This window comes from Enterobacter cloacae complex sp. S3, from assembly GCF_014930495.1.
GTDB lineage: Bacteria > Pseudomonadota > Gammaproteobacteria > Enterobacterales > Enterobacteriaceae > Enterobacter > Enterobacter asburiae_B.
In genome coordinates this window covers 57,672-114,774 of record NZ_JADBRD010000007.1, presented here as the reverse complement: position 1 = coordinate 114,774, position 57,103 = coordinate 57,672, and the positions used below count along the sequence as shown (strand labels likewise).

56 protein-coding genes and 2 tRNA genes (2 of these 58 only partly in view) are annotated in these 57,103 nt (G+C 54.9%); 25 read left to right on the top strand and 33 right to left on the bottom strand.

Going from position 1 to position 57,103, the window contains the following annotated elements; genetic code table 11:
• The 8 genes from pnp to IM317_RS02585 all read right to left on the bottom strand — a co-directional run.
• Positions 1 to 1,861: the 5' portion of a polyribonucleotide nucleotidyltransferase gene (pnp, locus tag IM317_RS02620; protein ID WP_024906369.1), read on the bottom strand. It extends 278 nt beyond the left edge of the window; 1,861 of the gene's 2,139 nt are visible here — the first part of the coding sequence; the start codon lies at positions 1,859 to 1,861; the stop codon falls past the left edge of the window.
• A gap of 242 nt (positions 1,862 to 2,103) precedes the next feature.
• A complete protein-coding gene (gene rpsO / locus IM317_RS02615; protein WP_003861789.1) occupies positions 2,104 to 2,373 on the bottom strand; it encodes a 30S ribosomal protein S15 in 270 nt (89 codons plus the stop codon).
• A gap of 154 nt (positions 2,374 to 2,527) precedes the next feature.
• Positions 2,528 to 3,478 (bottom strand): tRNA pseudouridine(55) synthase TruB, encoded by a 951-nt coding sequence (gene truB / locus IM317_RS02610; protein ID WP_033146741.1) that lies wholly within the window; start codon positions 3,476 to 3,478, stop codon positions 2,528 to 2,530.
• Positions 3,478 to 3,882 (bottom strand): 30S ribosome-binding factor RbfA, encoded by a 405-nt coding sequence (gene rbfA / locus IM317_RS02605; protein ID WP_003024988.1) that lies wholly within the window; start codon positions 3,880 to 3,882, stop codon positions 3,478 to 3,480. The genes truB and rbfA overlap by 1 nt, the downstream gene beginning before the upstream one ends.
• A gap of 89 nt (positions 3,883 to 3,971) precedes the next feature.
• The gene (infB, locus tag IM317_RS02600; protein WP_029739629.1) at positions 3,972 to 6,659 is read right to left on the bottom strand and encodes a translation initiation factor IF-2; all 2,688 of its coding nucleotides are present in this window, start codon (positions 6,657 to 6,659) and stop codon (positions 3,972 to 3,974) included.
• Positions 6,660 to 6,683: 24 nt separating this feature from the next.
• The gene (gene nusA / locus IM317_RS02595; protein ID WP_029739628.1) at positions 6,684 to 8,186 is read right to left on the bottom strand and encodes a transcription termination factor NusA; all 1,503 of its coding nucleotides are present in this window, start codon (positions 8,184 to 8,186) and stop codon (positions 6,684 to 6,686) included.
• Positions 8,187 to 8,214: 28 nt separating this feature from the next.
• Positions 8,215 to 8,667, bottom strand: coding sequence for a ribosome maturation factor RimP (gene rimP, locus IM317_RS02590; protein WP_014833432.1), 453 nt, complete (start codon positions 8,665 to 8,667; stop codon positions 8,215 to 8,217).
• A 207-nt stretch (positions 8,668 to 8,874) separates the two neighbouring features.
• A tRNA-Met gene (locus IM317_RS02585) sits at positions 8,875 to 8,951 on the bottom strand.
• 287 nt (positions 8,952 to 9,238) lie between these two features.
• Here IM317_RS02585 and argG point away from each other — a divergent pair.
• A complete protein-coding gene (argG, locus tag IM317_RS02580; RefSeq protein WP_024906366.1) occupies positions 9,239 to 10,585 on the top strand; it encodes an argininosuccinate synthase in 1,347 nt (448 codons plus the stop codon).
• A 191-nt stretch (positions 10,586 to 10,776) separates the two neighbouring features.
• Here argG and IM317_RS02575 read toward each other — a convergent pair.
• The 6 genes from IM317_RS02575 to rlmE form a co-directional block, all read right to left on the bottom strand.
• Positions 10,777 to 10,863, bottom strand: a tRNA-Leu gene (locus tag IM317_RS02575).
• A gap of 9 nt (positions 10,864 to 10,872) precedes the next feature.
• The gene (gene secG, locus IM317_RS02570) at positions 10,873 to 11,205 is read right to left on the bottom strand and encodes a preprotein translocase subunit SecG (RefSeq protein WP_023333590.1); all 333 of its coding nucleotides are present in this window, start codon (positions 11,203 to 11,205) and stop codon (positions 10,873 to 10,875) included.
• A gap of 223 nt (positions 11,206 to 11,428) precedes the next feature.
• Positions 11,429 to 12,766: a phosphoglucosamine mutase gene (glmM, locus tag IM317_RS02565; protein ID WP_023309339.1), complete on the bottom strand. Its 1,338-nt coding sequence runs from the start codon at positions 12,764 to 12,766 to the stop codon at positions 11,429 to 11,431.
• Complete coding sequence (gene folP / locus IM317_RS02560; protein WP_033146742.1) at positions 12,759 to 13,607, bottom strand: dihydropteroate synthase; 849 nt, start codon at positions 13,605 to 13,607, stop codon at positions 12,759 to 12,761. The genes glmM and folP overlap by 8 nt, the downstream gene beginning before the upstream one ends.
• A 98-nt stretch (positions 13,608 to 13,705) precedes the next feature.
• The gene (ftsH, locus tag IM317_RS02555; RefSeq protein WP_029739626.1) at positions 13,706 to 15,640 is read right to left on the bottom strand and encodes an ATP-dependent zinc metalloprotease FtsH; all 1,935 of its coding nucleotides are present in this window, start codon (positions 15,638 to 15,640) and stop codon (positions 13,706 to 13,708) included.
• A 102-nt stretch (positions 15,641 to 15,742) separates the two neighbouring features.
• The gene (gene rlmE / locus IM317_RS02550) at positions 15,743 to 16,369 is read right to left on the bottom strand and encodes a 23S rRNA (uridine(2552)-2'-O)-methyltransferase RlmE (protein WP_003861812.1); all 627 of its coding nucleotides are present in this window, start codon (positions 16,367 to 16,369) and stop codon (positions 15,743 to 15,745) included.
• A gap of 127 nt (positions 16,370 to 16,496) precedes the next feature.
• Here rlmE and yhbY point away from each other — a divergent pair, with 127 nt between their 5' ends.
• Positions 16,497 to 16,790, top strand: a complete 294-nt coding sequence (gene yhbY, locus IM317_RS02545) for a ribosome assembly RNA-binding protein YhbY (protein ID WP_003861814.1) — start codon at positions 16,497 to 16,499, stop codon at positions 16,788 to 16,790.
• 151 nt (positions 16,791 to 16,941) lie between these two features.
• Here the strand turns inward: yhbY and greA are convergent, their stop codons facing one another.
• Positions 16,942 to 17,418: a transcription elongation factor GreA gene (gene greA / locus IM317_RS02540; protein WP_014171793.1), complete on the bottom strand. Its 477-nt coding sequence runs from the start codon at positions 17,416 to 17,418 to the stop codon at positions 16,942 to 16,944.
• A 228-nt stretch (positions 17,419 to 17,646) separates the two neighbouring features.
• Between greA and dacB the strand changes: the two genes are divergently transcribed.
• The 3 genes from dacB to pmrB are packed head-to-tail and all read left to right on the top strand — an operon-like array spanning position 17,647 to position 20,785.
• Positions 17,647 to 19,080: a serine-type D-Ala-D-Ala carboxypeptidase gene (gene dacB, locus IM317_RS02535; protein ID WP_033146743.1), complete on the top strand. Its 1,434-nt coding sequence runs from the start codon at positions 17,647 to 17,649 to the stop codon at positions 19,078 to 19,080.
• Between the two features lie 2 nt (positions 19,081 to 19,082).
• A complete protein-coding gene (gene pmrA / locus IM317_RS02530) occupies positions 19,083 to 19,745 on the top strand; it encodes a two-component system response regulator PmrA (protein ID WP_033146744.1) in 663 nt (220 codons plus the stop codon).
• Entirely contained in the window at positions 19,742 to 20,785 is a 1,044-nt protein-coding gene (pmrB, locus tag IM317_RS02525) for a two-component system sensor histidine kinase PmrB (protein WP_033146745.1), read from the top strand. The genes pmrA and pmrB overlap by 4 nt, the downstream gene beginning before the upstream one ends.
• A 34-nt stretch (positions 20,786 to 20,819) precedes the next feature.
• Here pmrB and cgtA read toward each other — a convergent pair whose 3' ends face one another.
• The 4 genes from cgtA to rplU form a co-directional block, all read right to left on the bottom strand.
• On the bottom strand, positions 20,820 to 21,995 hold the full coding sequence (gene cgtA / locus IM317_RS02520) for an Obg family GTPase CgtA (protein WP_023333597.1): 1,176 nt from the start codon (positions 21,993 to 21,995) through the stop codon (positions 20,820 to 20,822).
• 15 nt (positions 21,996 to 22,010) lie between these two features.
• The gene (locus tag IM317_RS02515; RefSeq protein ID WP_023309346.1) at positions 22,011 to 22,976 is read right to left on the bottom strand and encodes a DMT family transporter; all 966 of its coding nucleotides are present in this window, start codon (positions 22,974 to 22,976) and stop codon (positions 22,011 to 22,013) included.
• A gap of 96 nt (positions 22,977 to 23,072) precedes the next feature.
• The gene (gene rpmA, locus IM317_RS02510) at positions 23,073 to 23,330 is read right to left on the bottom strand and encodes a 50S ribosomal protein L27 (RefSeq protein ID WP_004385076.1); all 258 of its coding nucleotides are present in this window, start codon (positions 23,328 to 23,330) and stop codon (positions 23,073 to 23,075) included.
• A 19-nt stretch (positions 23,331 to 23,349) separates the two neighbouring features.
• The gene (rplU, locus tag IM317_RS02505) at positions 23,350 to 23,661 is read right to left on the bottom strand and encodes a 50S ribosomal protein L21 (RefSeq protein ID WP_003025032.1); all 312 of its coding nucleotides are present in this window, start codon (positions 23,659 to 23,661) and stop codon (positions 23,350 to 23,352) included.
• 257 nt (positions 23,662 to 23,918) lie between these two features.
• Between rplU and ispB the strand changes: the two genes are divergently transcribed.
• A complete protein-coding gene (gene ispB / locus IM317_RS02500) occupies positions 23,919 to 24,890 on the top strand; it encodes an octaprenyl diphosphate synthase (RefSeq protein ID WP_024906360.1) in 972 nt (323 codons plus the stop codon).
• 229 nt (positions 24,891 to 25,119) lie between these two features.
• Positions 25,120 to 25,407 carry a DNA-binding transcriptional regulator SfsB gene (gene sfsB, locus IM317_RS02495; RefSeq protein WP_033146746.1) on the top strand — a complete coding sequence of 96 codons (288 nt, stop codon included), beginning with the start codon at positions 25,120 to 25,122 and terminating at the stop codon, positions 25,405 to 25,407.
• Positions 25,408 to 25,467: 60 nt separating this feature from the next.
• On the opposite strand, the gene murA is transcribed toward sfsB, so the two are convergent.
• The 7 genes from murA to mlaF form a co-directional block, all read right to left on the bottom strand.
• Complete coding sequence (gene murA, locus IM317_RS02490) at positions 25,468 to 26,727, bottom strand: UDP-N-acetylglucosamine 1-carboxyvinyltransferase (protein ID WP_023309349.1); 1,260 nt, start codon at positions 26,725 to 26,727, stop codon at positions 25,468 to 25,470.
• 50 nt (positions 26,728 to 26,777) lie between these two features.
• Positions 26,778 to 27,032, bottom strand: coding sequence for a BolA family iron metabolism protein IbaG (gene ibaG / locus IM317_RS02485; protein WP_008501458.1), 255 nt, complete (start codon positions 27,030 to 27,032; stop codon positions 26,778 to 26,780).
• Between the two features lie 126 nt (positions 27,033 to 27,158).
• Complete coding sequence (gene mlaB, locus IM317_RS02480; RefSeq protein ID WP_033146747.1) at positions 27,159 to 27,452, bottom strand: lipid asymmetry maintenance protein MlaB; 294 nt, start codon at positions 27,450 to 27,452, stop codon at positions 27,159 to 27,161.
• Positions 27,452 to 28,087, bottom strand: coding sequence for a phospholipid-binding protein MlaC (gene mlaC / locus IM317_RS02475; RefSeq protein ID WP_033146748.1), 636 nt, complete (start codon positions 28,085 to 28,087; stop codon positions 27,452 to 27,454). The genes mlaB and mlaC overlap by 1 nt, the downstream gene beginning before the upstream one ends.
• 18 nt (positions 28,088 to 28,105) lie before the next feature.
• Positions 28,106 to 28,654, bottom strand: a complete 549-nt coding sequence (gene mlaD / locus IM317_RS02470) for an outer membrane lipid asymmetry maintenance protein MlaD (RefSeq protein WP_033147081.1) — start codon at positions 28,652 to 28,654, stop codon at positions 28,106 to 28,108.
• Positions 28,655 to 28,658: 4 nt separating this feature from the next.
• Positions 28,659 to 29,441, bottom strand: coding sequence for a lipid asymmetry maintenance ABC transporter permease subunit MlaE (gene mlaE / locus IM317_RS02465; protein ID WP_010436044.1), 783 nt, complete (start codon positions 29,439 to 29,441; stop codon positions 28,659 to 28,661).
• A gap of 7 nt (positions 29,442 to 29,448) precedes the next feature.
• A complete protein-coding gene (gene mlaF / locus IM317_RS02460) occupies positions 29,449 to 30,261 on the bottom strand; it encodes a phospholipid ABC transporter ATP-binding protein MlaF (protein WP_024906354.1) in 813 nt (270 codons plus the stop codon).
• A gap of 227 nt (positions 30,262 to 30,488) precedes the next feature.
• Between mlaF and IM317_RS02455 the strand changes: the two genes are divergently transcribed.
• From IM317_RS02455 to npr, 11 genes are all read left to right on the top strand, one after another.
• Complete coding sequence (locus IM317_RS02455) at positions 30,489 to 31,466, top strand: calcium/sodium antiporter (RefSeq protein WP_023309354.1); 978 nt, start codon at positions 30,489 to 30,491, stop codon at positions 31,464 to 31,466.
• Between the two features lie 13 nt (positions 31,467 to 31,479).
• Positions 31,480 to 32,466, top strand: coding sequence for an arabinose-5-phosphate isomerase KdsD (kdsD, locus tag IM317_RS02450; RefSeq protein ID WP_023333606.1), 987 nt, complete (start codon positions 31,480 to 31,482; stop codon positions 32,464 to 32,466).
• Between the two features lie 14 nt (positions 32,467 to 32,480).
• On the top strand, positions 32,481 to 33,047 hold the full coding sequence (gene kdsC / locus IM317_RS02445; RefSeq protein WP_023309356.1) for a 3-deoxy-manno-octulosonate-8-phosphatase KdsC: 567 nt from the start codon (positions 32,481 to 32,483) through the stop codon (positions 33,045 to 33,047).
• On the top strand, positions 33,044 to 33,619 hold the full coding sequence (lptC, locus tag IM317_RS02440; protein WP_033146749.1) for an LPS export ABC transporter periplasmic protein LptC: 576 nt from the start codon (positions 33,044 to 33,046) through the stop codon (positions 33,617 to 33,619). The genes kdsC and lptC overlap by 4 nt, the downstream gene beginning before the upstream one ends.
• Positions 33,588 to 34,142 carry a lipopolysaccharide ABC transporter substrate-binding protein LptA gene (lptA, locus tag IM317_RS02435; protein WP_033146750.1) on the top strand — a complete coding sequence of 185 codons (555 nt, stop codon included), beginning with the start codon at positions 33,588 to 33,590 and terminating at the stop codon, positions 34,140 to 34,142. Before lptC ends, lptA begins: the two co-directional genes overlap by 32 nt.
• A 6-nt stretch (positions 34,143 to 34,148) precedes the next feature.
• The gene (gene lptB / locus IM317_RS02430) at positions 34,149 to 34,874 is read left to right on the top strand and encodes an LPS export ABC transporter ATP-binding protein (RefSeq protein ID WP_033146751.1); all 726 of its coding nucleotides are present in this window, start codon (positions 34,149 to 34,151) and stop codon (positions 34,872 to 34,874) included.
• A 47-nt stretch (positions 34,875 to 34,921) separates the two neighbouring features.
• Entirely contained in the window at positions 34,922 to 36,355 is a 1,434-nt protein-coding gene (gene rpoN, locus IM317_RS02425) for an RNA polymerase factor sigma-54 (RefSeq protein WP_023309360.1), read from the top strand.
• 22 nt (positions 36,356 to 36,377) lie between these two features.
• Positions 36,378 to 36,665, top strand: a complete 288-nt coding sequence (gene hpf / locus IM317_RS02420; RefSeq protein WP_008501444.1) for a ribosome hibernation promoting factor — start codon at positions 36,378 to 36,380, stop codon at positions 36,663 to 36,665.
• A gap of 82 nt (positions 36,666 to 36,747) precedes the next feature.
• The gene (gene ptsN / locus IM317_RS02415) at positions 36,748 to 37,239 is read left to right on the top strand and encodes a PTS IIA-like nitrogen regulatory protein PtsN (protein ID WP_008501443.1); all 492 of its coding nucleotides are present in this window, start codon (positions 36,748 to 36,750) and stop codon (positions 37,237 to 37,239) included.
• Between the two features lie 45 nt (positions 37,240 to 37,284).
• Complete coding sequence (gene rapZ, locus IM317_RS02410) at positions 37,285 to 38,139, top strand: RNase adapter RapZ (protein WP_033146752.1); 855 nt, start codon at positions 37,285 to 37,287, stop codon at positions 38,137 to 38,139.
• Positions 38,136 to 38,408 (top strand): PTS phosphocarrier protein NPr, encoded by a 273-nt coding sequence (gene npr / locus IM317_RS02405; protein WP_003861872.1) that lies wholly within the window; start codon positions 38,136 to 38,138, stop codon positions 38,406 to 38,408. The genes rapZ and npr overlap by 4 nt, the downstream gene beginning before the upstream one ends.
• Before the next feature lie 39 nt (positions 38,409 to 38,447).
• On the opposite strand, the gene mtgA is transcribed toward npr, so the two are convergent.
• The 5 genes from mtgA to lptF all read right to left on the bottom strand — a co-directional run bounded on the left by mtgA (position 38,448) and on the right by lptF (position 44,707).
• Positions 38,448 to 39,173: a monofunctional biosynthetic peptidoglycan transglycosylase gene (gene mtgA / locus IM317_RS02400; RefSeq protein WP_029739613.1), complete on the bottom strand. Its 726-nt coding sequence runs from the start codon at positions 39,171 to 39,173 to the stop codon at positions 38,448 to 38,450.
• The gene (elbB, locus tag IM317_RS02395; RefSeq protein ID WP_033146753.1) at positions 39,170 to 39,823 is read right to left on the bottom strand and encodes an isoprenoid biosynthesis glyoxalase ElbB; all 654 of its coding nucleotides are present in this window, start codon (positions 39,821 to 39,823) and stop codon (positions 39,170 to 39,172) included. The genes mtgA and elbB overlap by 4 nt, the downstream gene beginning before the upstream one ends.
• 232 nt (positions 39,824 to 40,055) lie before the next feature.
• Positions 40,056 to 42,389 carry an aerobic respiration two-component sensor histidine kinase ArcB gene (gene arcB / locus IM317_RS02390; RefSeq protein ID WP_033146754.1) on the bottom strand — a complete coding sequence of 778 codons (2,334 nt, stop codon included), beginning with the start codon at positions 42,387 to 42,389 and terminating at the stop codon, positions 40,056 to 40,058.
• Positions 42,390 to 42,524: 135 nt separating this feature from the next.
• Entirely contained in the window at positions 42,525 to 43,607 is a 1,083-nt protein-coding gene (gene lptG / locus IM317_RS02385) for an LPS export ABC transporter permease LptG (RefSeq protein ID WP_024906346.1), read from the bottom strand.
• Positions 43,607 to 44,707: an LPS export ABC transporter permease LptF gene (gene lptF / locus IM317_RS02380; protein ID WP_024906345.1), complete on the bottom strand. Its 1,101-nt coding sequence runs from the start codon at positions 44,705 to 44,707 to the stop codon at positions 43,607 to 43,609. Before lptF ends, lptG begins: the two co-directional genes overlap by 1 nt.
• Positions 44,708 to 44,973: 266 nt before the next feature.
• Here lptF and pepA point away from each other — a divergent pair, with 266 nt between their 5' ends.
• The 5 genes from pepA to IM317_RS02355 all read left to right on the top strand — a co-directional run bounded on the left by pepA (position 44,974) and on the right by IM317_RS02355 (position 51,600).
• Positions 44,974 to 46,485 (top strand): leucyl aminopeptidase, encoded by a 1,512-nt coding sequence (pepA, locus tag IM317_RS02375; RefSeq protein WP_023309366.1) that lies wholly within the window; start codon positions 44,974 to 44,976, stop codon positions 46,483 to 46,485.
• A gap of 86 nt (positions 46,486 to 46,571) precedes the next feature.
• Positions 46,572 to 47,015 carry a DNA polymerase III subunit chi gene (gene holC / locus IM317_RS02370; protein ID WP_008502815.1) on the top strand — a complete coding sequence of 148 codons (444 nt, stop codon included), beginning with the start codon at positions 46,572 to 46,574 and terminating at the stop codon, positions 47,013 to 47,015.
• Positions 47,015 to 49,870, top strand: a complete 2,856-nt coding sequence (locus tag IM317_RS02365; protein WP_033146755.1) for a valine--tRNA ligase — start codon at positions 47,015 to 47,017, stop codon at positions 49,868 to 49,870. The genes holC and IM317_RS02365 overlap by 1 nt, the downstream gene beginning before the upstream one ends.
• Positions 49,871 to 49,993: 123 nt before the next feature.
• Positions 49,994 to 50,497, top strand: a complete 504-nt coding sequence (locus tag IM317_RS02360) for a GNAT family N-acetyltransferase (protein WP_033146756.1) — start codon at positions 49,994 to 49,996, stop codon at positions 50,495 to 50,497.
• Positions 50,498 to 50,580: 83 nt separating this feature from the next.
• On the top strand, positions 50,581 to 51,600 hold the full coding sequence (locus IM317_RS02355; protein ID WP_033146757.1) for an NAD(P)-dependent alcohol dehydrogenase: 1,020 nt from the start codon (positions 50,581 to 50,583) through the stop codon (positions 51,598 to 51,600).
• 92 nt (positions 51,601 to 51,692) lie between these two features.
• Here the strand turns inward: IM317_RS02355 and IM317_RS02350 are convergent, their stop codons facing one another.
• Positions 51,693 to 53,339: a dihydroxyacetone kinase subunit DhaK gene (locus tag IM317_RS02350; RefSeq protein WP_033146758.1), complete on the bottom strand. Its 1,647-nt coding sequence runs from the start codon at positions 53,337 to 53,339 to the stop codon at positions 51,693 to 51,695.
• Between the two features lie 138 nt (positions 53,340 to 53,477).
• On the opposite strand from IM317_RS02350, the gene IM317_RS02345 reads away from it, so the two are divergent.
• Positions 53,478 to 54,980, top strand: a complete 1,503-nt coding sequence (locus IM317_RS02345) for a helicase HerA-like C-terminal domain-containing protein (RefSeq protein WP_033146759.1) — start codon at positions 53,478 to 53,480, stop codon at positions 54,978 to 54,980.
• On the opposite strand, the gene IM317_RS02340 is transcribed toward IM317_RS02345, so the two are convergent.
• Positions 54,960 to 55,901, bottom strand: coding sequence for a TIGR01212 family radical SAM protein (locus IM317_RS02340; RefSeq protein WP_120785312.1), 942 nt, complete (start codon positions 55,899 to 55,901; stop codon positions 54,960 to 54,962). The two genes, IM317_RS02345 and IM317_RS02340, sit on opposite strands and share 21 nt — an antisense overlap.
• A gap of 687 nt (positions 55,902 to 56,588) precedes the next feature.
• Here IM317_RS02340 and gltB point away from each other — a divergent pair.
• Positions 56,589 to 57,103, top strand: the beginning of a protein-coding gene (gltB, locus tag IM317_RS02335) for a glutamate synthase large subunit (RefSeq protein WP_033146761.1). 3,946 nt of this gene lie beyond the right edge of the window; 515 of the gene's 4,461 nt are visible here — the first part of the coding sequence; it begins with the start codon at positions 56,589 to 56,591; the stop codon falls past the right edge of the window.

Sequence of the window (57,103 nt, the reverse complement as noted above, 5' to 3'; positions counted from 1 at the left end):
CTTCGATCTCTGCCGTGATTTCTTCGATGCGACGGATCGCGAATTTCGCTTTCTCGCCGTCGGTTGCTGCGATCTTCACAGTACCGTCATCTTCGATTTCGATCGTGGTGCCAGTCTCTTCGGTCAGCGCACGGATTACGGAACCGCCCTTACCGATAACATCTTTGATCTTGTCTGGATTGATCTTGATGGTGTGGATACGTGGAGCGAACTGAGAAATGTCGCCACGCGGCGCGTTAATCGCCTGTTCCATCACGCCCAGGATGTGCAGACGCGCACCTTTAGCCTGGTTCAGAGCAACCTGCATGATCTCTTTGGTGATACCTTCAATTTTGATATCCATCTGCAGCGCAGAGATACCTTCGCGGGAACCCGCTACTTTGAAGTCCATATCGCCCAAGTGGTCTTCGTCACCCAGAATGTCAGACAGAACAACGAAGTTGTCGCCTTCTTTCACCAGGCCCATTGCGATACCCGCAACGGCGGCTTTGATTGGCACGCCTGCATCCATCAGCGCCAGAGAAGCACCACACACGGAAGCCATGGAAGAAGAACCGTTGGATTCGGTGATTTCAGAAACCACACGAACGGTGTACGGGAACTTGTCAGCTTCTGGCATTACTGCCAACACGCCGCGCTTCGCCAGACGACCGTGACCAATTTCACGACGCTTCGGCGAGCCAACCATACCGGTTTCGCCTACGGAGTACGGAGGGAAGTTGTAGTGGAACAGGAAGCTGTCAGTGCGCTCGCCCATCAGTTCGTCGATGATCTGTGCGTCACGTGCAGTACCCAAGGTCGCGGTAACCAGCGCCTGCGTTTCGCCACGGGTGAACAGCGCGGAACCGTGAGTACGTGGCAGAACGCCAGTACGCACATCCAGACCACGGATCATGTCTTTTTCGCGGCCATCGATACGCGGCTCGCCTGCCAGTACGCGGCTACGAACAACGTTTTTCTCGATTGCGTGCAGGATGTCGCTCAGTTCGTTAGCGTCCAGCGTTTCGTCTTCAGCAACCAGCGTCGCGATAGTTTCAGACTTGATCACGTCAACCTGAGCGTAACGCTCCTGTTTGTCAGTGATGCGGTATGCATCGCTCAGACGAGATTCTGCCAGAGCTGCAACGCGTGCGTTCAGCGCGTCGTTTGCTGCTTCTGGCTGCCAGTCCCAACGTGGTTTACCGGCTTCTTTCACCAGGTCGTTGATGTTCTGGATAACGATCTGCTGCTGGTCGTGGCCAAATACCACAGCGCCCAGCATCTGGTCTTCGCTCAGCAGTTCAGCTTCGGATTCAACCATCAGCACAGCCGCTTCAGTACCTGCAACAACCAGGTCCAGCTTACTTTCTTTCAGCTCTTCCTGGGTTGGGTTCAGCACGTACTGGTCGTTGATGTAGCCAACGCGCGCGGCACCGATTGGGCCATTGAATGGAATACCAGACAGTGACAGGGCAGCGGATGCGCCGATCATGGCAACGATGTCCGGGTTAACCTGTGGGTTAACGGAAACAACGGTCGCGATAACCTGTACTTCGTTAACGAAGCCTTCCGGGAAAAGCGGACGAACCGGGCGGTCAATCAGACGCGCAATCAGGGTTTCGCCTTCGCTTGGACGGCCTTCACGACGGAAGAAACCACCCGGGATTTTACCGGCAGCGTAGGTACGCTCCTGGTAGTTAACGGTCAGCGGGAAGAAGTCCTGACCTGGTTTAGCTTTTTTCTGGCCAACAACGGTAACGAATACCGCAGTGTCATCCATGCTTACCATAACGGCAGCAGTAGCCTGACGTGCCATCATGCCGGTTTCCAGCGTGACGGTATGTTGACCATACTGGAATTTACGAACGATCGGATTCAGCAAAGTTCTGTCCTTTCTTAAATGTTTGACAGCACACCACCGGTGTGCTGTCGATTTAACCCGACCTTCTTCGCATCCTCGCGACTAATGACAACCAACACCCCCATGGGTGAAGCCTCTCATTAGCCGCGCGAACCTCTGCAATGAAGATCATTTATAGCAACAATACAATAGTTTCCAGTGAATTGCTGCCGTCTGGTTGAAAAAAGGGGCCATCAGGCCCCCTTTTCTGAAACTCGCAAGAATTAGCGACGCAGACCCAGACGCTCGATCAGCGCGGTGTAGCGTGCAACATCTTTACGTTTCAGGTAGTCGAGCAGTTTACGACGCTGAGAAACCATACGCAGCAGACCACGACGGCTGTGGTGATCTTTTTTGTGCTCTGCAAAGTGACCCTGCAGGTGGTTAATCTGTGCAGTCAGCAGTGCAACCTGAACTTCGGTAGAACCGCTGTCGTTAGTACCACGACCAAACTCAGAAACGATTTTAGCTTTAGCTTCAACGCTTAGAGACATTTTCAAACTCCAAAGTATAAAGAATGTAAGGATGCCGATCTCTAATTCAGCAATCCCATGTACGCCCCGCAGATTGTTAAACAATTTACCAGGCGTTAAGCGGCGATATTCTACTCGTCTCCCCTGCTTATCGCAAGGTGAGCCGTTACCACCGTCACGCGTCGACCGGATATTCGACGACCAGACGACGCGGCGCAACGCGCCCTTCGCCATCCATTTCGCCCATACCGATGAATTTCCCTTCGTCACCTTCGGTCACGCGTACCAGTCCCTCCAGCGGCGCTTCCGCCGTACGAACCGGGTTGCCGTTCTTAAAGTAAACGGACGATGTTAAAGGAAGATTAACAACCGGGAAGTCCGCTGCCGGACTGTCCATCGGCATCAGCAAAGGATCCAGCAAATCTGCCGGCGGAATCCCCTGCGCTTCCGCCTGTTCTACCAGCTCGCGCAGATATTCCAGGGTGACCATCCGCTCCACCGGATACTTGCTCACCGCCAGGCGGCGCAGGTAAATCACATGCGCACCGCAGCCCAGCTTTTCACCGAGATCGTCGATGATGGTGCGAATATAGGTCCCTTTCGAACAGTGTACTTCCAGCTCCAGCTCATCACCTTCGTGGCGAATAAACAGCAGCTCATACACGGTTATCGGACGGGCTTCACGCGGGACGTCAATGCCCTGGCGCGCATATTCGTAGAGCTTCTTGCCCTGATATTTCAGCGCCGAATACATCGACGGCACCTGCATCGTGTCCCCACGGAAGCTCTCCAGCGCAGCATCAAGCTGTTCCGCGCTGAACGTCACCGGACGCTCTTCCACCACCTGGCCATCCGCGTCGGAGGTATCCGTGCGCTGGCCCAGTTTAGCGATAACGCGGTAGCGCTTATCGGAGTCGAGCAGGTACTGGGAAAACTTTGTCGCCTCTCCCAGGCAGACCGGCAGCATGCCCGTTGCCAGCGGATCGAGCGCGCCGGTGTGGCCCGCACGGTTGGCGTTATAAATACGCTTAACTTTCTGCAGCACGTCGTTGCTGGAAGCGCCCTGGGGTTTATCCAGCAGCAGCACACCATGCACGTCGCGACCGCGACGACGAGGACGACTCATTAGTCCTCCTTGCTGTCGTCCGCCGGGTTAACACGACGCTCGTCGTCATGTTTAACCACGCTGGTCACCAGGTTGGACATACGCATACCTTCAACCAGCGAGTTGTCGTAGAAGAAGGTCAGCTCAGGCACGATGCGCAGGCGCATCGCTTTGCCGAGCAGGGAGCGGATGAAACCAGAGGCTTCCTGCAGCGCTTTAATGCCGTTTTTCACTGCCGCTTCGTCCTGATCGTTCAGGAAGGTGACGAACACTTTTGCATACGCCAGATCGCGGGACATTTCGACACCGGAAACGGTGGTCATCATGCCGACGCGCGGGTCTTTAATTTCACGTTGCAGAATGAGTGCGATCTCTTTCTGCATTTCCTGCGCTACGCGCTGAGGGCGACCAAATTCTTTCGCCATAATAAATTCTCCAGACAAAAAAGGGGCTAAAAGCCCCTTTTAAAATTATTGCCGGGTGGCGCGAGGCGATCCCGGCTTACAATCGGTAATTAAGCGATGGTACGCTGAATTTCGATGATCTCGAACACTTCGATCATATCGCCAACGCGAACGTCGTTATAGTTCTTCACGCCGATACCACATTCCATGCCGTTACGGACTTCGTTAACGTCATCTTTGAAGCGGCGCAGGGATTCCAGCTCGCCTTCGTAGATAACCACGTTGTCACGCAGTACGCGGATTGGGTTGTGACGCTTGATGTTACCTTCGGTAACCATACAGCCCGCGATCGCACCGAATTTCGGTGATTTGAACACGTCACGTACTTCAGCCAGACCGATGATCTGCTGTTTCAGCTCCGGAGACAGCATGCCGCTCATCGCTGCTTTCACTTCGTCGATCAGGTTATAGATGACGGAGTAGTAACGCAGATCCAGGCTTTCGGCTTCAATTACTTTACGCGCAGATGCATCCGCACGAACGTTGAAGCCAACCAGGATAGCGTTGGAGGCCGCAGCCAGGGTTGCGTCGGTTTCGGTGATACCACCTACGCCAGAACCGATGATCTTCACTTTCACTTCGTCGGTAGACAGTTTCAGCAAGGAGTCGGAGATCGCTTCCACAGAACCCTGAACGTCAGCTTTCAGAACGATGTTCACTTCGTGAACTTCGCCCTCGGTCATGTTGGCAAACATGTTCTCGAGTTTAGATTTCTGCTGACGAGCCAGTTTAACTTCACGGAATTTGCCCTGACGATACAGCGCAACTTCACGCGCTTTCTTCTCGTCACGCACAACCGTCACTTCGTCACCGGCAGCCGGAACACCGGACAGACCCAGGATTTCCACTGGAATGGACGGACCCGCTTCCAGAACTTCCTGACCCAGTTCGTTACGCATCGCACGAACGCGGCCGTATTCGAAGCCACACAGAACGATGTCGCCCTTGTTCAGGGTACCTTCGCGTACCAGAACGGTTGCAACCGGACCACGACCTTTATCCAGGAAGGATTCGATTACCGCGCCGCTCGCCATACCATTACGGATCGCTTTCAGCTCCAGTACTTCAGCCTGCAGCAGGATCGCGTTCAGCAGGTCATCGATACCGGTACCCGCTTTCGCAGATACTGGGATGAACTGCGCTTCACCGCCCCACTCTTCCGGCATAACGCCGTACTGAGACAGTTCGTTCTTCACGCGGTCCAGATCGGCTTCTGGCTTATCGATTTTGTTGACTGCAACAACCAGAGGCACCTGCGCCGCTTTCGCGTGCTGGATAGCTTCGATGGTCTGTGGCATCACGCCGTCGTCTGCGGCAACAACCAGTACAACGATATCCGTTGCCTGAGCACCACGAGCACGCATTGAGGTAAACGCTGCGTGGCCTGGAGTATCCAGGAAGGTGATCATGCCGTTTTCGGTTTCTACGTGGTAAGCACCGATGTGCTGGGTAATACCACCCGCTTCACCAGAGGCAACCTTAGTAGAACGAATGTAGTCAAGCAGAGAGGTTTTACCGTGGTCAACGTGACCCATAATGGTCACAACCGGTGCACGCGGTTCAGCCGCAGCGCCAGTATCACGGTCGCTCATTACTGCTTCTTCCAGCTCGTTTTCACGACGCAGGATAACTTTGTGGCCCATCTCTTCAGCAACCAGCTGTGCGGTTTCCTGGTCGATGACCTGGTTGATGGTCGCCATGGCGCCCAGTTTCATCATCGCTTTGATGACCTGAGAGCCTTTAACCGCCATCTTGTTCGCCAGATCGCCAACGGTGATGGTTTCGCCAATCACGACGTCACGGTTAACGGCCTGAGCAGGCTTCTGGAAGCTCTGCTGCAGAGCGGAACCTTTACGCTTACCGCCTTTACCGCCGCGAACAGCAGCGCGTGCTTCTTCACGGTCAGCTTTGGATTCAGCGTGTTTGTTGCCTTTTTTCGCCGGACGCGCTGCTTTTGCATTACGGCCACGGCCACGACCGCCTTCAACTTCACGGTCGTTATCATCTTCAGCCTGACGCGCATGCTGAGAAGTGGTCACGTGATAGTCGCTGGTGTCTTCAGTCGGCTCAACGGTATTCACACCATTCTTCTCGTTTTCTTCTGCCATACGGCGCGCTTCTTCGGCGACGCGGCGAGCTTCTTCTTCCAGCTTACGGCGGGCTTCTTCTTCCGCTTTACGCTTCAGCTCGGCAGCTTCATTTTCACGGCGGGCTTTTTCAGCCTGGGCGGTTTTGGTCATTTCGTCTGTCTGTTGATTGCTCACTTTGTCTTTTTCCGCAGCGTCACGCTTCACTTTATCACTTGCGTCGCGTTTCGCTTTTTCTGCGGCCTCACGTTCAGCTTTTAATTCTGCTTCACGTTTGGCGGTTGCTTCCGCCTCACGCTGAGCTTGTTCTTCCGCTTCACGCTGTGCCTGCTCTTCCGCGGCAAGGCGTTCTGCCTCTTGCGGATCACGTTTTACAAAGGTGCGCGTCTTGCGGACTTCAATTTGGACCGATTTGCTTTTGCCACCGGTACCAGGGATGTTTAACGTGCTACGCGTTTTGCGCTGCAGCGTTAACTTGTCAGGCGTAGAACCGTGTTCACGGTTCAGGTGCGTTAACAAGGTTTGTTTTTCTTGCGCGGTCACCGAGTCATCAGCGGACTTCGGGATCCCTGCATCAGCAAATTGCTGTACCAGGCGGTCCACGGAGGTCTGAATCTCAGCAGCCAGCGATTTTACAGTTACATCAGTCATGCTGTTCCTTCCTGCTACAGTTTATTACGCTTCGTCGCCGAACCAGCAAATATTACGTGCGGCCATGATGAGCTCGCCGGCTTTCTCGTCGGTTAAACCTTCGATATCAGCCAGGTCATCAACGCCTTGCTCAGCGAGATCTTCCAGCGTACAAACACCACGGGCAGCCAGCTTGAACGCAATCGCACGATCAAGACCTTCCAGATTCAGCAGGTCATCAGCCGGCTTCTTATCGCCAAGGCTTTCTTCCTGAGCCAGTGCCAGGGTGGTCAGTGCGTTTTTAGCGCGTTCACGCAGGGCTTCAACGGTTGGTTCATCCAGACCGTCAATTTCCAGCAGCTCTTTCATTGGCACATAGGCCAGTTCTTCCAGCGTAGAGAAACCTTCTTCAACCAGAACAGTGGCGAAGTCTTCGTCAATATCCAGGTATTTAGTGAAGGTATCGATCGCCGCATGGGCTTCAGCCTGATGCTTAGCCTGCAGGTCATCAACGGTCATTACGTTGAGTTCCCAGCCGCTCAGCTGTGACGCCAGGCGTACGTTCTGGCCGTTACGGCCGATTGCCTGCGCCAGGTTGCCCGCTTCAACAGCGATATCCATGGTGTGTTTGTCTTCGTCAACAACGATAGACGCCACATCAGCTGGAGCCATTGCGTTGATCACGAACTGCGCCGGGTTGTCATCCCACAGAACGATATCAATACGTTCGCCGCCCAGCTCAGTCGAAACTGCCTGAACGCGCGCACCGCGCATACCGACGCAAGCACCGACCGGGTCGATACGCTTGTCGTTGGTTTTCACCGCAATTTTCGCACGGGAGCCCGGATCGCGAGCCGCCGCTTTAATCTCGATAACTTCTTCACCGATTTCCGGCACTTCGATACGGAACAGTTCTACCAGCATTTCTGGTTTAGAACGGGTCACGAACAGCTGTGCACCACGCGCTTCAGGGCGAACGGCGTACAGAACACCGCGAATACGGTCACCTGGGCGGAAGTTTTCACGCGGCAGCATATCTTCACGCAGGATCACGGCTTCAGCGTTACCCGGCAACCCTTCGGATTTGATCTCCAGGGAGATGTTGTCGCGGTTCACTTTCTTCACCACGCCGGTGATGATTTCGCCTTCCTGATCGCGGAACTGATCGACAACCAGCGCGCGCTCGGCTTCGCGCACTTTCTGCACGATAACCTGTTTAGCGGTCTGGGTCGTGATACGGTCAAAGGTGACAGATTCAATCTGATCTTCAACGTACTCGCCCACGTTCAGACTTTCGTCTTCAAAACGGGCAGCTTCCAGCGTGATCTCTTTGGTCGGCTGGGTCACTTCTTCAACGATTACCCAACGACGGAATGTATCGAAGTCACCGCTTTTACGATCGATTTCTACGCGAACATCGATCTCTTGTTCGTATTTTTTCTTGGTTGCTGTAGCCAGTGCACTTTCCAGCGCTTCGAAAATCTTCTCACGCGGCAGTGATTTCTCGTTGGAGACGGCTTCAACAACAGCCAAAATTTCTTTGTTCATCGCGGGCTTTTCACCTCAATCCAGACTGTTAAAAGTGGGGAACCAGGTTCGCCTTCTGGATATTACTCAGCGCGAACACTTCATCTTTGCCTTCGACTGTCACCGTGATCATTTCACCATCAACGGCTTTGATAATTCCCTGCCATTTACGGCGGTTCTGTACGGCCATACGCAGAACGAGAGCCACTTCTTCACCGGTAAAGCGCACATAGTGCTCGGCCGTGAACATCGGGCGATCGAGGCCAGGTGAGGAAACTTCCAGGTTGTACGCAACGGTAATCGGGTCTTCAACATCAAGAACCGCACTCACCTGGTGGCTGACATCAGCACAATCATCAACATTGATGCCATCTTCACTATCAATATAGATGCGCAGCGTCGATGTACGGCCGCGAACGAATTCGATGCCGACCAGTTCGTAGCCCAGTGCTTCGACCGGTGCAGTAATCATCTCTGTTAATTTTTGCTCTAATGTGGACAAGCCCACCCCCAAGACATAAAAAAAGGGCGTAAAGCCCAGTTATTCTGTAGTCAGATAACAAAAAACCCCGATAAATCGGGGCTTTAGATAACTGAACCCTATAGCCACAACTGTGGCCTGGAGCACTTTCCGAAAGAATTTTTTCAAATCCAGCTACGAAGGCTCTAAGTCTTCACAGTATATTTGAAAAAGAACTTTATGGGAAAGTGGTTGCGGGGGCCGGATTTGAACCGACGACCTTCGGGTTATGAGCCCGACGAGCTACCAGGCTGCTCCACCCCGCGCCTGAAACGTGGCAAATTCTACGCGTTTTGGACAGAATTTGCAAATAATGCTGGGATTTGGTACCGAAGACGGGACGTAAAATCGGCGTTTAGTATATTGATAGTTGACCCCACCTGTCAACCCAACTTCCGCCAGATCGATTAGACCAAAATTTTTACAAAAAACGCACGACTCTCTTCCGGTCTTCGCCAAAAGATGATTAAATGAATACTCACTTATTTTGCATAAAAATGCACAAGAGAGCGAAAGCGGTCTCTAATCAGTCAATCAAGCAGGGTTTTATTCTATGACGACGATTCTCAAGCATCTTCCGGTAGGACAACGTATTGGCATCGCTTTCTCGGGCGGCCTGGATACCAGCGCTGCACTGCTGTGGATGCGCCAGAAGGGAGCGGTTCCGTACGCCTATACTGCGAACCTGGGTCAGCCGGATGAGGACGACTACGATGCCATTCCTCGTCGCGCTAAAGAGTATGGTGCAGAGAACGCGCGCCTGATTGACTGCCGTAAGCAACTGGTCGCTGAAGGTATCGCGGCTATTCAGTGCGGTGCGTTCCATAACACCACCGGCGGCCTGACCTATTTCAACACCACCCCGCTGGGCCGTGCGGTCACCGGCACCATGCTGGTTGCGGCGATGAAAGAAGACGGCGTCAACATCTGGGGTGACGGTAGCACCTACAAAGGTAACGATATTGAACGTTTCTATCGTTATGGCCTGCTGACCAACGCCGAACTGCAGATCTACAAGCCGTGGCTGGATACCGACTTCATCGACGAGCTGGGTGGCCGTCATGAAATGTCCGAGTTTATGATCGCCTGCGGCTTCGACTATAAGATGTCAGTCGAGAAGGCCTACTCCACCGACTCCAACATGCTGGGTGCGACGCACGAAGCGAAAGACCTGGAATTCCTGAACTCCAGCGTGAAGATCGTTAACCCGATCATGGGCGTGAAGTTCTGGGACGAGAACGTAAAAATCCAGGCTGAAGAAGTGACCGTGCGTTTCGAACGCGGCCATCCGGTTGCGCTAAACGGTAAAACCTTCTCTGATGATGTTGAGCTGATGCTGGAAGCTAACCGTATTGGCGGTCGTCACGGTCTGGGCATGAGCGATCAGATTGAAAACCGCATCATCGAAGCGAAAAGCCGTGGCATCTATGAAGCCCCGGGAATGGCACTGCTGCACATCGCTTACGAGCGTCTGCTGACCGGCATTCACAACGAAGACACCATCGAGCAGTATCACTCTCATGGCCGTCAACTGGGTAAACTGCTGTATCAGGGCCGCTGGTTCGATCCACAGGCGCTGATGCTGCGTGATGCGCTGCAGCGTTGGGTGGCAAGCGCGATCACCGGTGAAGTGACGCTGGAGCTGCGTCGCGGCAACGACTACTCCATCCTGAACACCGTGTCTGACAACCTGACCTATAAAGCAGAGCGTCTGACCATGGAGAAAGGTGAATCCGTGTTCTCACCGGACGATCGTATTGGTCAGCTGACCATGCGTAACCTGGACATCACCGATACCCGCGAGAAGCTGTTCAACTATGTTGAGAATGGCCTGCTCTCCGCCAGTTCAGGTAACGGTCTGCCGCAGGTTGAAAACCTGGAGCACAGCGATAAGAAGTAATCGCTGACATAACGTGCAAAAGGCGCCCACAGGGCGCCTTTTTTATTTTGATTTTCGTAGGCCCGGTAAGCGCAGCGCCACCGGGCAACATGGCGGTTGACGCATGCGCTTACCCGCCCTACAAAAGATCGGAGATCTCGCAGTCTACAGACGAAAAAAAGACGTCTTTCGACGTCTTTCTTCTGGAATATTGGTACCGAGGATGGGACTCGAACCCACAAGCCCGTTAGGGCACTACCACCTCAAGGTAGCGTGTCTACCAATTCCACCACCTCGGTACAGAATACTTAGTGCGGGATATCGCTGGTTGGCTTAGCCGGTGCAGCTGGCTGAGTTTGCTCAGTTTTCGCTGGTGCGCTCAGATTTTCCCACTCGCTTCCTTTGCTGGTCTTGTTGCTGTTGATATTGCCAAGCACAAGGCTGATGATGAAGAACAGCGTAGCCAGAATCGCCGTTGTGCGGGTCATGAAGTTCGCAGAACCACTTGAACCGAACAGCGTACCGGAAGCGCCTGCTCCGAAGGAGGCTCCCATATCAGCGCCTTTACCTTGCTGCAGCATGATCAGCGCTACGAGAGCGATGGCTACAATAAGGAAAATAACTAAAAGAGCTTCGTACATAATCAACCTGTTCCTTGCGGATTTGCCGCATACCAATGCTTCGACCAATTAGCAGGATTTTTGTTTCCCACTGAAGCGGGTGTGAATACTAACCAAAGCGAATGACCTTCGCAAGGGCATTTTTGACGCATTGTATCAACTGCGGAAAAAAACAGCAAAAAGCCATTAATTGCTTAAAACAAAGGCGACAAAAGCCGCCTTTTTATACATTTAGCGTGCACGATTATGCAGCTTTCACAGCGTCCGCAATACGGTGTGCAAATTCGGTTACCTGCGCTTCGTCTTCACCTTCCACCATCACGCGGATCAGCGGTTCAGTACCGGACTTACGCAACAGCACGCGTCCACGATTGCCCAGGGCCGCTTCAACGTCAGCCATCACCGCTTTGACGTTCTCGTTTTCCAGCGGATCGCCTTTACCGGCAGTGAAGCGTACGTTTACCAGGATCTGTGGGAACATTTTCATCCCGCTGCACAGATCGTGCAGGCTCATATGGTTGCGCGCCATCGCGGCAACCACCTGCAGCGCGGCCACGATACCGTCACCGGTAGTAGTTTTGTCGAGCAGGATCACGTGACCCGAGTTTTCTGCACCGATGCGCCAGCCCTTCTCCTGCAGTTTTTCCAGCACATAGCGGTCACCCACTTTCGCGCGGACAAACGGAATACCGAGCTGTTTCAGCGCCAGTTCCAGGCCCATGTTACTCATCAGCGTGCCCACCGCACCGCCGCGCAGCTGGCCCTGACGCAGGCCCTCACGGGCAATGATGTAGAGGATCTGATCGCCGTCGACCTTGTTACCTTCGTGGTCGACCATGATCACGCGGTCACCGTCGCCGTCCAGCGCAATGCCCAGGTCGGCTTTCTCTGCCAGAACACGCGCCTGCAGGGCACGAACATCAGTTGCCCCCACCTGCTCGTTAATGTTCAGACCATCCGGCTCGCAGCCAATGGTGATGACTTTTGCACCCAGTTCGCGGAAGACATTCGGGGCGATGTGATAGGTCGCGCCATTAGCACAGTCCACAACAATTTTGAGGTGAGCAAGACTTAGCTCATTCGGGAAGGTGCCTTTACAGAATTCGATATAACGGCCCGCCGCATCAACGATACGGTTCGCTTTACCCAGCTCTGCGGAATCTACACAGGTGATCTCTTTTTCCATTTCGGCTTCAATTGCTTCTTCCACGTCATCCGGGAGCTTGGTGCCGTCAATGGAGAAGAATTTAATGCCGTTGTCGTAGAACGGGTTGTGAGAAGCTGAGATGACAATCCCCGCTTCCGCACGGAAAGTGCGCGTCAGATACGCGACAGCAGGCGTTGGCATTGGGCCCGTAAAGGAAGCGGACAGTCCAGCCGCCGCCAGACCCGCCTCCAACGCGGACTCCAGCATATAGCCGGAAATACGGGTGTCTTTACCGATAATGATCTTACGGGAACCATGACGCGCCAGCACTTTGCCAGCAGCCCAGCCGAGCTTCAGGACAAAATCAGGGGTGATGGGAGCATCGCCTACACGCCCACGGATACCATCGGTGCCAAAATACTTACGATTACTCATAGCGTTTGTTTTCCTTCGCTGCCAGTGTGGCTTCCACCACACGCATGGCTTCTACTGTTTCTTTGACGTCATGGACACGAATAATGTGCGCGCCCTGCATCGCCGCAATCACCGCGCAGGACAGGCTGCCGCTCAGGCGTTCGCTCGGCCCCACGTTCAGCAACTGCCCAATCATCGACTTTCTCGACATCCCCACCAGCAGCGGCAGGTCAAAGTGATGGAATTCCGATAAGCGCGCGAGCAACGCATAATTGTGGGAGAGATTTTTACCGAAACCGAACCCCGGGTCGAGCAACAATTTCTCTTTTGGGATACCTGCACGTTCGCAGCGCGCAATATGTTCAATAAAGAAGCGATTCACGTCGGCAAAGACATCATCATACTTCGGTGCTTCCTGCATGGTTTTCGGTTGGCCCTGCATGTGCATCAGGCATACCGGTAACCCGGTCTCTGCCGCAGCTTCAAGTGCGCCGGGCTCAGTGAGCGAGCGAATATCATTGATAATGTGAGCGCCCACTCTCGCCACTTCACGAATCACTTCGGGTTTAGAGGTATCAACGGAGATCCATACTTCAAACCGCTGCGCGATAGCTTCAACCACCGGCACCACGCGCGCCAGCTCTTCTTCCACAGACACCTCAGCCGCACCAGGACGCGTCGATTCGCCGCCCACGTCAATAATGGTGGCACCCGCATTAATCATTAGATTCGCGTGTTTAACCGCCTCGATAAGCGTGTTATGCGTGCCGCCGTCAGAGAAGGAGTCAGGGGTAACATTCAGGATCCCCATCACATGGGGATGTGAAAGATCGAGATGCGAGTCCTGAGCGAATAATTTCATGGCGAAATCCCTGGTATCTATATCGTTAAACAGAAATGAAAAACCCCGGAGCAAGCTCCAGGGTTTGAGGTACAGACAAACGCTTCAACAGCAGTGACTTACTTATCGCCCAACTGTTCTGACATGGTGTTGCCCGGGTTTGGCGTACGCGGTTCATCAACCGGACGCGGCGCACGCGGGGTGCCATTGTTGTCAGAATTATTGGAAGCGCCTGGGTCTTCCCAGCCCGCTGGCGGACGCACTTCACGGCGCGCCATCAGGTCGTCAATCTGCGGTGCATCGATGGTCTCATATTTCATGAGCGCATCTTTCATCGAATGCAGGATGTCCATATTGTCGGTCAGGATCTGGCGTGCACGTGCGTAGTTACGCTCTACCAGAGATTTTACTTCCTGGTCGATGATACGAGCCGTCTCATCGGACATATGTTTCGCTTTAGCCACAGAACGGCCGAGGAATACTTCACCCTCTTCCTCTGCATACAGCAGCGGACCGAGTTTGTCGGAGAAGCCCCACTGCGTCACCATGTTACGCGCCAGGTTTGTCGCAACTTTAATGTCGTTGGACGCACCGGTAGAAACATGTTCCACACCGTAGATAATCTCTTCTGCCAGTCGACCGCCGTACAGGGTCGAAATCTGGCTTTCCAGCTTCTGACGGCTGGCGCTGATCGCGTCGCCTTCAGGCAGGAAGAAAGTCACACCCAGCGCACGACCGCGCGGAATAATCGTCACTTTATGCACCGGATCGTGTTCCGGCACCAGGCGACCAATAATCGCGTGACCCGCTTCGTGGTATGCCGTGGACTCTTTCTGCGCTTCCGTCATCACCATGGAGCGACGTTCCGCACCCATCATGATTTTGTCTTTCGCTTTCTCAAACTCCACCATCGATACGACGCGCTTGTTACCGCGAGCGGCAAACAGAGCTGCTTCGTTGACCAGGTTCGCCAGGTCCGCACCGGAGAAGCCAGGGGTACCGCGCGCAATGATTGCCGCGTCGATATCTGGCGCCAGCGGTACGCGACGCATGTGAACTTTCAGAATCTGTTCACGACCGCGAACGTCCGGCAGACCCACAACAACCTGACGGTCGAAACGGCCTGGACGCAGCAGCGCGGGGTCAAGTACGTCCGGACGGTTAGTCGCCGCGATAACGATGATACCTTCGTTACCTTCGAAGCCGTCCATCTCAACCAGCATCTGGTTCAGCGTCTGTTCACGTTCATCATGACCACCGCCCAGGCCCGCGCCACGCTGGCGGCCTACGGCGTCGATTTCATCGATGAAGATAATGCACGGTGCTGCCTTCTTGGCCTGCTCGAACATGTCACGCACACGAGATGCGCCGACACCCACGAACATTTCGACGAAGTCAGAACCTGAAATAGTAAAGAACGGCACCTTCGCTTCACCTGCGATGGCTTTCGCCAGCAGGGTTTTACCGGTACCCGGAGGGCCAACCATCAGCACGCCTTTCGGGATCTTACCGCCCAGCTTCTGGAAACGGCTCGGTTCACGCAGGTATTCAACCAGTTCACCCACCTCTTCTTTCGCTTCGTCACAACCGGCGACGTCAGCGAAGGTGGTCTTGATCTGGTCTTCCGTCAGCATACGCGCCTTGCTCTTACCGAACGACATGGCACCTTTGCCACCGCCGCCCTGCATCTGGCGCATAAAGAAGATCCAGACGCCGATAAGAAGCAGCATCGGGAACCAGGAAATGAAGATAGAAGCCAGCAGGCTTGGTTCTTCTGGCGGCTCACCTACCACCTTGACGTTTTTGGTCAGAAGGTTATCAAGCAGCTTAGGATCGTTCACCGGGATGTAAGTCGTGTAACGGTTACTATCTTTCTTGGTAACGTTGATCTCACGTCCGTTGATACGCGCTTCGCGAACCTGGTCCTGATTGACCTCCTGCAGGAAGGTAGAATAATCCACCTTGCGGCCATTCGACTCGCTGGGCCCAAAGCTCTGGAATACTGACATCAGCACAACGGCAATGACCAGCCAGAGTATTAGGTTTTTCGCCATGTCACTCAAGGGATTAACCTCATATTACAACTGTGTTAAAAACAGCGTCAGGATACTCTATATCCAGTTTCATTCAAACTTTCGCCTGAAATCTACCGGTTATCATTTTCGCCCGGTCGCTACAATATACACTTCTCGGGAACGGGCCCGGGAAGAGTCCGGCTTACGAACTTTAACCTTCGCAAACAGGGAGCGAATTTCCTTAAGATACTCCTCGAAACCTTCGCCCTGAAACACCTTCACAACAAAACTACCACCAGGCGCTAGTACATCACGACACATTTCTAACGCTAGCTCCACCAGATACATGGCGCGGGGGATATCCACAGCCGGTGTTCCGCACATATTTGGTGCCATATCAGACATGACAACCTGGACCTTACTGTCACCTACACGATCAAGTAACGCTTTCAGCACTAATTCATCACGAAAGTCGCCCTGAAGGAAGTCGACACCGACGATGGGATCCATTGGTAAAAGATCGCACGCGATGATTCGGCCCGTTCCGCCGATCTGCGTTACCGCATACTGGGACCATCCGCCGGGTGCCGCACCGAGGTCAACAACCGTCATCCCCGGCTTAAAAAGTTTGTCACTTTGCTGTATTTCATCAAGTTTAAACCAGGCACGGGAACGCAACCCCTTTTTCTGTGCCTGTTGAACATATTTATCGCTAAAGTGTTCCTGAAGCCAGCGGCTGGAGCTGGCAGAACGCTTTTTACCTGTCATTTAACATTTCCGTCCTGGTTCATCGTTACCTGCCTGTGACGTAAATTTCTACGCAGCTATTTGGCGATATAAGGGAGATGGCGGTAGAATGAACCGTTTTCAATCCCAACGTAAGCAAAAATATACGATGAATCTGAGTACTAAACAAAAACAGCACCTTAAAGGTCTGGCACATCCGCTCAAGCCTGTAGTCATGCTTGGCAACAATGGTTTGACCGAAGGGGTGCTTGCCGAGATTGAACAAGCGCTGGAACACCACGAGCTGATCAAGGTGAAAATCGCCTCTGAAGACAGAGACACTAAAAACCTGATCGTGGAAGCCATCGTGCGCGAAACCGGCGCCTGTAATGTACAGGTCATCGGTAAAACGCTGGTGCTCTACCGCCCATCTAAAGAGCGTAAAATCTCGCTGCCACGCTAAGGATATCCTGAATCAAACACATTTTCTGTGTGAAACGAGGGATTTCTGTCAGCAGGCGAGCAAAATGCCATGCTCCTTGAGTTGATAAAAGGCCGCTATGCGGCCTTTTTCTTTTCTTTACAATGTATCAACATCTTAGTAGAGAAGCGAATTACAGGTATTCAACCTTAATAATTTCGTATTCCACTTCACCGCCAGGGGTGCGAATGGTGACAACATCGTCCTGCTCTTTGCCAATCAGGCCGCGAGCAATCGGGGAGTTCACTGAAATCAGGTTCTGTTTGAAGTCTGCTTCATCATCACCCACGATGCGATAGGTCTGCTCTTCGTCGTTGTCCAGGTTCAGGACGGTAACGGTAGAACCAAAGATCACACGCCCGTTGTTAGGCATTTTGGTGATATCGATAACCTGTGCATTGGACAGTTTTGCTTCGATATCTTTAATACGCCCTTCGCAGAAGCCCTGCTGCTCACGCGCGGCGTGGTATTCAGCGTTCTCTTTCAGGTCGCCATGCTCGCGCGCATCCGCGATAGCGGCGATGATTTCAGGACGACGCACGGATTTCAGGAAATCCAGCTCTTCGCGCAGTTTTTCGGCACCACGTAAGGTCATCGGAATAGCTTGCATTTGTTATACCTCTTAAACATTCCTGTTGGGAGCAGTGTTCCCTGCTCCTGCCCCCCTAAGCGGGCAAGAAGCAAAAAGAAAACCGACCCGGGAGCAATGCCCCAGGTCAGCAGCAATTTTTCAATTTGATATGCATTTTACCGCGAAGTTCACTATGGGTCATCGTTTACTTTGCAGTGCCATGCACCGTAGTATGACGGTTTGTTTTCGGGTTGTTAGCGCGAGATTATGCGATTTTCCAGATTTATCATCGGATTGACTACCAGTATAACGTTCACCGCCCAGGCCGCGAATGTTGATGAGTACATTAATCAGCTCCCCGCAGGCGCGAACCTTGCCCTGATGGTGCAGAAGGTTGGCGCACAGGCTCCCGAGATTGACTATCACAGTCAACAGATGGCGCTGCCTGCCAGTACCCAAAAGGTGATCACTGCCCTCGCCGCCCTGCTCCAGCTCGGGCCTGACTTCCGTTTTACGACCACACTCGAGACCAAAGGTAACGTCGAGGGTGGCGCACTGAAAGGCGATCTTATCGCCCGTTTTGGCGGCGATCCGACCTTTAAGCGCCAGGATATCCGCAATATGGTTGCGGTACTGAAAAAATCTGGCGTGCAGAAAATTGATGGCAATGTACTGATCGACACGTCCATCTTTGCCAGCCACGATAAAGCCCCAGGCTGGCCGTGGAACGACATGACCCAATGTTTTAGCGCCCCGCCCGCCGCCGCGATTGTTGACCGTAACTGCTTCTCGGTTTCGCTTTACAGCGCGCCAAAGCCAGATGATTTAGCGTTTATCCGCATAGCGTCCTACTACCCGGTCACAATGTTTAGCCAGGTCCGCACGCTGGCGAAAGGCTCCCCGGATGCGCAATATTGTGAGCTGGACGTCGTGCCGGGCGATCTTAACCGCTTCACGCTTACCGGCTGCCTGACGCAGCGCGCCGATCCGCTGCCGCTGGCCTTTGCGATACAGGATGGAGCAAGCTACGCGGGTGCCATTCTGAAAGATGAGCTGAAACAAGCGGGCATAACCTACACCGGCACGCTGCTTCGCCAGACGCAGGTCAACCAGCCCGGCACGGTTATCGCCAGCAAACAGTCTCCTCCGCTGCACGATTTACTGCGAATCATGCTGAAAAAGTCGGACAACATGATTGCCGACACCGTGTTCCGCATGATTGGCCACGCGCGTTTCGGCGTGCCGGGAACCTGGCGCGCGGGTTCAGACGCCGTTCGTCAGATCCTGCGCCAGCAGGCCGGGATCGAGCTGGGTAATACCATCGCGGTCGATGGCTCCGGATTATCGCGTCATAATTTGATCTCTCCGGCCACGATGATGCAGGTGCTTCAGTACATTGCACAGCATGACACTGAGCTAAACTTTATTTCAATGCTGCCGCTGGCCGGGCATGACGGTTCGCTGCAGTACCGTGCCGGGCTTCACGCTGCCGGCGTGGATGGCAAAGTATCCGCTAAGACAGGCTCGCTGCAGGGGGTTTACAACCTTGCAGGCTTCATCACTACCGCCAGCGGACAACGCATGGCATTCGTGCAGTATCTTTCCGGCTATGCCGTCGAACCGACCGACCAGCGCAATCGCCGTATTCCGCTTGTTCGCTTCGAAAGCAGGCTTTATAAGGACATCTACCAGAATAACTAGCGATGAAACTACTCATAGTTGAAGACGATCTGTTATTGCAGGAAGGGCTGGCGCTGGGGCTGGCCAATGAAGGGTATGCCCTCGACTGTGCTGGCACCGCAGCGGAGGCGGACGCCCTGATCCAGAGCGGCGAATACAGTCTGGTGATCCTCGATTTGGGCTTGCCTGATAAAGATGGGGCCACGCTGCTCAGCCAGTGGCGACGCCGCGGTATCGCCAACCCGGTGTTGATCCTGACGGCGCGCGATGCCATTGAAGATCGCATCACCGGCCTCGATGCAGGCGCAGATGATTACCTGGTGAAGCCTTTTGCGCTTGCGGAGCTGCAGGCGCGAGTGCGGGCGTTGATTCGCCGCTATCAGGGCCATAGCGATAACTTACTCACCGACGGCGATATTACGCTGAATCTGCAAACCCAGCAGGTACTGCGCCGGGACCAGGCGGTAGAGGTGACGCCAAAAGAGTTCGCCCTGCTTACGCGTCTGATCATGCGCAGCGGGCAAACGGTGCACAGAGAGACGCTCCAGCAGGATATCTACTCCTGGCAGGACGATCCGGGGTCAAATACCCTTGAAGTTCACATTCACAACCTGCGTCGCAAGCTCGGCAAGGACAGAATCAAAACCGTCCGTGGCGTTGGCTATCGCCTTGAGAGCCAGAAATGAACAGCATGCGTCGGCGTTTAATGGTGCTGCTGGCGGTCATTCTCTTATTTTTCCAGCTGATAAGCGTCATCTGGCTATGGCATGAAAGCCGCGAGCAGATCGGTTTTCTGGTGAATGAAACGCTGTCGGCAAAAGCCCGTAATAACCATGTCGAAAAAGAGATCCGCGAGGCGATTGCTTCCCTTCTCGTCCCTTCTCTGGTGATGGTAGGCTTTACGCTGTTTTTCTCTTTCTGGGCAGTCACCTGGATAACCCGACCGCTGAATAAACTGCGTGACAGCCTGGCTAACCGTTCGGCAGATAACTTAACTCCGCTTCCTATGTATTCCGACATGGAAGAAATCGGCGCGGTGACAACCTCCCTGAACCAGCTGCTCGCCCGGCTGGACAATACCATTCAGCAGGAGCGTCTCTTCACCGCTGACGCCGCGCACGAGCTTCGAACGCCCCTTGCTGGTATCCGGCTCCATCTGGAGCTTATGGCGCAGTCAGGCGCATCACAGGCCGCGACGTTAATTAGCCGTATCGATCAGCTCATGCATACCGTTGAGCAACTGCTGATGCTGGCCCGTGCCGGACAGGCAATGGCCAGCGGCCACTACGAAACCGTGAGCTGGACGGAAAATATCATTGAACCTCTCGGTCTGGGCCATGAAGCCAAAGAGCATACGGTGATTTGGCCCGCTAAAAGCGCGCTCACGGTTCAGGGAGACGCCGTGCTCCTGCGTCTGATGCTGCGCAACCTGCTGGAGAATGCCGGGCGCTACAGCCCGGCAGGGACAACGATTACAGTGACATTAACCGGGGTCGACGGGGGGACGCAGATCGGCGTGATCGATCAGGGGCCCGGTATTGATGACGCGCACCGACAGTCAATTACCGAGCCATTCCGCCGTCTTGACCAGCGCTACGGTGGCAGCGGTCTGGGGCTGAGTATCGTGCAGCGCATCGTGCAGCTCCACCACGGCAGGTTGACGCTTGAGAATGGCGCTGAAGGTGGTTTGATCGCCAGCTGCTGGCTACCCGCAACGCTGGAATAAAAAAAGCCCCCATAATGGGGGCTCTCGACAGATATTAGTGCTTGTAGATGAACTCGACGCCTTCTTCGTCGTCTTCATCCCAGTCATCGTCCCAGTCTTCATCATCCTCTTCCGCTTCCAGCTCTTCAAGCTGCTGGCGGTGGTAGTCATCCCACATGAATTCGACTTTTTCAGGCTGTTTCGCTTCTTCCGCCTGAACAATTGGGTTCTCAATGATGAAGGTCATCACATCCCAGCACAGATCTTTCACGCCAACCTGGCTTGCCGCAGAGATCAGGTAGTATTTATCTTCCCAGCCCATCGCTTCAGCAATCGCTTTAGCTTTCGCTTCCGCTTCAGCTTTGTCCATCAGGTCGATCTTGTTGAAGACCAGCCAGCGTGGTTTATTCGCCAGTTTTTCGCTGTATTTTTCCAGCTCACCGATGATGATGCGGGCGTTTTCTACCGGATCGGAACCGTCGATAGGATCGATATCGATAAGGTGCAGCAGCACGCGGCAACGCTCAAGGTGTTTCAGGAAGCGAATACCCAGACCCGCGCCTTCCGCAGCGCCTTCAATCAGACCTGGAATATCGGCAACCACAAAGCTCTTCTCGTTATCCATACGGACAACGCCCAGGCTTGGTACCAGCGTGGTAAACGGATAGTCCGCCACTTTTGGTTTCGCCGCAGAAACGGCGCGAATGAACGTCGATTTACCGGCGTTTGGCATACCCAGCATGCCCACGTCTGCCAGAAGCATCAGCTCCAGCTGCAGATCGCGCTTATCGCCCGGCGTACCCATCGTTTTCTGACGCGGAGTACGGTTAACGGAGGATTTGAAACGGCTGTTACCCAGACCGTGCCAGCCGCCTTTCGCCACCATCAGGCGCTGACCGTGTTTGGTCATGTCACCCATGGTTTCACCGGTCCCCTGGTCAATCACACGCGTACCGACCGGAACCTTAATGGTGACGTCTTTACCGCGTTTCCCGGTACAGTCACGGCTCTGGCCGTTCTGGCCACGTTCAGCGCGGAAGGATTTTTCGAAACGGTAGTCGATCAGCGTGTTGAGGTTCTCATCCGCCTCCAGCCACACGTCACCACCATCCCCGCCGTCGCCGCCGTCAGGACCGCCACGTGGGATATACTTTTCACGGCGGAAGCTCACGCAACCATTGCCGCCATCACCAGCCACGACCAGGATCGTCGCTTCATCAACAAACTTCATTTTACTCTCCGTAACTCATTCGCCTGAGCGGGGGACTACTACAACCGCTTCATTTTTGCGCCAACGTCCCCAAAGACGATGACCAATGGCGGAATACATCGCGCCCGCAACCACGACAAACGCACCGAGATAACCCAACAGGTTGAGCATCGGTCTGACGAAGACATCGGGCCAGGCCATTGATAACAAATCTGAAAATAACAGCGTAAACAGCGGAGTAAGCGTAATTAACGCGCTCACCTGTGCCGCCTGCCAGCGCGCCATCGCTTCGGCCAGCGCGCCATAACCGACCAGCGTGTTCAGCCCACAAAAAATGAGGCACGCCAGTTGCCAGTCGCTAAGCTGGGAAATCACACCCGGCTTTGCTAATGGCAGCAATGCTATTGTACACAAAGTGTACAATAAAAAGAGGATCTGCTGTGAGGCAAGACGACGCAATAACACCTTTTGTGCGACGCCATAGCTCACCCAAACCGTTGCTGCCCCCACGCCGAAAATTACACCCCATGTGTAATCCGTCAGGCGGGTGAAAATCTCAATCAGACTGGTGTTGAAGAACATCACCAGACCGCACAGCAGCATGCTCGCCCCGATAATCTGCGTACCGCGCATCTTTTCCTTGAGGATAAAGACGCTGGCGACCATCATGCCCACCGGTGAAAGCTGACCTATCACCTGCGACGCCGTGGGGCTGAGATATTGCAGGGAAGAGCTGAACAGGATGAAGTTACCGAACAGACCGCCCGTCGCGATAGCCAGCAATACCAGCCAGCGCGGTTTGCGGAAGAGCCGCAAGGGTGGAAGCTTACCTTTGATAGCCAGAATGGCCCCGAGGCCGATGCTTGCCATCAGAAAGCGATAAAAGACCACCGTAGGCGGCTCCATCACTTCCAGTACCTGCTTCATTGCAATTGGCAGCGCACCCCAGCACATTGCGGTAGTGAGCGCCAAAAGAATACCAATGCCGGCCTGCTGCTTCATGCCCGTTTTCCCTACAGAAAAAATTACCGGGTTTCCAATGTAAAAAGCCCCGCAACAGGTTGCGGGGCTTTAATCCGTTACCGGACCGAGAAAACCTTACTCAGCAACGATGCTGATGTATTTACGGTTGTTCGGGCCTTTAACTTCAAATTTCACTTTACCGTCTGCTTTAGCAAACAGAGTGTGGTCACGACCGCAACCTACGTTGTTGCCAGCGTGGAATTTGGTACCACGTTGACGAACGATGATGCTACCCGCCAGAACGGATTCGCCACCGAAACGCTTAACGCCAAGGCGTTTAGCTTCTGAATCGCGACCGTTACGTGTGGAGCCGCCAGCCTTTTTATGTGCCATTTAAATCTCTCCTCAGGTCTTAGGCGCTGATGCCAGTAATTTTCACATCAGTGAACCACTGACGGTGGCCCTGCTGCTTACGGTAGTGCTTACGACGACGAAACTTAACGATTTTAACTTTCTCGCCACGACCGTGTGCAACAACTTCAGCTTTGATAACGCCGCCATCAACGAAAGGAACGCCGATTTTGACTTCTTCACCGTTTGCGATCATCAGAACTTCTGCGAACTCAACAGATTCGCCAGTTGCGATGTCCAGCTTTTCCAGGCGAACGGTCTGACCTTCGCTTACTCGGTGTTGTTTACCACCACTTTGGAAAACCGCGTACATATAAACTCCGCTTCCGCGCACGTCCTCGTATGAATCAGAGTGCGCTATAAATATTCACAATAGGGCGCGAATATTACGCAAAACGCGAGCCTTTGACAAGTGCTACCGTCAATACATGAAGAAAAAAAACACAACACGTACGGTAACGTTTATCTGTGCCGTTTTTTCAGTACAATCAGCACTACTATTGATAAACCGAAACCCTTCGTTACCCCATTGAAGATGGGATCAACAGGATAAAAAGCCCGGCTTTTGCGATGAATTTAGAAAAAATCAACGAGTTAACCGCGCAAGATATGGCGGGTGTGAATGCAGCAATCCTGGAGCAACTCAACTCTGACGTTCAGCTGATCAATCAGTTGGGCTATTACATCGTCAGCGGCGGCGGTAAACGCATTCGTCCGATGATTGCCATTCTGGCTGCCAGAGCCGTTGGCTATCAGGGAAATGCTCACATCACTATCGCAGCGCTCATCGAATTTATTCACACGGCGACGCTTCTGCATGACGATGTTGTGGATGAATCGGATATGCGTCGTGGCAAAGCCACGGCAAACGCCGCTTTCGGAAACGCAGCCAGCGTCCTGGTGGGGGATTTTATCTATACCCGCGCCTTCCAGATGATGACCAGCCTGGGCTCCCTGAAAGTGCTGGAAGTGATGTCCGAAGCCGTAAACGTCATTGCTGAAGGCGAAGTGCTGCAGCTGATGAACGTCAACGACCCTGATATCACCGAAGAAAACTACATGCGCGTCATCTACAGCAAAACGGCGCGCCTGTTTGAAGCGGCTGCCCAGTGTTCCGGCATTCTGGCCGACTGTACCGAAGCACAGGAAAAAGGCCTGCAGGACTATGGACGCTATCTGGGTACGGCCTTCCAGCTGATTGATGATTTGCTGGACTACAGTGCGGACGGCGAGACGCTCGGTAAAAACGTGGGCGATGACCTGAACGAAGGTAAACCCACCCTGCCGCTGCTTCATGCTATGCGCAACGGAACAGCCGACCAGGCGAAAATGATCCGTGAAGCGATTGAGCAGGGAAATGGCCGCCATCTTCTGGAACCTGTACTGGAAACTATGGCTATCTGCGGATCGCTGGAATGGACACGTCAGCGCGCGGAAGAAGAAGCCGACAAAGCCATCGAAGCGCTTCAGGTCATTCCAGACAGCCCGTGGCGCGAGGCACTGATTGGTCTTGCCCACATCGCCGTTCAGCGCGACCGTTAATCCTCTTGTTTCTCCCCGCAGCGATAGCGGGGAGATTCCAGTACACACCTGTAAATTCCGTGTTCATGTAAATTCATCGGTTTAGAGACCGCATGAATAAAGCCGTGTCTTATTCTGAATATCCCTTCAAGTAACGCGAACTTTTTAGAACAAGAAGTTGAAATGGGTATAGTAACCGCGTCGTTTCAGAAGAAACGGCGTAGGTGAATCCGAACTTAAGGACGGCGTTATGGATACGAAATTTATCGACTGGCACACGGCTGATATTATTGCCGCACTGCGCAAAAGAGGCACTTCACTGGCAGCAGAGTCCCGCCGCCATGGACTGAGTTCTTCCACTCTGGCAAACGCCCTCACCCGCCCCTGGCCCAAGGGAGAATTAATTATCGCGACGGCGCTGGATACGCATCCGTGGATAATTTGGCCTTCGCGCTACCACGATCCCATCACCCATGAATTTATCGACAGATCGCGCATGATTCGCCAGAGAAAGGTAAAAACAGAACCGCAGGAATAACGCATTTTTGACAGGAACAGCAACCCCCCGGTCATTGCTGGCAGGGGGCTGCCGGAACGATTACTCGCCCTTCACACGCTCGATGTTGGCACCCAGCGCGCGCAGTTTATCTTCGATACGTTCATAACCACGATCGATGTGATAGATACGATCCACGATCGTTGTGCCTTCCGCGATACAACCCGCCAGCACCAGGCTTGCAGACGCACGCAGATCGGTTGCCATCACCTGAGCACCTGACAGTTTCTCAACGCCGTGGCAGATCACGGTATTACTTTCGATCTCAGCATGCGCGCCCATACGGATCAGCTCCGGTACGTGCATAAAGCGGTTCTCGAAAATGGTTTCTGTGATGAAGCCAGTGCCTTCGGCAACCAGGTTCAACAGGGTGAACTGCGCCTGCATGTCCGTAGGGAACGCCGGATGCGGTGCCGTACGCACATTGACCGCTTTTGGACGCTGGCCGTGCATATCGAGGCTGATCCAGTCTTCACCGATTTCGATATCCGCACCCGCATCGCGCAGTTTCGCCAGCACCGCATCCAGGGTATCTGGCTGCGCGTTGCGACAAACAATCTTCCCGCCAGAAATCGCCGCAGCGACCAGGAAGGTACCGGTTTCGATACGGTCCGGCAGAACGCGATAGACACCACCGCCCAGACGCTCAACGCCTTCGATGGTGATACGGTCGGTACCCTGACCGGAAATCTTCGCCCCCAGCGCCACGAGGAAGTTGGCGGTATCCACAATCTCCGGTTCGCGCGCGGCGTTTTCGATGATGGTGGTACCTTCTGCCAGCGTCGCCGCAGACATAATGGTGACCGTTGCGCCCACGCTCACTTTGTCCATGACGATGTGCGCGCCTTTCAGACGACCATTAACGGACGCTTTAACGTAACCTTCTTCCAGCTTGATCTCGGCGCCCAGCTTCTCCAGACCAAAGATGTGCAGGTCAACCGGACGCGCACCGATGGCGCAACCGCCCGGCAGAGAGACCTGACCCTGACCAAAACGCGCCACCAGCGGGCCAAGCGCCCAGATGGATGCACGCATGGTTTTCACCAGATCGTAAGGGGCTGAGAAGTTGTTCACCTTGCTGGCGTCAATCCAGACGGAACCGTTACGCTCAACTTTCGTGCCCAACTGGGTGAGCAGCTTCATGGTGGTGTCGATATCTTTCAGCTTCGGTACGTTCTGAATTTCTACCGGCTCTTCGGCCAGCAGCGCAGCAAAGAGGATTGGCAGCGCGGCGTTTTTTGCGCCAGAAATTGTGACTTCGCCCTGGAGGCGCGTTGGCCCCTGTACACGAAATTTATCCATTGTGTGCTCTCTTATAAATTCAACCGTGCTGCGGGCCTGTCGCCCTCAGCTCAAAAACCGTTTAGTTTGCGATCGCGTGCCCACTCTTGCGGGGTGAACGCTTTAATCGACAGGGCGTGGATGCGGTTATCCGCAATATATTCCATCAGCGGCGCGTACACAGCCTGCTGTTTCTTCACGCGGCTCATACCGTCGAACATCTCACCCACAGCAATAACCTGGAAGTGACTGCCATCGCCAGTGACGTGGGCTTCCTGAAGGGAGAGTGCATTCATCAGCACTGTCTGGATTTCATGATTTTCCATGGGCTCTTAATCATCTGATAGTGAAAACAAGCCCAACATCTTAGAGCAAAGTGGCGTTGTCTTAAACAAGCAAAAAGCCCCGACGATGAAACAGTCAGGGCTTTCGGAAGTAACGCACTGAAAATATTAACGAGGCAGTACGTCCTGAGGGAGATTGTAGAGCTGCGCAAGAGTCACGACATTATCGCTCGCGCCGTGAAGTTTGACGCTTGTCCCCTGCTTTTTCCCCACGGCAATCAGATGGGCAAGCAGCGCAACGCCTGCCGTATCTACCCGCGTGACGTCTGTCAAATCGATAAGCGTCACGCCCTGCATCGCTTCGTGGCGTTTGTCCCACAGTGGGTTCAGCAGATCCTGATCCAGTTCACCGGACAGCTTTAATGTCTCGCCTTCACGCGACCAGCTGAGTTGCTGTGACATTACTTCTTCTCATCCAGAGTAATTTTCTGGCGAGAGATAGACTGCAGCTGAGCGGTCAGGCCATCAATGCCTTTGGTGCGCAGTAGGTCGCTCCATTCGTTCTGTTTGGTGGTGATCATGCTTACCCCTTCGGCAATCATGTCATACGCCTGCCAGTGACCGGTCTGGCTGTTTTTACGCCACTGGAAATCCAGACGAACCGGCGGACGACCGTTAGGATCGATGATCGTCACACGGATAGGGACGATGGTCGCATCGCCCAGCGGCTGCTCAGGCGCAATCTGATAGGTCTGGCCGTGGTACATCGCCAGCGCCTGGCCATAAGCCTGTTTCAGGTATTCACGGAACGCGGCAAAGTAGGCATCACGCTGCGCAGGGGTCGCGTCTTTGTAATAACGTCCCAGCACCAGCGCACCCGCATATTTAATCTGCACGTACGGCAGCAGTTCCTGGTCAACGACGTCGCGCAGATAATCAGGATTAGCACGAATTTTAGGCTGTTCGTTTTTAAGACGGTCGAAGGTCTTCTTCGCCGCTTCGTCCATCAGTTTGTACGGGTTACTCTGATCCGCAGCGTGGGCGGCGGTGAGAGGGGCGATGACCAGCATGGCAACCATTAACAGTCGTTTAAACATGAATGACTTCTCCTGATATTAATTCGCAGCACCTGGCGTCGGTGCGACGTCGGTATGATCTTCGCTCTGCGCAGGGGCAGCGTCGGATTTTTTCTCATCCCCTTTACTGTTGTAAAGGAACTGACCAATCATATCCTCCAGAACCATCGCGGATTTCGTATCCTGAATGACGCTACCGTCTTTAAGGATAGTCGTTCCCAGCTCGGGATCTTCAAAGCCAACGTTAAGCGCCAGATATTGTTCGCCCAGCAGGCCGGAAGTACGGATAGAAAGGGAACTGGTGTCCGGGATATGGTTGTAACGCTCTTCGATATCCATCGCGACGCGGGGCAGATAGGTTTTCTCATCCAGCGTAATGTCAGATACGCGTCCGATCACCACGCCGCCGATGCGGACCGGTGAACGCGCCTTCAGCCCGCCGATGTTATCGAAGGTGGCATAGATGCGATACGTCGGCTCGGTGCGTACAGACGTGATATCCGCCGCTCTCAGGCAGATAAACAGCGCGGCCAGCAGCGCCAGCAGCAGGAATACACCGACCCAAATTTCATTTTTTCTCGTTTGCATGAACTCAATTCCCAAACATCAGTGCGGTGAGCACAAAATCCAGACCCAGTACGGCCAGCGACGAATGTACGACTGTACGTGTAGTTGCGCGGCTAATGCCCGCCGATGTCGGGATGGCATCGTAACCATTGAACAATGCAATCCAGGTGACCGTAATGGCAAATACCACGCTTTTAATCAGGCAATTAACCAGATCCATTCGCAGGTCGATGGCGTCCTGCATCGCGGACCAGAAGAAACCGGCATCAATGCCTTTCCAGTGCACACCAACCAGCGAACCGCCCCAGATACCCACGGCGACAAACAGAATAGTCAGTAACGGTAAAGAGATCACCCCAGCCCAGAAACGCGGCGAGATCACGCGACGCAGCGGATCGACCGCCATCATCTCCATGCTGGAGAGCTGCTCGGTCGCACGCATCAGGCCAATTTCAGCCGTTAATGCCGACCCCGCGCGCCCGGCGAACAACAGCGCCGCCACAACCGGCCCCAGCTCGCGCAGCAGCGAGAGCGCCACCAGCATCCCGAGGCTGGTTTCCGCACTGTAGGTTGTCAGAACCAGATAGCCCTGCAGCCCAAGCACCATACCGATAAACAGACCGGAGACAATGATGATGAGCATCGACAGCACGCCGACATTATAAAGCTGCCGCACCAGCAGCGGTGCGTGCTTACGGAATTCCGGCTTGCCGACCAGCGCGTTGAATAACATCAATCCGGCACGCCCGAACGTCCTGATGGTTTTTATGCCACGGTGTCCGAGAGCGGCCAACGCATTTAACAGCATGAGTGGCTTAACTCCCTATTCCCAGTAAATCGTCACGATAGTCGCCCGCCGGGTAGCGGAACGGCACAGGGCCATCGGCAATACCGTCAAGGAACTGCCGCACGCGCGGATCGCAATTTTCCTGCAGCGCCTGAGCGCTACCGTGTGCGACGATCTTTTTGTCCGCCACAATATAGGCGTAATCGGCAATGCTCAATACTTCCGGTACATCGTGAGATACCACAATGCAGGTGACGCCAAGCGCGCTGTTCAGTTCAGAGATGAGCTTCACCAGCACGCCCATCGTGATGGGATCCTGTCCAACAAACGGTTCGTCGAACATGATTAAATCAGGTTCTAATGCAATGGCGCGTGCCAGCGCGGCGCGGCGCGCCATCCCGCCGGACAGCTCCGAAGGCATCAGCTTTGCGGCGCCCCGCAAACCGACGGCTTCGAGCTTCATCATCACCGTGCTTTTCAGCAGTTCAGGCGGCAGGCTGGTATGCTCACGCAGCGGATAGGCCACGTTATCAAAGACATTCATGTCGGTGAACAAGGCCCCCGACTGAAAGAGCATGCTCATGCGTTTGCGGACAGTATACAGACGCGAGCGTGACATCTCCGGGATGTTTTCGCCATCAAAGAGGATTTCACCGCTATCAGGTGGGATCTGCCCACCAATAAGGCGCAGCAGGGTCGTTTTACCGATCCCGGACGGCCCCATGATGGCAGTGATTTTGCCACGCGGTACGGTCAACGAAATATCATCAAATATCAATCTGTTGGCGCGAGAAAAACTCACGCCGCGAACATCGACTAAATTCGCCATCGTTTGGCTCATTTATGGTTCCTTTATTACCCTGCTCACGTTAAGGCATGCCGCCTGAATCAGCCCTCAACTCCGCATTTTTACAGAATAATAGCCGTTGAGGTTAGCGAAAGCTGGCATTTGTTTTACTTTTCCGGCGCATAAAGTCAAAATTAGGAATTCGTTACGCCTCAGACTGTATGCAGTCCAGCCATTCCCGTGCGATGGACCGACGAGTATACCTGAAGAAAGGACTTTTGATGCTTTTAGCAACAGCACTGTTAATAATTGGTTTACTTTTGGTGGTCTACAGTGCTGACCGTTTAGTGTTTGCTGCATCTATCCTGTGTCGCCTGACGGGTGTACCGCCTGTCGTCATCGGGATGACCGTGGTGAGTGTTGGAACGTCACTTCCTGAAATCATCGTCTCTGTCTCGGCATCGCTGCATGGTCAGTTAGATCTGGCAGTAGGTACCGCGATTGGCTCCAACATCGTCAATATACTCTTGATTTTAGGCCTGGCCGCACTGCTCCATCCATTTCGCGTGCATTCTGATGTTCTGCGCCGTGAATTGCCGCTAATGTTAATCGTAAGCCTGCTGGCAGGCTGCGTATTTTACGATGGTGTTCTGAGCTACAGCGACGGCATTTTCCTGCTGGCGCTGGCCGTTATCTGGCTGCTGTACAGTGTTAAAATCGCCCGTCTGGCTGAGAAGCAGGGTCAGGATAGCCTCACGCGGGAGCAGGTCGCCGAACTGCCGCGAGAAGGCACGCTGCCTGTTGCCCTGCTCTGGCTTGGCGTTGCGCTGATCATCATGCCGATGGCAACGCGCATGGTCGTGGATAACGCGACCGTGCTGGCGAACTATTTCGCCATCAGTGAACTGACCATTGGCCTGACGGTGATTGCCATCGGCACCAGCCTGCCGGAGCTGGCCACGGCCATTGCGGGGGCACGTAAAGGTGAGGATGACATTGCCATTGGTAATATCATCGGTTCCAACATATTTAATATCGCCATTGTGATGGGCCTGCCGGCCCTGATAACGCCAGGGCCCTTTAATCCCCTGGCGTTCTCACGCGACTACGGCGTGATGTTATTGGTCAGCGTGATATTTGCCCTGCTCTGCTGGCGGCGGCAACGACAGATCGGCAAAGGCGCAGGCGCGCTGCTGACGGGTGGATTTATCGTATGGATGGCGATGCTGTACTGGCTCTCGCCTCTTCTCTCTGGGTAAACGGAAACGCATTATGTCGCAAATAGAATTGCAGCCGGGTTTTGACTTTCAGAAAGCAGGCAAAGAGGTTCTGGAGATTGAACGTGAAGGTCTGGCGCAGTTAGATCAGTACATTAATCAGGATTTTAGTCTGGCATGTGAGAAGATGTTCTACTGTGCCGGCAAAGTCGTGGTGATGGGGATGGGTAAGTCCGGCCACATTGGACGCAAAATGGCGGCAACCTTTGCCAGCACCGGAACCTCTTCCTTCTTTGTACATCCGGGGGAAGCCGCGCACGGTGACCTGGGTATGGTCACGCCGCAGGATATCGTCATCGCGCTGTCCAACTCCGGGGAGTCCAATGAAATTCTGGCGCTGATCCCGGTACTGAAGCGACTGCAGGTGCCGCTTATTTGCATGACCAGCCGTCCGGAAAGCAGCATGGCGCGGGCAGCCGATATTCACCTGTGCGTGAAAGTGCCCAAGGAGGCCTGTCCGCTCGGCCTGGCGCCGACGTCCAGCACCACCGCCGCGCTGGTCATGGGTGATGCGCTTGCCGTCGCGCTGCTCGAAGCCCGCGGTTTTACGCCGGAAGATTTTGCGCTTTCCCACCCGGGCGGCGCGCTGGGGCGCAAGCTTCTGCTTCGGGTAAACGATATTATGCACACCGGGGATGAGATCCCTCACGTCAGTAAAGAAGCCTCCCTGCGTGATGCGCTGCTGGAAATCACCCGTAAGAATCTGGGTATGACGGTCGTGTGCGACGATCTGATGAAAATTCAGGGGATCTTCACCGATGGCGACCTGCGCCGCGTGTTCGACATGGGTGTAGATGTCCGCACGCTCGGCATTGCCGATGTGATGACGCCGGGCGGTATCCGCGTCCGTCCGGGTACGCTGGCCGTGGATGTGCTGAACCTGATGCAGTCCCGCCACATTACCTCAGTGATGGTTGCCGATGGCGACCAGTTGCTGGGTGTGGTACATATGCATGATCTGCTGCGCGCAGGCGTAGTGTAATGAAGGATAAAACAATGAGTAATGCGGGTGCATCCCTTGCAACCTGTTATGGACCGGTCAGTACCCAGATGATGGCAAAGGCGGAAAACATTCGTCTGCTCATCCTGGACGTGGATGGCGTACTTTCCGATGGCCTGATTTACATGGGCAATAATGGTGAAGAGCTGAAAGCGTTTAACGTTCGCGACGGCTACGGTATCCGCTGCGCGCTCACCTCGGGTATTGAGGTGGCTATCATCACCGGGCGAAAAGCTAAACTGGTAGAAGACCGCTGTGAAACCTTAGGAATTACCCATCTGTATCAGGGTCAATCCGATAAGATGGCGGCGTTTAAGGATTTACTGGGTAAACTGGCTATCGCGCCGGAAAACGTAGCCTACGTCGGGGACGATCTGATTGACTGGCCCGTGATGGCTGAAGTTGGGCTGAGCATCGCCGTTGCGGATGCGCATCCGCTGCTGATCCCGCGCGCTGACTACGTTACCCACATCAACGGGGGCCGTGGTGCCGTACGTGAAGTCTGCGATCTGCTTTTGCTGGCGCAGGGCAAGCTTGATGAGGCCAAAGGGCAATCGATATGAGTAAAACCAGACGCTGGATTATCATTTTGCTTTCGCTTGTCGCACTGGTATTGATTGGCGTGAACCTTGCCGATCGCGACGATCCGCAAACGGAAGTGGTCAACAATAACGATCCAACCTATAAAAGCGATCACAGCGACACCGTGGTCTACAGCCCGGAAGGCGCGCTGAACTATCGCCTGATTGCCCAGCATGTTGAATATTTTTCAGATGACGGTATTTCGTGGTTTACCCAACCTGTCATGACCACATTTGATAAGGACAAAGTGCCGACGTGGTCAATTAAGTCAGATCGGGCAAAACTGACAAATGACCGTATGCTTTATCTGTATGGCCACGTTGAAGTCAACGCCCTGACCGCTGACTCGCAACTGCGAAAAATTACGACGGATAATGCCCAAATTAACCTGGTAACCCAGGACGTGACCTCGCAGGATCTGGTCACACTGTATGGCACAACATTTAATTCCAGCGGTTTGAGAATGCGCGGGAACTTACGCAGCAAGAACGCCGAGCTGATTGAAAAGGTTAGAACCTCCTATGAAATTCAAAACAAACAAACTCAGCCTTAAAGTAATTATCGCCAGCGCGATGCTGGCGACCAGTCTCCCCGCGCTTGCTGTAACGGGCGATACCGACCAACCGATCCATATCGAGTCTGATACCCAGTCTCTCGATATGCAGGGCAACGTCGTCACCTTCACGGGTAACGTCGTCATGACTCAGGGCACCATCAAAATTAACGCCGACAAAGTGGTCGTGACCCGTCCGGGTGGCGAGCAGGGCAAAGAGATCATTGATGGTTACGGCAACCCGGCCACCTTCTACCAGATGCAGGACAACGGCAAACCGGTGAAAGGCCGCGCTTCGCATATGCACTATGAGCTGGCGAAGGACCTGGTCATCCTGACCGGAAACGCGTATCTGGAACAGCTGGACAGCAACATTACCGGCGACCAGATCACCTATCTGGTGAAAGAGCAAAAAATGCAGGCCTCCAGCGAGAAAGGCAAACGCGTCACGACCGTCCTGGTTCCGTCGCAGCTGCAGGACAAAGGCAAAGGCCAGGCCCCGGCACAGAAGAAGAGTAACTAATTCGTTATGGCAACATTAACTGCAAAAAATCTCGCGAAGGCCTACAAGGGCCGCCGTGTCGTAGAAGATGTCAGTCTGACCGTCAACTCCGGCGAAATCGTGGGGCTGCTTGGCCCTAACGGTGCGGGTAAAACTACCACCTTCTACATGGTCGTTGGCATTGTGCCGCGCGATGCCGGCAACATTATCATTGACGATGAAGACATCAGCCTTCTGCCGCTGCACGCGCGCGCGCGTCGCGGGATCGGCTACCTGCCGCAGGAAGCCTCCATTTTCCGTCGTCTTAGCGTTTACGATAACCTGATGGCGGTCCTGGAAATTCGTAACGATCTGACCAGCGAACAGCGTCAGGATCGTGCCAACGAGTTGATGGAAGAGTTCCACATTGAGCATCTGCGCGACAGCCTCGGTCAGGCACTCTCCGGGGGTGAACGCCGTCGCGTTGAGATTGCGCGTGCGCTGGCCGCAAACCCGAAATTTATCCTTCTGGATGAACCGTTTGCGGGCGTTGACCCGATCTCGGTTATCGACATTAAACGCATCATTGAACACCTGCGTGACAGCGGGCTTGGCGTACTGATCACCGACCACAACGTCCGTGAAACGCTGGCCGTGTGTGAACGCGCGTATATTGTGAGCCAGGGCAATCTGATCGCCCACGGTACGCCGCAGCAGATCCTCGAAGACGATCATGTTAAGCGCGTCTATCTTGGGGAAGACTTCAGACTCTGATAGGGTAGAGGTAACGTAACGCCGAACCGGAGAAAAATGCTCTGAACATGAAGCAAGGTTTGCAATTAAGGCTCAGCCAACAACTGGCAATGACGCCGCAGCTACAGCAGGCAATTCGCCTGTTGCAACTGTCCACGTTAGAACTTCAGCAGGAGCTCCAGCAGGCGCTGGACAGCAACCCCCTGCTGGAACAAACCGATCTTCATGACGAGGTAGATACTCAGCAGTCACAGGATACAGAAGCGCTCGACACCGCGGATGCACTCGAACAAAAAGAGATGCCCGACGAGCTACCGCTGGATGCCAGCTGGGATGAAATCTACACCGCCGGAACTCCATCCGGTACGCGTGCAGACTACCAGGATGATGAGCTACCGGTCTATCAGGGAGAGACCACCCAGTCGCTGCAGGATTACCTGATGTGGCAGGTGGAACTCACCCCCTTCTCCGATACCGACCGCGCGATTGCCACCTCAATTGTCGATGCCGTTGACGACACCGGCTATTTGACCGTCACGCTGGACGATATCCTGGAAAGCATGGGCGACGACGAGATTGAGCTTGAGGAAGTCGAAGCCGTACTGAAGCGCATCCAGCGTTTCGATCCGGTAGGCGTGGCCGCAAAAGATCTGCGCGACTGCCTGCTGATCCAGCTATCTCAGTTCAGCAAAGAGACGCCATGGATCGACGAGGCGCGCTTAATTATTAGCGATCATCTCGATCTGCTGGCCAACCACGATTTCCGCTCCCTGATGCGCGTCACGCGCCTGAAGGAAGAGGTGCTGAAAGAAGCGGTAAATCTGATCCAGTCGCTCGATCCGCGCCCGGGACAGTCGATCCAAACCAGCGAGCCCGAGTACGTGATCCCGGATGTGCTGGTCAGAAAACACAATGACCGCTGGGTCGTTGAACTGAACTCAGACAGCATCCCTCGCCTGCAAATCAACCAGCAGTATGCCTCCATGTGCACCAGCGCGCGTAACGACTCCGACAATCAATATATTCGTAGCAATCTTCAGGAAGCGCGATGGCTGATCAAAAGTCTGGAAAGCCGAAATGATACGCTGCTGCGCGTCAGCCGCTGTATTGTCGAACAGCAGCAGGCGTTCTTTGAGCAGGGCGAAGAGTATATGAAACCGATGGTACTGGCGGATATCGCCCAGGCCGTCGAGATGCATGAATCAACCATTTCCCGTGTCACCACGCAGAAGTATCTGCACAGTCCACGCGGTATATTTGAGCTTAAGTATTTCTTCTCCAGCCATGTGAATACCGAGGGCGGCGGCGAAGCGTCGTCAACGGCCATTCGTGCCCTGGTGAAGAAGTTGATCGCCGCGGAGAACCCCGCGAAGCCACTAAGCGACAGTAAGTTAACCACCATGCTGTCCGATCAGGGTATTATGGTGGCACGTCGTACTGTTGCGAAGTATCGAGAGTCTTTATCCATTCCGCCGTCCAACCAGCGTAAACAGCTGGTCTGACACAACCGATAAGGAAGACACTATGCAGCTCAACATCACTGGACAAAACGTCGAAATTACTGAGGCTTTACGCGACTTCGTGAACGCGAAGTTTGCAAAACTCGAGCAGTATTTCGAAAGGATCAATCAGGTCTATATTGTGTTGAAAGTGGAGAAAGTGACTCACATCTCGGATGCCACCCTGCATGTTAACGGGGGTGAACTGCATGCCAGTGCGGAAGGGCAAGACATGTACGCTGCTATCGACGGCTTGATTGATAAGCTTGCACGACAGCTCAATAAACATAAAGATAAACTGAAACAACACTAATTGTCCGGGCAGTTAACGGGTGCAGGACGGCCTGTTGTGAAACACAACAGGCCATTTGTACAGTTAGCGCTTAGGTGAAATTATGATGAACAACGATTCCGCTCTTCAACTGAGCAATGTCCTTAACCAGGAATGTACCCGCAGTGCGGTTCACTGCCAGAGCAAAAAACGTGCGCTGGAGATCATCAGTGAACTGGCTGCCAAACAGCTGGGCCTGCCGCCGCAGGTGGTGTTCGAAGCGATTCTGACCCGTGAAAAAATGGGCAGTACCGGTATCGGCAACGGCATCGCGATCCCGCACGGCAAACTGGAAGAGGATACCCTGCGTGCCGTTGGTGTGTTTGTGCAGCTTGAAACACCCATCGCCTTCGATGCCATTGATAACCAGCCCGTCGATCTCCTCTTCGCGCTGCTGGTGCCTGCCGACCAGACGAAAACCCATCTGCATACGCTGTCGCTGGTCGCAAAACGTCTGGCCGATAAAACCATTTGCCGTCGACTGCGCTCGGCCCAAAGTGATGAAGAGCTCTATCAAATTATCACTGAAGCAGAAGGCAATCAGGATGATGCATAACCAGGAGATGGCCTTCACATCTGTTGTCCTGAGGAGAAACGGAACATGGTGCTGATGATTGTCAGTGGCCGTTCAGGGTCGGGGAAATCCGTTGCTCTGCGCGCCCTGGAAGACATGGGTTTTTACTGCGTCGATAACCTGCCGGTCGTGTTGTTACCCGATCTGGCCCGCACGCTGGCGGAGAGACAAACCTCTGCCGCCGTCAGTATCGACGTTCGTAACATGCCTGAATCGCCAGAGATCTTCGAACAGGCCATGAGCAACCTGCCTGACGCGTTCTCGCCTCAGCTGCTGTTCCTCGATGCAGACCGCAATACGCTGATCCGCCGCTACAGCGATACCCGTCGTTTGCACCCGCTATCCTGCAAGAACCTCTCTCTGGAGAGCGCTATCGATGAAGAGAGCGACCTGCTGGAGCCGCTGCGTTCTCGTGCCGACCTGATTGTCGACACCTCTGAGATGTCCGTTCACGAGCTGGCGGAAATGCTGCGTACCCGGCTGTTGGGTAAACGCGAGCGCGAACTGACGATGGTGTTCGAATCCTTCGGCTTTAAGCACGGTATTCCGATTGATGCGGATTACGTTTTCGACGTGCGCTTCCTGCCGAACCCGCACTGGGATCCAAAACTGCGTCCAATGACCGGTCTGGATAAGCCGGTGGCGGCGTTCCTCGACCGGCACACAGAAGTACACAATTTTATCTACCAGACGCGAAGCTACCTTGAGCTATGGTTACCTATGCTGGAGACAAACAATCGTAGCTACCTGACGGTGGCGATTGGCTGTACCGGCGGTAAACATCGTTCGGTTTACATCGCCGAACAGCTGGCCGACTATTTCCGCTCGCGCGGGAAGAACGTTCAGTCCCGTCATCGCACGCTGGAAAAACGTAAAACATGACCGTAAAACAAACCGTTGAGATCACCAACAAGCTGGGTATGCATGCACGCCCGGCGATGAAGCTGTTTGAGCTGATGCAGGGTTTCGATGCAGAGGTTCTGCTGCGGAATGACGAAGGCACCGAAGCGGAAGCGAACAGCGTGATCGCGCTGCTGATGCTGGATTCCGCCAAAGGACGCCAGATTGAAGTAGAAGCCACCGGCCCTCAGGAAGAGGAAGCGCTGGCGGCGGTGATTGCCCTGTTTAACGCAGGGTTCGACGAAGATTAAGGTCTGCTATTCAGGCGGGTAGCGCTGCGCTTACCCGCCCTACATAAGATTATTACGCTGCATAAACCCCTCTCCACCCAGCTGATTCATCTGGCGCATAATCCACGCCTGTCGGCTTCGCACGTACCCTGATGGGGCACTGGCCTTAAAGCGGATAGGGTTCGGTAACACAGCGGCCAGTAGCGCTGCTTCTGACATGCTCAGACGGCTGGCTGGCTTATTGAAATACCGCTGTGCGGCAGCTTCCACGCCAAATATACCGTCGCCAAACTCAGCGACGTTGAGATAGACGGTCAGAATGCGTTTCTTGCTCCAGACCGTTTCCATCCCCAGGGTCAACCCCGCTTCCAGCCCTTTTCGCACCCAGCTTCGACCATCCCACAGAAACAGGTTTTTGGCCGTCTGCTGCGACAAGGTTGATGCCCCGCGCACGCGGTTTTCATGGCGTTCGTTATGGGCTAGCGCCTTCTCAATGGCCGCCACGTCGAACCCCCAGTGCTCCGGGAATTTCTGGTCCTCCGCCGCGATGACCGCCAGCCCCATGAACGGGGAGATCTCGTCCATGCTCACCCAGTCAGAGTGGGCAACGTAGCTGAAATCGCCGCTGAACCACGCGCTAAGCTGGCGCTCAACCATAACGGCAGAGAACGGAACCGGCATAATGCTGAATAAAGCCAGCCCGCCTCCCCAGAATACCGCCAGCACAAGTACGATGCGCAAGAGAAAACGTTTCACCCCTGCGCCTGCGGCAAATTTGCGCCTCATTCAGTCAGCACCAGCACGCGGGCCACCAGCTTTTCAATACCTGAGGCCGCCTCAGCGATATTGTTCGCCAGCATATACGCTGGCGTGGTGACAATTTTGTTATCTTCATCAACCACAATGTCATCAACCGGGCACGGAACGTGTTCGCCCCCCATTTCCTCGACGATCTCTGCGGTATCAATATCCGTCCCGATAGTCAGGCGCAGCGGGAAATCAAAAATCCTGGGCACCATTGCCGGCGCGATGCAGATAAAGCCCTGCGGTTTTCCTGCCGCGTGCATGGCCTGCGACAGCGCTTTAAGATGAGGATCGATCTGACACTCCGCTCCCTGCGCAGCAAAGGTACTCAGATTTTTGGCCGCGCCAAACCCACCCGGCACAATGAGCGCATCAAGCTCTGTAGGGTCTGCCTGAATAAGAGGATGGATATCACCTCGCGCAATACGCGCGGCTTCAATCAGTACATTGCGGTTTTCTGCCATCGGCTCGCCGGTCAGATGATTAATCACATCCGCCTGATTTTTGTCCGGCGCAAAACAAATAACCTCTGCTCCCTGCTTAGCCAGGGCCAGCAGCGTGATTACGGCTTCATGTATTTCAGAACCATCGTAAACACCGCATCCGCTCAGCACGACACCAATCTTTTTCATCATGACAATCCTTTTCTGCAACTTGCTGAAGCACATTAATAATTTTGATTAAAACGCTATGCTTCACACATTTCACTGATTCATGTAACAAACCATTTAAGATTTGCTATCTTATCTGCGTGCGGCCTAAATTTTTCAGGCAGCGCCCTTTCGAAAATAACTTTATAAAACAGGCGCAGCCACGATTTCCCTGGTGTTGGCGCAGTATTCGCGCACCCCGGTTAATCCGGGGTCATTTTTTTCTGGCGTCGACCCAGGCTTTAAGCACCGCCACATCGTTTTGCCACTCTTGTTTCATCTCTTCAACCCAATCACCCACGTTATCTTCCCATGCAGGTAAATCAGGCGACTGAATCTGTTGACCCAACTGTTGCAGATGGCGTAAGCCAACCGAGCCGGCGGCACCTTTGATTTTGTGTCCTTCTTCGACGATGCCCTTCTGGTCACGAGCCGTCAGGTTTGATTCCAGCACGCTCAGATAGCCCGGCATCATTTTTTCGAACACCGCCAGACCATCGGTAATCAGTTTCGGACCCACCAGATCGATGTACTGCTCCAGCATTGCGGTATCGAGTATCATTTGGGCTTTTGCGCTATCAACAGACGTCATGGTGCTCTCCTCTTCATCACGGGTATCCCAGAACTTCTTAATCATGGCGGTCAGAGCAGGCACCGCCAGCGGCTTGCTGAGTACATCGTCCATACCGGCATCGAGATACTCTTTTTTGTCTTTCAGCACGTTCGCCGTCAGCGCCACCAGCGGCGGCAGCTCGTCGGCCGCGTACTGACGCGTCAGCTCACGCGAGATATCCAGCCCGGTCATATCCGGCAGCTGGATATCGAGCAGAACAAGATCGTATTCGCCCGGTTTAAACATCTCCAGCGCGGCCTTACCGGTCATCGCGACATCCACGCTGTTGCCCAGTTTTTCCAGCACCGAGCGCGCCACAATCACGTTAAGCTCAATGTCTTCCACCAGCAGGACGTGCAGCGCGGGCAGCGGCATGTCGTCGTTTTCAAAGGTGTCTTCAACCTCCTCCGCCACCGCCGGCGCATGGACCGTCAGCGTGAAGGTTGATCCTTTGCCCGGCTGGCTGACAACGGTGATATCGCCCCCCATGCTCTTCGCCAGCCGCTTAGACACCGCAAGACCAATGCCCGTTCCTGTGGCCGGTTTCCCGCCGTTGCTGTCCTTCACCTGGTAGTACATCGCGAAAATTTTGTCCTGCTCCTCCTGCGGAATACCCATCCCGGAGTCTTCCACCTCGAAGTGCAGCATATCGCCTTCGTCATAGCGGATGCGCACCGCCACCTGCCCCTTCTGGGTAAATTTCACCGCGTTGCTGATGAGATTCCACAGGATCTGACGCAGACGCGTGCCGTCGGTCACCACTTTATGCGGCAGCGGCAGGGTGGGATCCATGACAAAGCTCAGTCCCTTCTGCTGCGCCTGCAGGCCTGAGAGATTTTCGAGGTCGGCAAGGAAGCTGGTGAAATCAACCGGCTGATTATCAAGCTGAACTTTACGGCGCTCCATCTTATCCATATCAATAATATCGTTGAAGATATTACCCAGCGTGACCGCTGAGACATGGATAGTCTTGAGGTATTTTTCCTGCTCTGCGGTCAGGTCGGTATCCAGCAGAATACGGCTCAGCCCGACAATGCCATTAAGCGGCGTACGCAGCTCGTGGCTGATGGTCGAGATAAAGGTAGTCTTGTCGCGGCTGGCGCGCTCCAGAGCGTCCTGGTAGCGCTTACGCTCGGTGATATCGCGGCCAAAGCCCATCAGGCCGTGGCGTTTCCCCACGCGGTCATAGTAGGGCACCTTACGGATCTCAAAGCAGGCTTTGCGTCCGTCCGGGTAATCCAGCCACTGTTCATAGGTCAGCGAGACGTTATGGCGGAATACTTTTTCGTCCGTCTCCATGACCTTGGCCGCCGCCTCTTCAGAGTAAACGTCCTGCGGCTTCAGGTTAATCAGCTGCTTCTCGCTTTTCCCGGTAAGCAGCTCCATCGCCCGGTTACAGCCGGAAAATTCTTTATCTTCATTACGGTAAAACACCAGATCCGGCGAAGCATCGAGGAACGACCGCAGGAAAGAGGATTGCTGCTCAAGCTGGATCTGCGTGACCTCGCGCTCTTTCATTTCGATTTTCAGCTGCTCCAGCGTGGCCTGACGCTCGGCTTCCGCCTTCTCACGATCGGAGATCTCCTGATTCAGCTGCGCAATGTTGTCTTTAAGCTGGACGTTGAGCTTCAGGTCGCGCTCGCGCATCTCTTCCAGTTTATCGACCAGTTTTGACAGACGCTGACGGGACTCTTCCAGCTGTTCAACCACCACGGAAAGGAAATAGACCGCCCAGGGCGTAATGAGCAAGCCAAAGAAGATGGAGCGGATGACGTCGATACTCTCGACCTGACCATGCAGAACCATGGTGACGGCCATTTGCACGACAATGGCCAGAACGACCAGCGCCAGCGCAAGCAGCATGGAGAAACGCACCAGCCCAAGCTTCATCATCAGGTCGACGTAATACTGGGCAAGCATTCGAATTTGCTTCATAGAGGATCCCTTCACGACTTTATCGCTCAATAATACTCAAATTCAGGGCGAGGCGTTGAAGGTTGTGAGAAAAAGTGCGGGGTGAAACAGGAGATTAGCCTCGCTTCCGGTTAACCGGAAGCGAGGAGAGGTCAATCAGGAGCGTTTCAACAGCAGCCAGAGGCTGATCAGGAGGAAACTGGCGCTTGGCAGCAGCGCACCGATTATCGGCGGAATGCCATAAACCAGCGTCAGCGGACCGAAGATCTGATCGAGCACGTAGAACACAAAGCCGAAACTGATACCGGTCACGACGCGCACGCCCATCGGCACGCTGCGTAACGGGCCGAAGATAAACGACAGCGCCATCAGCATCATCACCGCCACGGACATCGGCTGGAAGATCTTGCTCCACATGTTGAGCTGATAACGTCCGGCGTCCTGCCCGCTCGACTTCAGGTATTTCACATAGTTGTGCAAACCGCTGATGGAGAGCGCGTCAGGATCCAGCGCAACAACACCGAGCTTGTCAGGCGTCAGGTTGGTTTTCCACGTACCGGTTACCGTCTGAGAACCCGTAATCTGTTTCGGATCGGTCAGGTTAGATTCATCAACCTGGGACAAACGCCACTGTTTATGTTCGGCGTCAAATTTCGCCGAAGAGGCGTGGCGGACTGACTCCAGACGGCGCTGGTCATCGAAAGCATAGATGCTCACCCCACCCAGCTCATCATTCCCCTTCACCCGTTCGATGTAGACGAAGTTTTTACCGTCTTTCGCCCATAAACCTTGTTGGGTCGAGAGCAGCGAGCCGCCGTACATGGCCTGCGCACGGTAGTTACGCGCCATCTGTTCACCCTGCGGCGCGACCCACTCGCCAATCGCCATGGTCAACAGCACCAGTGGGATCGCGGTTTTCATTACCGACAGCGCAACCTGCATGCGGGTAAAGCCCGAGGCCTGCATAACGACCAGCTCACTGCGCTGCGCCAGCATCCCCAGCCCCAGCAGCGCGCCCAGCAGGGCCGCCATCGGGAAGAAGATCTGTACATCTTTCGGCACGCTGAGCAGGGTATACATCCCCGCGCCCATCGCGTCATAGCTCCCCTGTCCGGCTTTTTTCAGCTGATCGACAAATTTGATAATGCCGGAGAGCGACACCAGCATGAACAACGTCATCATGATGGTGGTAAAAATGGTTTTACCGATATAGCGATCAAGAACGCCAAACGCCTGCATTAGATGGCTCCTTTACGCGAGAATCGGGCACGTATGCGGCGCACAGGCACCGTATCCCACAGGTTTAATCCCAGCGCCAGTAAGATGTACAGGCTGTTGACGAACCATGTCCAGACCATAGGGTCCAGCTTCCCCTTCGCGCCGTTAGAACGAATCGAGGTTTGCAGCAGGAAATAGATCAGGTAAAGCAGCATCGCCGGCAGCATAGAGAGCACGCGGCCCTGGCGCGGGTTCACCACGCTCAGCGGAACGACAATCAGCGCCATCATAAACACGGTGAAGACAAGCGTAATACGCCAGTGGAACTCAGCACGCGCTCTGTCGGTATCGGTATTCCACAGGGTACGCATGTCCATTTGCTCGGTATCCGTTGGATCGAGCGCCACCGCCTGATGGCCGATAATGGCCTGATAGTTCTGGAAATCCGTAATACGGAAGTCGCGCAGCATGGCTGTGCCTTCGAAACGGGTGCCTTTGTTCAGCGTCACGATCTGAGAACCATCTTTGCGCTGAGCAAGCTGGCCGGAGTCTGCAACCACCACGGAAGGACGCGCGTTACCTTTGGGACGTAACTGCGCCAGGAATACGTCGTTGAATTTACTGCCGTCAACGCTCTCAATGAACAGCACGGAGTTGCCGTCGGTCGCCTGCTGGAACTGCCCCTGGGCTAAGGCTGCCATGCCGGGGTTGGCTTTCGCTTCGGCCAGCACTTCGTCCTGATGACGGGAAGACATGGGACCCGCCCACATCACATTCACCGCCGCGACAATACCCGTGAACAGCGCCAGTATCATGGCCGCTTTCACCAGTACCGCTTTGCTCAGGCCACAGGCATGCATCACCGTGATTTCACTCTCGGTGTAGAGTTTCCCAAGCGTCATGAGCAGGCCAAGGAAAAGACTTAGCGGCAGGATGAGCTGCGCCATTTCCGGGATCCCTAAGCCAAGCAGGGAAAGCACCAGATTTGTTGGAATTTCGCCGTCAACGGCCGCACCGAGGATCTTAACCAGCTTCTGACAGAAAAAAATCAGCAGCAGGATGAAGAGGATCGCCAGTTGGCTTTTGAGCGTCTCCCGCACCAGATATCTTATGATTATCACTTTAAATACGCCCGTAAAAACCCGTCTCTTTGCTGGAAAATCGCTTGTTTCATGGCTTAAACGTCATTTATTCTCTTGAGTCGTCGAAATCATCGCTAAGATTAAAACATCCGGCGGATTCACGCTTCAGGACTTTTTCTGACGTGTCGAAACCGTAGTAACGTAAGATTAACACGAAGTCACCACAACAGCGGACATGAGTTACGAAAGGTTTCAATTCTATCCGTAGCTGCCGCCGTTGTCTTTAAGATTCAGGAGCGTAGTGCATGGAGTTCAGTGTAAAAAGCGGTAGCCCGGAGAAACAGCGGAGTGCCTGCATCGTTGTGGGCGTCTTTGAACCACGCCGACTCTCCCCGATCGCCGAGCAACTCGATAAAATCAGTGACGGCTATATTAGCGCCCTGCTGCGCCGTGGCGAACTGGAAGGTAAACCTGGGCAGACGCTGTTACTGCACCATGTTCCGAACGTACTGTCAGAACGTATTCTGCTGATTGGCTGCGGCAAAGAACGCGAGCTGGATGAACGTCAGTATAAGCAGGTGATTCAGAAAACAATCAATACGCTGAATGATACCGGCTCAATGGAAGCCGTCTGCTTCCTGACGGAGCTGCACGTTAAAGGGCGTAACACCTACTGGAAAGTGCGTCAGGCGGTTGAAACGGCAAAAGAGAGCCTGTACAGCTTCGATCAGCTGAAGACCAATAAAAGCGAGCCGCGTCGTCCTCTGCGTAAAATGGTCTTTAACGTGCCAACCCGTCGCGAGCTGACCAGCGGCGAACGCGCGATCCAGCACGGTCTGGCGATCGCGGCCGGCATTAAAGCGGCCAAAGATCTCGGCAACATGCCGCCTAACATCTGTAACGCGGCGTACCTGGCCTCTCAGGCGCGCCAGCTGGCCGACGCCTACAGCAAAAACGTCATTACCCGCGTCATCGGCGAACAGCAGATGAAAGAGCTGGGGATGCACTCTTACCTGGCGGTCGGTAACGGCTCGCAGAACGAATCCCTGATGTCCGTCATCGAGTACAAAGGCAATCCGTCCGAAGACGCGCGCCCGATTGTGCTCGTCGGTAAAGGCCTGACCTTCGATTCCGGCGGTATCTCCATCAAGCCTGCCGAAGGCATGGATGAGATGAAGTACGACATGTGCGGTGCGGCGGCGGTTTACGGCGTGATGCGCATGGTCGCGGAACTGCAGTTGCCTATCAACGTGATCGGCGTACTGGCGGGCTGCGAAAACATGCCTGGCGGGCGCGCCTATCGTCCGGGTGACGTTCTGACCACCATGTCCGGCCAGACCGTTGAAGTGCTGAACACCGACGCCGAAGGCCGTCTGGTGCTGTGTGACGTGCTGACCTACGTTGAGCGCTTCGAGCCGGAAGCGGTGATTGACGTCGCTACCCTCACCGGAGCCTGTGTGATTGCGCTGGGTCACCATATCACCGGCCTGATGTCGAACCACAATCCTCTGGCGCACGAGCTTATTGGTGCCTCAGAGCAGGCCGGGGATCGCGCATGGCGTCTGCCGCTGGGTGACGAGTATCAGGATCAGCTGGAGTCTAACTTTGCGGATATGGCGAACATTGGCGGACGTCCTGGCGGGGCGATCACCGCGGGCTGCTTCCTGGCACGCTTCACCCGCAAGTACAACTGGGCACACTTGGATATCGCGGGCACCGCATGGCGCTCCGGTAAAGCCAAAGGCGCAACCGGCCGTCCAGTGGCGCTGCTGTCGCAGTTCCTGCTGAACCGCGCAGGTTTTAACGGCGACGAGTAAGTCAAAACGGCAGTAAACCGTAGGCCGGGTAAGGCGAAGCCGCCACCCGGCTTAAGCATTTAAAGTGAGCACAAGAAGCCCCATATATGAAGAATGCAACGTTCTACCTTCTGGACAACGACACCCATCAGGATGGCCTCAGCGCCGTAGAACAGCTGGTGTGTGAAATTGCCGCAGAACGTTGGCGCGCAGGTAAACGCGTTCTGATTGCCTGTGAAGATGAACAGCAGGCGATTCGCCTGGATGAAGCGCTGTGGGCGCGCCCCCCGGAGAGTTTTGTGCCGCATAACCTGTCGGGCGAAGGCCCGCGCGGCGGTGCACCGGTTGAAATTGCCTGGCCGCAAAAGCGCAACAGCAGCGCGCGCGATATTCTGATTAGCCTGCGGATAGATTTTGCAGATTTTGCCACCGCTTTCACAGAAGTGGTAGACTTTGTCCCTTACGAAGAATCTTTGAAACAACTGGCGCGCGAACGCTATAAAGCGTACCGCCTGGCTGGTTTTAACCTGAATACGGCAACCTGGAAATAATGGAAAAGACATATAACCCACGCGATATCGAACAGCCGCTTTACGAGCACTGGGAACAGCAGGGCTATTTCAAGCCTAACGGCGACGAAAGCAAAGAGTCCTTCTGCATCATGATCCCGCCGCCGAACGTCACCGGCAGTTTGCATATGGGTCATGCTTTCCAGCAGACCATCATGGACACCATGATCCGCTATCAGCGTATGCAGGGTAAAAACACCCTGTGGCAGGCGGGGACTGACCACGCGGGTATCGCGACCCAGATGGTGGTTGAGCGTAAAATTGCCGCTGAAGAAGGAAAAACCCGCCACGACTACGGTCGCGACGCGTTCATCGACAAAATCTGGCAGTGGAAGGCGGAATCCGGCGGCACCATTACCCGTCAGATGCGCCGTCTCGGCAACTCCGTGGACTGGGAGCGCGAGCGCTTCACCATGGACGAAGGCCTGTCCAACGCCGTTAAAGAAGTCTTCGTCCGCCTGTACAAAGAAGACCTGATTTACCGCGGCAAACGCCTGGTAAACTGGGATCCAAAACTGCGCACCGCCATCTCTGACCTGGAAGTGGAAAACCGCGAGTCTAAAGGCTCCATGTGGCACATCCGCTATCCGCTGGCCGATGGCGCAAAAACCGCCGACGGCAAAGATTACCTGGTGGTCGCAACGACCCGTCCGGAAACCCTGCTGGGCGATACCGGCGTGGCCGTTAACCCGGAAGATCCGCGTTATAAAGATCTGATCGGCAAATTCGTGGTGCTGCCGCTGGTAAACCGCCGTATTCCGATTGTGGGCGACGAACACGCCGATATGGAAAAAGGCACCGGCTGCGTAAAAATCACCCCGGCGCACGACTTCAACGACTATGAAGTTGGTCGTCGTCACGCCCTGCCGATGATCAACATTCTGACCTTCGACGGCGATATCCGCGAAAGCGCAGAAGTGTACGATACCAAAGGCAACGAATCCGACGTTTACTCCAGCGACATCCCGGCTGAGTTCCAGAAGCTGGAGCGTTTTGCCGCGCGTAAAGCCATCGTGGCTGCCGTTGACGCGCTCGGCCTGCTGGAAGAGATCAAACCTCACGATCTGACCGTGCCGTACGGCGACCGTGGCGGCGTGGTTATCGAGCCAATGCTGACCGACCAGTGGTACGTGCGTGCCGACGTGCTGGCGAAACCGGCTGTGGAAGCGGTTGAAAACGGCAGCATTCAGTTCGTGCCGAAGCAGTACGAAAACATGTACTTCTCCTGGATGCGCGACATTCAGGACTGGTGTATCTCCCGTCAGCTGTGGTGGGGTCACCGTATTCCGGCGTGGTACGACAACGAAGGCAACGTTTACGTTGGCCGTAGCGAAGACGAAGTGCGTCAGGAAAACAACCTGAGCGCGGACATTGCGCTGCGTCAGGACGAAGACGTGCTGGACACCTGGTTCTCCTCCGCGCTGTGGACCTTCTCCACCCTCGGCTGGCCAGAAAACACCGACGCGCTGCGTCAGTTCCACCCAACCAGCGTGATGGTCTCCGGCTTCGACATTATCTTCTTCTGGATTGCCCGCATGATCATGATGACCATGCACTTCATCAAAGACGAAGACGGCAAGCCGCAGGTTCCGTTCCATACCGTCTACATGACCGGTCTGATCCGCGACGACGAAGGCCAGAAGATGTCCAAGTCCAAGGGGAACGTGATTGACCCGCTGGATATGGTTGACGGTATCTCTCTGGAAGATCTGCTGGAAAAACGTACCGGCAACATGATGCAGCCGCAGCTGGCTGAGAAAATCCGCAAGCGCACCGAGAAGCAGTTCCCGAACGGGATCGAGTCTCACGGTACCGACGCCCTGCGCTTCACCCTGGCGGCACTGGCCTCAACCGGTCGTGACATCAACTGGGACATGAAGCGTCTGGAAGGTTACCGTAACTTCTGTAACAAACTGTGGAACGCCAGCCGTTTCGTGCTGATGAATACCGAAGATCAGGATTGCGGCTTCAACGGCGGCGAGATGACGCTGTCTCTGGCAGACCGCTGGATCCTGGCGGAATTCAACCAGACGGTGAAAGCGTTCCGCGAGGCGCTGGACAGCTACCGCTTCGATATCGCGGCGGGCATTCTGTATGAATTCACCTGGAACCAGTTCTGCGACTGGTATCTGGAGCTGGCGAAGCCGGTGATGAACGGCGGCACTGAGGCGGAGCTGCGCGGCACGCGCAACACGCTGATTACCGTTCTGGAAGGTCTGCTGCGCCTGGCGCATCCGGTCATTCCATTCATCACCGAAACCATCTGGCAGCGCGTGAAGGTGATTGCAGGCATCAACGCCGATACCATCATGCTGCAGCCGTTCCCGGAATTCGATGCGGCCAAGGTTGATGAAGCGGCGTCCGCGGATACCGAGTGGCTGAAACAGGCGATCGTTGCGGTACGTAACATCCGTGCTGAAATGAACATCGCCCCAGGCAAACCGCTGGAGCTGCTGCTGCGTGGCTGCAGCGAGGCTGCCGTTCGTCGCGTCGCCGAGAACAACACCTTCCTGAAAACCATGGCGCGTCTGGAAAGCATCACCGTGCTGCCTGCGGATGACAAAGGTCCGGTTTCCGTGACCAAAATCATCGACGGCGCCGAGCTGCTGATCCCGATGGCGGGCCTGATCGACAAAGACGCCGAGCTGGCTCGTCTGGCGAAAGAAGTGGCAAAAGTCGACGTGGAAATTGGCAAAATCGAAAGCAAGCTGGCGAACGAAGGCTTTGTCGCCCGCGCGCCGGAAGCGGTCATCGCGAAAGAGCGCGAGCGTCTGGTTGCCTTCGCCGATGCGAAGACCAAGCTGATCGAGCAGCAGGCGGTTATCGCAGCCCTGTAATGCTTTTACCCCTTACGCTTCAGGGCGTAAGGGGTATCCTTCCTGAAAACTCCTCGCTTGCACTCCCCTTTCTGCGGTGCTATTAACAGCAGTTATGTGTCAATTTTTGTAATGAGTAATGCTATGAGCGTGATTACCCCCGTCGCGACGACGATGCGCCGGATCGCTGAGCAGGATAACCCGGCAATCGCCGCCGTTATCCGCACCGTTTCTGCCGAATATGGCCTGACGGCTGACAAAGGCTACACGGTTGCCGACCCGAACCTGGACGAGCTTTACCAGCTCTACAGCCAGCCAGGGCATGCCTACTGGGTAATCGAGCTGAACGGTCAGGTTGTGGGCGGCGGCGGCGTGGCGCCCCTCAGCTGCAGCGAGCCGGATATCTGTGAGCTGCAGAAAATGTATTTTCTGCCAACGGCGCGCGGGCAAGGGCTGGCGAAAAAGCTGGCGCTGATGGCGCTGGACCACGCGCGCAAGCAGGGTTTTACCCGCTGCTACCTGGAAACCACCGCTTTCCTCAAAGAGGCCATCGGCCTGTATGAACATCTGGGCTTTGAGCATATCGATGCGCCGCTGGGCTGTACCGGCCACGTTGATTGCGAAGTCAGAATGCTGAAAAGTCTGTAAGTTTCGTTCCTGCCCTGTTCTGTTAAGCGGCTGTAAACTGAATGCTCTACACTCTCAGTTCACACCACAACGGGGGAAACACGATGTCGAAGATAAAAAGCTACGCCGCACCGCAGGCGGGTGCAGAACTTGAGCTGTACGAGTACGATGCGGGCGAACTAAAAGCAGAAGACGTCGAAGTACAGGTTGATTACTGCGGGATCTGCCACTCGGATCTCTCGATGATCGATAACGAATGGGGCTTCTCGAGCTATCCGCTGGTTGCCGGGCACGAAGTCATTGGCCGCGTCGTGGCGCTCGGTAGCGCCGCGCAGGACAAAGGGCTGAAGGTAGGCCAACGCGTGGGCATTGGCTGGACGGCACGCAGCTGTGGTCACTGTGACGCCTGTATCAGCGGCAATCAGATCAACTGCCTCGAGGGCGCCGTTCCCACTATTCTGAACAAGGGCGGTTTTGCCGACAAACTGCGCGCCGACTGGCAATGGGTGATCCCGCTGCCGGACAGCATTGATATCGAATCCGCAGGTCCGCTGCTGTGCGGCGGTATCACCGTCTTCAAACCTCTGCTGATGCACCACATCACCGCCACCAGCCGCGTGGGCGTCATTGGTATTGGCGGCCTGGGGCATATCGCCATCAAGCTGCTGCACGCGATGGGCTGTGAAGTCACGGCGTTCAGCTCCAACCCGGCGAAAGAGAAAGAAGTGCTGGCGATGGGTGCGGATAAAGTGGTGAACAGCCGCGATCCTGACGCGCTGAACGCGCTGGCTGGGCAGTTTGACCTGATCATCAACACCGTTAACGTCGATCTCAACTGGCAGCCGTACTTTGAGGCGCTGGCCTACGGCGGTAACTTCCACACCGTAGGTGCCGTAATGAAGCCGCTGCCGGTTCCGGCGTTTACCCTGATCGGCGGGGATCGCAGCGTGTCAGGCTCCGCGACCGGTACGCCGTTTGAGTTGCGCAAGCTGATGAAGTTTGCCGGACGCACCAAAGTGGCGCCGACCACCGAACTGTATCCGATGTCGAAAATCAACGAAGCGATCCAGCACGTGCGTGACGGCAAAGCCCGCTACCGCGTGGTGTTGAAAGCGGATTTTTGATGTGACATTGGCGGGGAATGTGCGGCCTGATGCCCTCACCCCAACCCTCTCCCACAGGGAGAGGGCGCACACACTAAAAACGGTAACGATCGTTACCGTTTTGCATCTACCATGGCCTTAAACACCTCAGCCACCGCGACCGCACCGGGATCCATTACCCCATCCAGATTCTCTTTATTCACATACGATGAACGTCCCGCGCCGGCTTTCGCCATTTTCGCCGTTGCTTCGGCACCGTGCTGTGCGGCCTGCGCCGCTGCCTGAAGATCGCCATTCTTCAATGCTTCAAGCGCCGGCTGCAGCGCGTCGATCAGGGTACGATCGCCGAGATCTGCCCCACCGTACTGCTTCATCTGCGCCAGCCCGCTGAGCAATGCCTCGGGCAGCGGCTGACCATCGTGAAGCTTTTGCCCGGCCGCGGTGAAGAAGATCGACATCAGCACCCCGCTCGATCCGCCCATCACCGTCGCCAGCCGCTCGCCCACCAGCAACAGCAGCGTCGATACGTTATCAAGCGGGAGCTTGCGATCCTCCAGACGCTGCGCAATATCCCGCGCCCCTTGCGCAAAAGTGGAGCCGGTATCGCCGTCGCCCACTTTGGCATCCAGCGCGTTCAGTCGGTTTTCCAGCTGGAGCAGCGTTTTCGTCACCGAGGAGACATACTCGCCCACCCGCAGATTGTCCGACGGAGTGTATTCCACGCGATCGTGAATGGCGGTATGCGCCACGGTGCGCAGTGGCGCAAACGCCACGGGCTTCTGCCAGCCCAGCGTTTCGACCTCGGCGTGAATCGCCTTTTCAAAGAAGTCATTAAGCTTCAGCAGCGTGAGCGAAAAGCCCTTCATGTCCAGCGCGCTCACCAGCGGCGCGGGGCCTATCAGGTACGCGATCTCCTCTTTCAGCGCCGAATGCGCCAGCTCTTTGGTCAGCAGCGCCATCTCCAGCGCCGATACGCCGCCGAGATTGTTAATCAATACCGCAAACCGCCCTTCTCCCGCCTGCGCGCGTAACGGCGTCACCAGCGTGTCGATAATGGCTTTACTGTTCTGCGTATCCACGACGGAAGCACCGGGCTCGCCGTGAATGCCCAGCCCCAGCTCGACATGGCCCTGCTTAATGCGCCCCTCTTCCTCGTCGCTGCCCGGCAGGTTGCACGTTTGCATCGCAACGCCCAGGCTCCAGAGGTTATCGCAGGCCTGTTGCGCAATATCCCGCACCTCGCTTAGCGATTTACCGTGCTCCGCCGCATAGCCCGCAATCTTGTGCACCAGTGCCGTACCGGCAATACCGCGCGGCTGTTTGTTATCCGGCAGCGCGATATCGTCCGCCACGATCGCCATCTCCACCTTCAGGCCGTAGCGTTTGGCCTTTTCTGCCGCCAGACCAAAGTTCAGGCGATCGCCGGTGTAGTTTTTGACGATCAGCAGACAGCCGCGATCGCCCGTGACCGCCACAATGGCGTTTAGCACCGCATCCACGCTCGGCGAGGCAAACAGATCGCCACACACTGCCGCCGTCAGCATCCCTTTGCCAACAAACCCGGCGTGCGCGGGTTCGTGGCCTGAGCCGCCGCCGGAGATCACCGCCACGCGGCTTTTATCCCAGTCGCCGCGTGCGACGATCCTGATGGCCGGATCGATATCAAGTTTGACGAGATTTGCGTGTGGCGCAGAAAGCAGTATGCCTTCAATGGCATCGTTGACCAGCTGTTTGCGATCGTTAAAGAAGAATCTGGACATCGTTTCCCACTATTTTTGTGAACCGTATGCAAAAGCATAGTCCGCGCTGGATAATGCGCCGCAAAGTCAGGAATTTACTCAACCAAATTGCGGCCAGATTGCCTATACTCCCCCCAGGACAAAGAGAGGAAGCGCATCATGAGTACACCATTGTTAATTGCCAGGACGCTGGAAAAAGAGCTGTATTTACTGCCCTCGATGGCGAACCGCCACGGTCTCATCACCGGAGCGACCGGGACGGGGAAAACCGTCACCCTGCAAAAGCTGGCGGAGTCGCTTTCGGAGATTGGCGTACCGGTCTTTATGGCTGACGTGAAAGGCGATTTAACCGGTGTGGCTCAGGAAGGAACGGCCTCTGAAAAACTGCTCGAACGGCTGAAGAATATTGGCATTACGGACTGGACGCCGCATAACAATCCGGTAGTAGTGTGGGATATCTTTGGTGAGAAAGGCCACCCGGTGCGCGCCACCGTCTCCGATCTCGGCCCGCTGCTGCTGGCCCGTCTGCTTAATCTCAACGACGTGCAGTCCGGCGTGCTGAATATTATCTTCCGCATTGCCGACGATCAGGGGCTGCTGCTGCTTGATTTCAAAGATCTGCGCGCCATTACCCAGTACATCGGCGATAACGCCAAATCCTTCCAGAACCAGTACGGCAATATCAGCAGCGCCTCGGTGGGTGCCATTCAGCGCGGGTTACTGACGCTGGAGCAACAGGGCGCCGAGCACTTCTTCGGCGAGCCGATGCTGGATATCAAAGACTGGATGCGCACCGACAGCAGCGGCAAAGGCATCATCAACATTCTGAGCTCCGAGAAGCTCTACCAGATGCCAAAGCTCTACGCCGCCAGCCTGCTGTGGATGCTCTCCGAACTGTACGAACAGTTACCCGAAGCGGGCGATCTGGAAAAACCGAAGCTGGTCTTCTTCTTCGACGAAGCGCACCTTCTGTTTAACGACGCGCCGCAGGTCTTGCTGGATAAGATTGAACAGGTCATTCGCCTGATCCGCTCCAAAGGCGTTGGCGTCTGGTTTGTCTCGCAAAACCCGTCGGACATTCCGGATAACGTTCTCGGCCAGCTCGGTAACCGCGTGCAGCACGCCCTGCGCGCCTTTACGCCGAAGGATCAGAAAGCGGTGAAAGCCGCCGCGCAAACCATGCGCGCCAATCCTGCCTTTGATACCGAAGCGGCGATTCAAGCGTTAGGCACCGGTGAAGCGCTGATCTCCTTCCTTGATGCGAAGGGAAGCCCGTCCGTGGTGGAACGCGCCATGGTGATCGCGCCCTGCTCGCGCATGGGGCCCGTTACCGACGATGAACGTAACGGCCTGATTAACCACTCTCCGGTTTACGGGAAATACGAAGACGAGGTGGATCGCGAGTCCGCGTTCGAGATGCTGCAAAAAGGGGTGCAGGCGACAACGGAGTCGCAGGATGCACCTGCCGCTAAAGGACAGTCCGTCGCCGTGGATGACGGTATTCTCGGGGGGCTCAAAGACATCCTGTTCGGCAGCACCGGGCCGCGCGGCGGCAAGCGCGACGGCGTGGTACAGACCATGGCGAAAAGCGCGGCGCGGCAGGTCACCAATCAGATAGTGCGCGGCATGCTGGGAAGTCTGTTAGGCGGCCGTCGCCGGTAGACGGGGAACCCACGGGCGGCCAAGCGCTGAACCCTGCACACCGTTCTCCTGCAGATAGCGGTCGATTTCCACCATCCCCGTCCAGCGGTTCTCACACCATAGCGGTGCCAGAAGCGTTGGACGGCGGGCGCTGGCCGAGATGCGATGGTAGACAATTTCCGGCGGGGTGTGGCGAATCATCTCCCCCGCCGTCACCGTATAGTCCTCAAGCTCAATTCCGCTTAACCGCCCGGCTTCCCAGGCTTTCGCCATAATGCTTCCCGTAACGATATGCAGCGGGTGCAGCTTAATGCCGTCCACGCCGGTTTCAACCACCTTTTCCAGCGTCTCCAGGCCGTGCTGCTGCCCTTCACCCGGCAAGCCGACAATCAGATGCGAGCAGACCTTCAGCCCGCGCTCGCGGGCCAGGCGCGTGGTGCGCTGGTAGCAGGCGAAATCATGACCACGGTTAATACGGTGCAGGGTTTTGTCGTGCGCGGTCTGCAAGCCCAGCTCCAGCCAGATCTCGTAGCCTTGTTCTTTGTACTCGCTGAGCAGGTCCAGCACCGCGTCCGGTACGCAGTCCGGGCGCGTGCCCACGCACAGCCCAACGATGTTAGCCTGGCTGACGGCCTGCTGATACATAGAGCGCAGCACCTGCACCTCCGCCCACGTGCTGGTGTAGGCCTGAAAATAGGCCAGATACTGCTTCGCGCGGTTCACCTGGCTTGCCTGATGGACAAGCTGTTCAGCGATAGATTTATGCTGCTGGGCTTCGTCAGCAAAGGACGCAACGTTACAGAAGGTGCAGCCGCCGCGCCCGATGGTGCCATCGCGATTCGGGCAGCTAAACCCGCCGTGCAGCGTCAGCTTATGAACCTTTTGCCCGTACCGCTGCAAAAGATCCCCACCAAACATATTGACTAATTTCTGTAACTGCATAATCTGATAGACCGTCCCGGAGAAAGGGGACAAGCCTGCCACTTTTAGCCTCTGTCGGCGATGACCTGGATCAATCGTCCCGGACGGCCTTTATCTATATGAATAAATACTCAGGATTACTGCAATTTCATTCACGCCATTCGTGATTACTTTTCCTTATGTTCTGATTGTTTTTTTCATTTATAGCGCCACCACTGAAAAACAGTGGGTTTATGCGGGTTTGCAGCCGATACCAGATTATTATTCTGCTATAAAACTGCTATTCAGCACGCTACATTGATAATACCGCTTTCATATAGTGAGTCAGATCACACTCCGCTGCGTCCTGCCAGGGCATACATTCAATGTAAAAATAGTTAAATAGCATTTACTTTCAAAGACATAAACGCTCTTTAGCACATTTTTGTATAAATAAGATTGCCATTTGACCTGTGTACCAATTCCCGATAAGTTGGAAATCCGCTGGAAGCTTTCTGGATGAGCGGCCTGCTCATCATATTTATGCAGTAATTGAGATTCCCTCTGAAGCAAGTCCTCAAACTTGTTTACCTGCGCGAAAGGATGAAAAAGAGGGCGAATGCGAGGTCCGCGTATGAAACGCAAACCCCGTCGCCATGCTCTTTCTGTGCCTGTGCGCCACGGTAAAGTTCAGTGGGAAGCCCGACGAGCCTGGGGAGGTTCACTGATATGTTGTACGATAAATCCCTTGAGAAGGATAACTGTGGTTTCGGCCTGATCGCCCACATAGAAGGCGAACCTAGCCACAAGGTAGTGCGTACTGCTATTCACGCACTGGCCCGAATGCAGCACCGTGGCGCTATTCTTGCCGATGGTAAAACCGGCGACGGTTGCGGCCTGCTGCTGCAAAAACCGGATCGTTTCTTTCGCATCGTGGCGGAAGAGCGCGGCTGGCGTTTAGCCAAAAACTACGCTGTCGGCATGCTGTTCCTGAATCAGGATCCTGAAAAGGCTGCTGCCTCACGCCGCATCGTCGAAGAAGAACTTCAGCGTGAAACCCTGTCGATTGTCGGCTGGCGCAATGTGCCAACCAACGAAGGGGTGCTCGGTGAAATCGCCCTCTCCTCGCTGCCTCGCATTGAACAGATTTTCGTCAACGCGCCTGCGGGCTGGCGTCCGCGTGATATGGAACGCCGTCTGTTTATCGCCCGCCGCCGCATTGAAAAACGTCTCCAGGACGATAA

Coding starts and splice junctions, on each gene's coding strand:
- rpsO (WP_003861789.1), bottom strand. CDS start 2,373: ATGTCTCTAAGCGTTGAAGCTAAAGCTAAAATCGTTTCTGAGTTTGGT.
- truB (WP_033146741.1), bottom strand. CDS start 3,478: ATGAGTCGTCCTCGTCGTCGCGGTCGCGACGTGCATGGTGTGCTGCTG.
- rbfA (WP_003024988.1), bottom strand. CDS start 3,882: ATGGCGAAAGAATTTGGTCGCCCTCAGCGCGTAGCGCAGGAAATGCAG.
- infB (WP_029739629.1), bottom strand. CDS start 6,659: ATGACTGATGTAACTGTAAAATCGCTGGCTGCTGAGATTCAGACCTCC.
- nusA (WP_029739628.1), bottom strand. CDS start 8,186: ATGAACAAAGAAATTTTGGCTGTTGTTGAAGCCGTCTCCAACGAGAAA.
- argG (WP_024906366.1), top strand. CDS start 9,239: ATGACGACGATTCTCAAGCATCTTCCGGTAGGACAACGTATTGGCATC.
- secG (WP_023333590.1), bottom strand. CDS start 11,205: ATGTACGAAGCTCTTTTAGTTATTTTCCTTATTGTAGCCATCGCTCTC.
- glmM (WP_023309339.1), bottom strand. CDS start 12,766: ATGAGTAATCGTAAGTATTTTGGCACCGATGGTATCCGTGGGCGTGTA.
- folP (WP_033146742.1), bottom strand. CDS start 13,607: ATGAAATTATTCGCTCAGGACTCGCATCTCGATCTTTCACATCCCCAT.
- ftsH (WP_029739626.1), bottom strand. CDS start 15,640: ATGGCGAAAAACCTAATACTCTGGCTGGTCATTGCCGTTGTGCTGATG.
- rlmE (WP_003861812.1), bottom strand. CDS start 16,369: ATGACAGGTAAAAAGCGTTCTGCCAGCTCCAGCCGCTGGCTTCAGGAA.
- yhbY (WP_003861814.1), top strand. CDS start 16,497: ATGAATCTGAGTACTAAACAAAAACAGCACCTTAAAGGTCTGGCACAT.
- greA (WP_014171793.1), bottom strand. CDS start 17,418: ATGCAAGCTATTCCGATGACCTTACGTGGTGCCGAAAAACTGCGCGAA.
- dacB (WP_033146743.1), top strand. CDS start 17,647: ATGCGATTTTCCAGATTTATCATCGGATTGACTACCAGTATAACGTTC.
- pmrA (WP_033146744.1), top strand. CDS start 19,083: ATGAAACTACTCATAGTTGAAGACGATCTGTTATTGCAGGAAGGGCTG.
- pmrB (WP_033146745.1), top strand. CDS start 19,742: ATGAACAGCATGCGTCGGCGTTTAATGGTGCTGCTGGCGGTCATTCTC.
- cgtA (WP_023333597.1), bottom strand. CDS start 21,995: ATGAAGTTTGTTGATGAAGCGACGATCCTGGTCGTGGCTGGTGATGGC.
- IM317_RS02515 (WP_023309346.1), bottom strand. CDS start 22,976: ATGAAGCAGCAGGCCGGCATTGGTATTCTTTTGGCGCTCACTACCGCA.
- rpmA (WP_004385076.1), bottom strand. CDS start 23,330: ATGGCACATAAAAAGGCTGGCGGCTCCACACGTAACGGTCGCGATTCA.
- rplU (WP_003025032.1), bottom strand. CDS start 23,661: ATGTACGCGGTTTTCCAAAGTGGTGGTAAACAACACCGAGTAAGCGAA.
- ispB (WP_024906360.1), top strand. CDS start 23,919: ATGAATTTAGAAAAAATCAACGAGTTAACCGCGCAAGATATGGCGGGT.
- sfsB (WP_033146746.1), top strand. CDS start 25,120: ATGGATACGAAATTTATCGACTGGCACACGGCTGATATTATTGCCGCA.
- murA (WP_023309349.1), bottom strand. CDS start 26,727: ATGGATAAATTTCGTGTACAGGGGCCAACGCGCCTCCAGGGCGAAGTC.
- ibaG (WP_008501458.1), bottom strand. CDS start 27,032: ATGGAAAATCATGAAATCCAGACAGTGCTGATGAATGCACTCTCCCTT.
- mlaB (WP_033146747.1), bottom strand. CDS start 27,452: ATGTCACAGCAACTCAGCTGGTCGCGTGAAGGCGAGACATTAAAGCTG.
- mlaC (WP_033146748.1), bottom strand. CDS start 28,087: ATGTTTAAACGACTGTTAATGGTTGCCATGCTGGTCATCGCCCCTCTC.
- mlaD (WP_033147081.1), bottom strand. CDS start 28,654: ATGCAAACGAGAAAAAATGAAATTTGGGTCGGTGTATTCCTGCTGCTG.
- mlaE (WP_010436044.1), bottom strand. CDS start 29,441: ATGCTGTTAAATGCGTTGGCCGCTCTCGGACACCGTGGCATAAAAACC.
- mlaF (WP_024906354.1), bottom strand. CDS start 30,261: ATGAGCCAAACGATGGCGAATTTAGTCGATGTTCGCGGCGTGAGTTTT.
- IM317_RS02455 (WP_023309354.1), top strand. CDS start 30,489: ATGCTTTTAGCAACAGCACTGTTAATAATTGGTTTACTTTTGGTGGTC.
- kdsD (WP_023333606.1), top strand. CDS start 31,480: ATGTCGCAAATAGAATTGCAGCCGGGTTTTGACTTTCAGAAAGCAGGC.
- kdsC (WP_023309356.1), top strand. CDS start 32,481: ATGAGTAATGCGGGTGCATCCCTTGCAACCTGTTATGGACCGGTCAGT.
- lptC (WP_033146749.1), top strand. CDS start 33,044: ATGAGTAAAACCAGACGCTGGATTATCATTTTGCTTTCGCTTGTCGCA.
- lptA (WP_033146750.1), top strand. CDS start 33,588: ATGAAATTCAAAACAAACAAACTCAGCCTTAAAGTAATTATCGCCAGC.
- lptB (WP_033146751.1), top strand. CDS start 34,149: ATGGCAACATTAACTGCAAAAAATCTCGCGAAGGCCTACAAGGGCCGC.
- rpoN (WP_023309360.1), top strand. CDS start 34,922: ATGAAGCAAGGTTTGCAATTAAGGCTCAGCCAACAACTGGCAATGACG.
- hpf (WP_008501444.1), top strand. CDS start 36,378: ATGCAGCTCAACATCACTGGACAAAACGTCGAAATTACTGAGGCTTTA.
- ptsN (WP_008501443.1), top strand. CDS start 36,748: ATGATGAACAACGATTCCGCTCTTCAACTGAGCAATGTCCTTAACCAG.
- rapZ (WP_033146752.1), top strand. CDS start 37,285: ATGGTGCTGATGATTGTCAGTGGCCGTTCAGGGTCGGGGAAATCCGTT.
- npr (WP_003861872.1), top strand. CDS start 38,136: ATGACCGTAAAACAAACCGTTGAGATCACCAACAAGCTGGGTATGCAT.
- mtgA (WP_029739613.1), bottom strand. CDS start 39,173: ATGAGGCGCAAATTTGCCGCAGGCGCAGGGGTGAAACGTTTTCTCTTG.
- elbB (WP_033146753.1), bottom strand. CDS start 39,823: ATGAAAAAGATTGGTGTCGTGCTGAGCGGATGCGGTGTTTACGATGGT.
- arcB (WP_033146754.1), bottom strand. CDS start 42,389: ATGAAGCAAATTCGAATGCTTGCCCAGTATTACGTCGACCTGATGATG.
- lptG (WP_024906346.1), bottom strand. CDS start 43,607: ATGCAGGCGTTTGGCGTTCTTGATCGCTATATCGGTAAAACCATTTTT.
- pepA (WP_023309366.1), top strand. CDS start 44,974: ATGGAGTTCAGTGTAAAAAGCGGTAGCCCGGAGAAACAGCGGAGTGCC.
- holC (WP_008502815.1), top strand. CDS start 46,572: ATGAAGAATGCAACGTTCTACCTTCTGGACAACGACACCCATCAGGAT.
- IM317_RS02365 (WP_033146755.1), top strand. CDS start 47,015: ATGGAAAAGACATATAACCCACGCGATATCGAACAGCCGCTTTACGAG.
- IM317_RS02360 (WP_033146756.1), top strand. CDS start 49,994: ATGAGCGTGATTACCCCCGTCGCGACGACGATGCGCCGGATCGCTGAG.
- IM317_RS02355 (WP_033146757.1), top strand. CDS start 50,581: ATGTCGAAGATAAAAAGCTACGCCGCACCGCAGGCGGGTGCAGAACTT.
- IM317_RS02350 (WP_033146758.1), bottom strand. CDS start 53,339: ATGTCCAGATTCTTCTTTAACGATCGCAAACAGCTGGTCAACGATGCC.
- IM317_RS02345 (WP_033146759.1), top strand. CDS start 53,478: ATGAGTACACCATTGTTAATTGCCAGGACGCTGGAAAAAGAGCTGTAT.
- IM317_RS02340 (WP_120785312.1), bottom strand. CDS start 55,901: ATGCAGTTACAGAAATTAGTCAATATGTTTGGTGGGGATCTTTTGCAG.